The organism is Methanolobus halotolerans (assembly GCF_004745425.1).
GTDB classification, from domain to species: Archaea; Halobacteriota; Methanosarcinia; order Methanosarcinales; family Methanosarcinaceae; genus Methanolobus; species Methanolobus halotolerans.
In genome coordinates this window covers 1-57,671 of record NZ_PGGK01000013.1, presented here as the reverse complement: position 1 = coordinate 57,671, position 57,671 = coordinate 1, and the positions used below count along the sequence as shown (strand labels likewise).

56 protein-coding genes and 1 rRNA gene (1 of these 57 running past the window's edge) are annotated in these 57,671 nt (G+C 43.8%); 36 read left to right on the top strand and 21 right to left on the bottom strand.

What is annotated here, in order from left to right; all coding sequences use genetic code 11:
- The 7 genes from CUN85_RS10720 to CUN85_RS10690 form a co-directional block, all read left to right on the top strand.
- Positions 1–872 carry the 3' portion of a DUF362 domain-containing protein gene (locus CUN85_RS10720; protein WP_135390316.1) on the top strand. Its footprint begins 187 nt before the window's first position, so only the last 872 of its 1,059 coding nucleotides appear in the window; the start codon falls outside the window, past its left edge; the stop codon is at positions 870–872.
- Between the two features lie 57 nt (positions 873–929).
- Entirely contained in the window at positions 930–1,997 is a 1,068-nt protein-coding gene (locus CUN85_RS10715; RefSeq protein ID WP_135390315.1) for a 60S ribosomal export protein NMD3, read from the top strand.
- Positions 1,998–2,009: 12 nt separating this feature from the next.
- The gene (locus CUN85_RS10710) at positions 2,010–3,209 is read left to right on the top strand and encodes an ATP-grasp domain-containing protein (RefSeq protein ID WP_135390314.1); all 1,200 of its coding nucleotides are present in this window, start codon (positions 2,010–2,012) and stop codon (positions 3,207–3,209) included.
- An 80-nt stretch (positions 3,210–3,289) separates the two neighbouring features.
- Positions 3,290–3,781, top strand: a complete 492-nt coding sequence (locus CUN85_RS10705; protein ID WP_135390313.1) for a transcription factor — start codon at positions 3,290–3,292, stop codon at positions 3,779–3,781.
- Between the two features lies 1 nt (position 3,782).
- Positions 3,783–4,289, top strand: a complete 507-nt coding sequence (locus CUN85_RS10700; RefSeq protein WP_135390312.1) for an HDIG domain-containing metalloprotein — start codon at positions 3,783–3,785, stop codon at positions 4,287–4,289.
- 111 nt (positions 4,290–4,400) lie between these two features.
- A complete protein-coding gene (gene psmB, locus CUN85_RS10695; RefSeq protein WP_135390311.1) occupies positions 4,401–5,033 on the top strand; it encodes an archaeal proteasome endopeptidase complex subunit beta in 633 nt (210 codons plus the stop codon).
- Between the two features lie 86 nt (positions 5,034–5,119).
- Positions 5,120–7,030 (top strand): beta-CASP ribonuclease aCPSF1, encoded by a 1,911-nt coding sequence (locus tag CUN85_RS10690; RefSeq protein WP_135390310.1) that lies wholly within the window; start codon positions 5,120–5,122, stop codon positions 7,028–7,030.
- Between the two features lie 25 nt (positions 7,031–7,055).
- Here CUN85_RS10690 and CUN85_RS10685 read toward each other — a convergent pair whose 3' ends face one another.
- Positions 7,056–7,712 carry an HAD family hydrolase gene (locus CUN85_RS10685; protein ID WP_135390319.1) on the bottom strand — a complete coding sequence of 219 codons (657 nt, stop codon included), beginning with the start codon at positions 7,710–7,712 and terminating at the stop codon, positions 7,056–7,058.
- A 241-nt stretch (positions 7,713–7,953) separates the two neighbouring features.
- Between CUN85_RS10685 and mbhE the strand changes: the two genes are divergently transcribed.
- The 19 genes from mbhE (at position 7,954) to CUN85_RS10590 (ending at position 24,227) form a co-directional block, all read left to right on the top strand.
- Positions 7,954–10,323: a hydrogen gas-evolving membrane-bound hydrogenase subunit E gene (gene mbhE / locus CUN85_RS10680; RefSeq protein WP_135390309.1), complete on the top strand. Its 2,370-nt coding sequence runs from the start codon at positions 7,954–7,956 to the stop codon at positions 10,321–10,323.
- Positions 10,320–10,736 (top strand): monovalent cation/H+ antiporter subunit B, encoded by a 417-nt coding sequence (locus CUN85_RS10675; protein ID WP_135390308.1) that lies wholly within the window; start codon positions 10,320–10,322, stop codon positions 10,734–10,736. Before mbhE ends, CUN85_RS10675 begins: the two co-directional genes overlap by 4 nt.
- Positions 10,733–11,161 (top strand): NADH-quinone oxidoreductase subunit K, encoded by a 429-nt coding sequence (locus CUN85_RS10670; protein ID WP_135390307.1) that lies wholly within the window; start codon positions 10,733–10,735, stop codon positions 11,159–11,161. Before CUN85_RS10675 ends, CUN85_RS10670 begins: the two co-directional genes overlap by 4 nt.
- Complete coding sequence (locus CUN85_RS10665) at positions 11,158–12,699, top strand: proton-conducting transporter transmembrane domain-containing protein (RefSeq protein WP_135390306.1); 1,542 nt, start codon at positions 11,158–11,160, stop codon at positions 12,697–12,699. Before CUN85_RS10670 ends, CUN85_RS10665 begins: the two co-directional genes overlap by 4 nt.
- A complete protein-coding gene (locus CUN85_RS10660; protein ID WP_135390305.1) occupies positions 12,696–13,190 on the top strand; it encodes a Na+/H+ antiporter subunit E in 495 nt (164 codons plus the stop codon). The genes CUN85_RS10665 and CUN85_RS10660 overlap by 4 nt, the downstream gene beginning before the upstream one ends.
- Positions 13,187–13,450: a cation:proton antiporter gene (locus CUN85_RS10655; protein ID WP_135390304.1), complete on the top strand. Its 264-nt coding sequence runs from the start codon at positions 13,187–13,189 to the stop codon at positions 13,448–13,450. Before CUN85_RS10660 ends, CUN85_RS10655 begins: the two co-directional genes overlap by 4 nt.
- Positions 13,447–13,797, top strand: coding sequence for a monovalent cation/H(+) antiporter subunit G (gene mnhG, locus CUN85_RS10650; RefSeq protein ID WP_135390303.1), 351 nt, complete (start codon positions 13,447–13,449; stop codon positions 13,795–13,797). Before CUN85_RS10655 ends, mnhG begins: the two co-directional genes overlap by 4 nt.
- 602 nt (positions 13,798–14,399) lie before the next feature.
- Positions 14,400–15,452, top strand: a complete 1,053-nt coding sequence (locus CUN85_RS10645) for an L-threonylcarbamoyladenylate synthase (protein ID WP_135390302.1) — start codon at positions 14,400–14,402, stop codon at positions 15,450–15,452.
- Between the two features lie 10 nt (positions 15,453–15,462).
- A complete protein-coding gene (locus CUN85_RS10640; RefSeq protein WP_135390301.1) occupies positions 15,463–15,693 on the top strand; it encodes a hypothetical protein in 231 nt (76 codons plus the stop codon).
- A gap of 1,319 nt (positions 15,694–17,012) precedes the next feature.
- On the top strand, positions 17,013–17,237 hold the full coding sequence (locus CUN85_RS10635; protein WP_205804432.1) for a winged helix-turn-helix domain-containing protein: 225 nt from the start codon (positions 17,013–17,015) through the stop codon (positions 17,235–17,237).
- A gap of 263 nt (positions 17,238–17,500) precedes the next feature.
- On the top strand, positions 17,501–18,247 hold the full coding sequence (locus tag CUN85_RS10630) for an ABC transporter ATP-binding protein (protein ID WP_135390300.1): 747 nt from the start codon (positions 17,501–17,503) through the stop codon (positions 18,245–18,247).
- Positions 18,226–19,449: a SufB/SufD family protein gene (locus CUN85_RS10625; RefSeq protein ID WP_135390299.1), complete on the top strand. Its 1,224-nt coding sequence runs from the start codon at positions 18,226–18,228 to the stop codon at positions 19,447–19,449. Before CUN85_RS10630 ends, CUN85_RS10625 begins: the two co-directional genes overlap by 22 nt.
- 35 nt (positions 19,450–19,484) lie before the next feature.
- Positions 19,485–20,348, top strand: a complete 864-nt coding sequence (locus CUN85_RS10620) for a hypothetical protein (protein ID WP_135390298.1) — start codon at positions 19,485–19,487, stop codon at positions 20,346–20,348.
- A gap of 268 nt (positions 20,349–20,616) precedes the next feature.
- Positions 20,617–20,973, top strand: coding sequence for a 50S ribosomal protein L7Ae (rpl7ae, locus tag CUN85_RS10615; protein ID WP_135390297.1), 357 nt, complete (start codon positions 20,617–20,619; stop codon positions 20,971–20,973).
- Positions 20,974–20,995: 22 nt separating this feature from the next.
- Positions 20,996–21,211 carry a 30S ribosomal protein S28e gene (locus tag CUN85_RS10610; RefSeq protein WP_135390296.1) on the top strand — a complete coding sequence of 72 codons (216 nt, stop codon included), beginning with the start codon at positions 20,996–20,998 and terminating at the stop codon, positions 21,209–21,211.
- A gap of 5 nt (positions 21,212–21,216) precedes the next feature.
- The gene (locus CUN85_RS10605) at positions 21,217–21,405 is read left to right on the top strand and encodes a 50S ribosomal protein L24e (RefSeq protein WP_135390295.1); all 189 of its coding nucleotides are present in this window, start codon (positions 21,217–21,219) and stop codon (positions 21,403–21,405) included.
- A 13-nt stretch (positions 21,406–21,418) separates the two neighbouring features.
- Positions 21,419–21,868, top strand: coding sequence for a nucleoside-diphosphate kinase (ndk, locus tag CUN85_RS10600; protein ID WP_135390294.1), 450 nt, complete (start codon positions 21,419–21,421; stop codon positions 21,866–21,868).
- 100 nt (positions 21,869–21,968) lie between these two features.
- Positions 21,969–23,744: a translation initiation factor IF-2 gene (gene infB, locus CUN85_RS10595; RefSeq protein ID WP_135390293.1), complete on the top strand. Its 1,776-nt coding sequence runs from the start codon at positions 21,969–21,971 to the stop codon at positions 23,742–23,744.
- 69 nt (positions 23,745–23,813) lie between these two features.
- Positions 23,814–24,227 (top strand): 30S ribosomal protein S6e, encoded by a 414-nt coding sequence (locus CUN85_RS10590; protein WP_135390292.1) that lies wholly within the window; start codon positions 23,814–23,816, stop codon positions 24,225–24,227.
- A gap of 132 nt (positions 24,228–24,359) precedes the next feature.
- Here CUN85_RS10590 and CUN85_RS10585 read toward each other — a convergent pair whose 3' ends face one another.
- The 7 genes from CUN85_RS10585 to ala all read right to left on the bottom strand — a co-directional run bounded on the left by CUN85_RS10585 (position 24,360) and on the right by ala (position 33,872).
- Entirely contained in the window at positions 24,360–25,664 is a 1,305-nt protein-coding gene (locus CUN85_RS10585) for a COG1470 family protein (protein ID WP_135390291.1), read from the bottom strand.
- A 250-nt stretch (positions 25,665–25,914) separates the two neighbouring features.
- On the bottom strand, positions 25,915–26,322 hold the full coding sequence (locus CUN85_RS10580) for a pyridoxamine 5'-phosphate oxidase family protein (protein ID WP_135390290.1): 408 nt from the start codon (positions 26,320–26,322) through the stop codon (positions 25,915–25,917).
- 145 nt (positions 26,323–26,467) lie between these two features.
- A complete protein-coding gene (gene pdxT / locus CUN85_RS10575; RefSeq protein WP_135390289.1) occupies positions 26,468–27,061 on the bottom strand; it encodes a pyridoxal 5'-phosphate synthase glutaminase subunit PdxT in 594 nt (197 codons plus the stop codon).
- A 35-nt stretch (positions 27,062–27,096) separates the two neighbouring features.
- Positions 27,097–27,993, bottom strand: a complete 897-nt coding sequence (gene pdxS, locus CUN85_RS10570) for a pyridoxal 5'-phosphate synthase lyase subunit PdxS (protein WP_135390288.1) — start codon at positions 27,991–27,993, stop codon at positions 27,097–27,099.
- 92 nt (positions 27,994–28,085) lie between these two features.
- Complete coding sequence (gyrA, locus tag CUN85_RS10565; RefSeq protein ID WP_135390287.1) at positions 28,086–30,599, bottom strand: DNA gyrase subunit A; 2,514 nt, start codon at positions 30,597–30,599, stop codon at positions 28,086–28,088.
- An 11-nt stretch (positions 30,600–30,610) separates the two neighbouring features.
- Positions 30,611–32,515 (bottom strand): DNA topoisomerase (ATP-hydrolyzing) subunit B, encoded by a 1,905-nt coding sequence (gene gyrB / locus CUN85_RS10560; RefSeq protein WP_135390286.1) that lies wholly within the window; start codon positions 32,513–32,515, stop codon positions 30,611–30,613.
- 367 nt (positions 32,516–32,882) lie between these two features.
- Complete coding sequence (ala, locus tag CUN85_RS10555; RefSeq protein ID WP_328591269.1) at positions 32,883–33,872, bottom strand: alanine dehydrogenase; 990 nt, start codon at positions 33,870–33,872, stop codon at positions 32,883–32,885.
- Between the two features lie 119 nt (positions 33,873–33,991).
- Here ala and CUN85_RS10550 point away from each other — a divergent pair, with 119 nt between their 5' ends.
- The 3 genes from CUN85_RS10550 (at position 33,992) to CUN85_RS10540 (ending at position 36,284) form a co-directional block, all read left to right on the top strand.
- Positions 33,992–34,909 (top strand): hypothetical protein, encoded by a 918-nt coding sequence (locus CUN85_RS10550; RefSeq protein ID WP_135390285.1) that lies wholly within the window; start codon positions 33,992–33,994, stop codon positions 34,907–34,909.
- A 112-nt stretch (positions 34,910–35,021) separates the two neighbouring features.
- Positions 35,022–35,666: an NAD(P)H-dependent oxidoreductase gene (locus CUN85_RS10545; RefSeq protein ID WP_135390284.1), complete on the top strand. Its 645-nt coding sequence runs from the start codon at positions 35,022–35,024 to the stop codon at positions 35,664–35,666.
- 141 nt (positions 35,667–35,807) lie between these two features.
- Entirely contained in the window at positions 35,808–36,284 is a 477-nt protein-coding gene (locus CUN85_RS10540) for a hypothetical protein (RefSeq protein WP_135390283.1), read from the top strand.
- A gap of 53 nt (positions 36,285–36,337) precedes the next feature.
- Here the strand turns inward: CUN85_RS10540 and CUN85_RS10535 are convergent, their stop codons facing one another.
- Positions 36,338–36,709, bottom strand: coding sequence for a response regulator (locus CUN85_RS10535; RefSeq protein ID WP_135390282.1), 372 nt, complete (start codon positions 36,707–36,709; stop codon positions 36,338–36,340).
- 306 nt (positions 36,710–37,015) lie between these two features.
- On the opposite strand from CUN85_RS10535, the gene CUN85_RS10530 reads away from it, so the two are divergent.
- Entirely contained in the window at positions 37,016–38,218 is a 1,203-nt protein-coding gene (locus CUN85_RS10530; protein WP_135390281.1) for a hypothetical protein, read from the top strand.
- On the opposite strand, the gene CUN85_RS10525 is transcribed toward CUN85_RS10530, so the two are convergent.
- Positions 38,215–38,634, bottom strand: a complete 420-nt coding sequence (locus CUN85_RS10525; RefSeq protein ID WP_135390280.1) for a hypothetical protein — start codon at positions 38,632–38,634, stop codon at positions 38,215–38,217. The two genes, CUN85_RS10530 and CUN85_RS10525, sit on opposite strands and share 4 nt — an antisense overlap.
- A gap of 454 nt (positions 38,635–39,088) precedes the next feature.
- On the opposite strand from CUN85_RS10525, the gene cutA reads away from it, so the two are divergent.
- Positions 39,089–39,418, top strand: coding sequence for a divalent-cation tolerance protein CutA (gene cutA, locus CUN85_RS10520; RefSeq protein WP_235856298.1), 330 nt, complete (start codon positions 39,089–39,091; stop codon positions 39,416–39,418).
- Here the strand turns inward: cutA and CUN85_RS10515 are convergent, their stop codons facing one another.
- A complete protein-coding gene (locus CUN85_RS10515) occupies positions 39,419–39,934 on the bottom strand; it encodes a J domain-containing protein (protein ID WP_135390278.1) in 516 nt (171 codons plus the stop codon). It lies immediately after the preceding gene.
- A gap of 337 nt (positions 39,935–40,271) precedes the next feature.
- Between CUN85_RS10515 and CUN85_RS10510 the strand changes: the two genes are divergently transcribed.
- Positions 40,272–40,946, top strand: a complete 675-nt coding sequence (locus CUN85_RS10510; RefSeq protein WP_167848859.1) for a tetratricopeptide repeat protein — start codon at positions 40,272–40,274, stop codon at positions 40,944–40,946.
- Between the two features lie 19 nt (positions 40,947–40,965).
- On the opposite strand, the gene CUN85_RS10505 is transcribed toward CUN85_RS10510, so the two are convergent.
- The 4 genes from CUN85_RS10505 to CUN85_RS10490 form a co-directional block, all read right to left on the bottom strand.
- Complete coding sequence (locus tag CUN85_RS10505; protein WP_135390276.1) at positions 40,966–42,075, bottom strand: DNA topoisomerase IV subunit A; 1,110 nt, start codon at positions 42,073–42,075, stop codon at positions 40,966–40,968.
- Between the two features lie 5 nt (positions 42,076–42,080).
- Entirely contained in the window at positions 42,081–43,943 is a 1,863-nt protein-coding gene (locus CUN85_RS10500; protein ID WP_135390275.1) for a DNA topoisomerase VI subunit B, read from the bottom strand.
- 85 nt (positions 43,944–44,028) lie between these two features.
- Positions 44,029–44,244 (bottom strand): Lrp/AsnC ligand binding domain-containing protein, encoded by a 216-nt coding sequence (locus CUN85_RS10495; RefSeq protein ID WP_235856297.1) that lies wholly within the window; start codon positions 44,242–44,244, stop codon positions 44,029–44,031.
- A gap of 602 nt (positions 44,245–44,846) precedes the next feature.
- A complete protein-coding gene (locus CUN85_RS10490) occupies positions 44,847–46,337 on the bottom strand; it encodes a replication factor C large subunit (protein WP_135390273.1) in 1,491 nt (496 codons plus the stop codon).
- Positions 46,338–46,429: 92 nt separating this feature from the next.
- Here CUN85_RS10490 and mtxX point away from each other — a divergent pair, with 92 nt between their 5' ends.
- From mtxX to CUN85_RS10475, 3 genes are all read left to right on the top strand, one after another.
- Positions 46,430–47,326 (top strand): methanogenesis marker protein Mmp4/MtxX, encoded by an 897-nt coding sequence (gene mtxX / locus CUN85_RS10485; RefSeq protein WP_135390272.1) that lies wholly within the window; start codon positions 46,430–46,432, stop codon positions 47,324–47,326.
- A 129-nt stretch (positions 47,327–47,455) separates the two neighbouring features.
- Positions 47,456–48,220: a thymidylate synthase gene (locus tag CUN85_RS10480; protein ID WP_235856296.1), complete on the top strand. Its 765-nt coding sequence runs from the start codon at positions 47,456–47,458 to the stop codon at positions 48,218–48,220.
- Positions 48,221–48,406: 186 nt separating this feature from the next.
- Positions 48,407–49,837, top strand: coding sequence for a hypothetical protein (locus tag CUN85_RS10475; protein ID WP_135390270.1), 1,431 nt, complete (start codon positions 48,407–48,409; stop codon positions 49,835–49,837).
- Positions 49,838–50,148: 311 nt separating this feature from the next.
- On the opposite strand, the gene ilvD is transcribed toward CUN85_RS10475, so the two are convergent.
- Positions 50,149–51,810: a dihydroxy-acid dehydratase gene (gene ilvD, locus CUN85_RS10465; protein WP_135390268.1), complete on the bottom strand. Its 1,662-nt coding sequence runs from the start codon at positions 51,808–51,810 to the stop codon at positions 50,149–50,151.
- Positions 51,811–52,310: 500 nt separating this feature from the next.
- On the opposite strand from ilvD, the gene CUN85_RS10460 reads away from it, so the two are divergent.
- Positions 52,311–54,053 carry a radical SAM protein gene (locus tag CUN85_RS10460; protein WP_135390267.1) on the top strand — a complete coding sequence of 581 codons (1,743 nt, stop codon included), beginning with the start codon at positions 52,311–52,313 and terminating at the stop codon, positions 54,051–54,053.
- Here the strand turns inward: CUN85_RS10460 and CUN85_RS10455 are convergent.
- From CUN85_RS10455 to rrf, 5 genes are all read right to left on the bottom strand, one after another.
- On the bottom strand, positions 54,031–55,059 hold the full coding sequence (locus CUN85_RS10455) for a lysylphosphatidylglycerol synthase transmembrane domain-containing protein (protein WP_135390266.1): 1,029 nt from the start codon (positions 55,057–55,059) through the stop codon (positions 54,031–54,033). The two genes, CUN85_RS10460 and CUN85_RS10455, sit on opposite strands and share 23 nt — an antisense overlap.
- Before the next feature lie 36 nt (positions 55,060–55,095).
- Entirely contained in the window at positions 55,096–56,256 is a 1,161-nt protein-coding gene (locus CUN85_RS10450; RefSeq protein WP_135390265.1) for a nucleotidyltransferase family protein, read from the bottom strand.
- A gap of 57 nt (positions 56,257–56,313) precedes the next feature.
- Positions 56,314–56,703, bottom strand: coding sequence for a nucleotide-binding protein (locus tag CUN85_RS10445; protein WP_235856295.1), 390 nt, complete (start codon positions 56,701–56,703; stop codon positions 56,314–56,316).
- A gap of 16 nt (positions 56,704–56,719) precedes the next feature.
- Positions 56,720–57,295, bottom strand: a complete 576-nt coding sequence (locus CUN85_RS10440) for an FKBP-type peptidyl-prolyl cis-trans isomerase (protein WP_135390263.1) — start codon at positions 57,293–57,295, stop codon at positions 56,720–56,722.
- 255 nt (positions 57,296–57,550) lie between these two features.
- Positions 57,551–57,671 (bottom strand): 5S ribosomal RNA (rrf, locus tag CUN85_RS10435).

Genomic DNA, 57,671 nt, shown 5'->3' with positions numbered 1-57,671 from the left:
ACCTGATAAAAGAAGCTGGAGGAATACCTTTTGTCACCGACACTACGGTCCTTTACAAAGGAAGAAGATTCAATGGCGTTGAAGTCATCGATACTGCTGCCATCAACGGTTTCTCACATGTAGGGACAGGAGCACCATTTATCTGTGCAGACGGCCTGCTTGGAGATGAATGCGTGACTGCAAGGATCGACGGAGAGAAGGTGGATGAGATCACGGTTGCCTCGGCAATTGCCAGGGCAGATTCCATGATAATGATATCTCATTGTAAAGGTCATCCTGCATCCGGTTTTGGAGGTGCCGTGAAGAATCTGGGAATGGGATGCCTGGACAAGGCCGGTAAGACCAGAGTCCATGAGGTTGGCAGGCCGGATATCGACCCTGAAAAATGCGTGGGATGTAATAAATGCGTTACAGTGTGTCCATGGGGAGCAATCTCTGTAGACGAAGGTAAAGCCAGGGTTGACAAAGAACTCTGCAAGGGTGAACTTTCGTGTGCACAAAGCTGCAAGCACGGCGCTATAGTACCACCTCCGGGATTCTTCAATGAGATGCAGGCCCGGCTGGGTGAAGCTGCAATGGGACCAATAAAGTTACTTGAAGGCAGGATCGGATACATTAACTGGACATTCAATCTCACACCAGGGTGTGACTGTTTCAATTTTTCCGCGCCTGCGTTCACAGGAGATATAGGAATACTTGCCTCAAAGGACCCCGTTGCTTTGGACATGGCAAGCATTGACCTTATCAACAAGAGAATGCAGCATGAAAGAAAGGGACAAATCCATGATGTGTGGGGCATCGACCCTGTGATCCATGTTAAATATGCAGCACAGATAGGTGCAGGTCACCCGGAGTACAGACTTTTGAGTTGAACGCAAAATTCCCAAACAAGGGAAAACATTATTAGGCCGGGCAGGGATTCTGGAACAATGAATTTTACCATTTGTCCCAAATGCGGAAAAGATACGGAAAGGCTGTTTGACGGTCTTTGCCAGAAATGTTTCTTTGATAGCTCAGATCTTGCACAGTTGCCATTAGTATTGCATGTAAAGATATGTTCAAGTTGCGGAGCACGCTTTAGAAAGGGCAGGTGGACAAATGATCACAACATTGACGATATTGTGATACAGACTGTAGAGGATGAACTGCTCATACATGAAAAAGCAGACAATATTGAGCTCTATATCGAACCCAGGCAGATGACTCCGCACCTGTATCGGGTTAAGATAGATGTTGATGCTTCTGTGATGGATGAAAAACTTCACCAGCAAGTCGAAACAGAGGTGCGTATAACACGCCTGGCATGTGATATGTGCAGCCGGATGTCCGGAGGATATTTCGAGTCCATACTCCAGATAAGAGCTACAAACCGTCGCCTGACCGATGAGGAGAAAGGAGAATGCATGGATATTGTCAATTCCACGCTGGCAAGAATGCATAAAAAAGGTGACAGGATGGCATTTATTTCCAATTCTATCGATGACAGGGACGGTATTGACCTGTATATGGGTTCGGCAAATGCAAGCCGTGATATCTGCAAGGAGACAGTAGCCAAACTAGGAGGGGGGTTTTCGGAATCTCCCAGCCTTTTCACCAGGAAGGATGGTAAAGATGTTTACAGGATCACTTTTTCATTAAGATTGCCTGAATTTATGCCGGGTGATATCATCGAGTTTGGCGGAAGGGTCATCGAGGTCAGGAAATTCGGAAAGAATGTGACAGGAATGGACCTTATAAGCGGTTCCAGGTATCTTTCAAAGCCCGACGACATCCATGGTGCAGAACTGGTTGCACGGAGAGAGGATGCCATCATGACCGTCGTAGTTGCAACGGAGGAGGACGAACTCATGTTGCTTGATCCGGAAACTTTCAAGACCGTCACAATTAAAAAGCCCCTATTATTCAATGCAGAGGCAGGAGATGAAGTCCCTGCAATAAAAACAAACAACGGTATCGTAGTGGTCCCGGAAGATACTTCCGGGAAAAACAGCAACTGATCTCACAGCATCATGAAGAATATACTTGTCATAGGATTCAGCACCCGCAACATCGTTTGTTCGGGAAAGCGCGCAGGCTACAATATGTTTGCTATCGACGCTTTCTGTGACCATGACATGCTGGAGTGCGCTAAGGCAACCATAAAGCTTCATACCGGTGAAAGTTTCGATGCCAGGAATATAGAACCTTGTAGCCTGACTGAACAAATAGAAAGCTTCGGGACTGAATTCGATGCGATCATACCTGCATCGGGTTTTGAGACGATGGAATTCCCCGGGAGTTTGCCGGTCCTCCGCAATGACCACGATTCCATGGAACAGGTTTCGGATAAATCCAGGTTTGCAAAGCTTCTCAGATCACTGGACCTGCCCCACCCACAGACATACGCTTTATCGGAACTGGAAAGCATAACTTACCCGGTCATGATAAAACCTGCATGCGCAGGCGGAGGAATATTTAACCGGGTGCTGTATAGCCAGAATGATCTGCAGCCTTATCTCGAATCTCTGGATAAGCTGCATATTTCGCTAAAAAAAGAAGATATGATAGTCCAGGATTACCTTATAGGCACCCCTGCAAGTGTATCTGTCATTTCAACAGAAGATGAAGCCCGCACTGTAGCGATCAATGAACAATTAATAGGAACTCCCTGGCTTACAAAAGTCCCTTTTGCATATTGTGGAAATGTTACACCTTTTATAACGCCTTATGCGGACCAAATGAAAAATATAGCTGAAGAACTAATAAAAGAACTTGGACTCATAGGATCTAATGGAGTGGATTTCCTTATGACCAGAGATGGGCCTGTGATAATTGAAGTAAATGCAAGGTTCCAGGGGAGCCTTGATACCGTGGAGATGTCCACCGGATCGAATATATTCGAAGCACATATGCAGGCCTTCGAAGGCAATATCAGGCTGAAAGAGCCTTCAAAAAGGCAGTATGCGGCCAGGGCCATACTTTACGGAAACAGGGATAAAGAAATAACTTCTAATATACAGAGGAAGATCCTGGAAAGGTACATTGCAGACGTGCCCAAGACAGGAGACATGATGCACATTGACGAGCCACTTACCTCCGTACTGTCCACCGGGCGTTCCAGAGGAGAAGTGATCAGCGAAGCAAAAAGCAGCGTCATGTTTATACGGGAGTGTCTGGAAGTAGACACATCCCGCAGAGGAAGTCCGAGAACAGAGAGCACTTATGTATAAGATAATCAAACAGTGCTTTTTGGCAAAAGTTAATATTGGAATATATTGCATAAACATGCGTTTTATGAGGTGAATGTTTTTTGATAGATATGGATAATCCGGTCATCAGGGGATATCTTATCCGGCTTGTGGGCGAAGATGGGCTGGAAATGATAAAAAAAATGCCCGAAGGCGAAGTTACGGATGAACAGATTGCAGAAGCAACAGGTATACTTCTGAACATAGTCCGAAGAACACTTTTTATTCTCAATGAAAATAAACTGGCTGTTTGCAGGAGAGAGAGGGATTCCAGCAGCGGATGGCTCACGTATCTCTGGACACTCGATATGTCCGACATCGAGCCACAGCTTGTTAAAGAGAAAAAGAGGGTTACGAAGAACCTGAGAACACGTCTTGCTTTCGAGGAAGATAATGTTTTTTATACCTGTCCCGAAGGCTGCACGCGTATGAACTTCAACGAAGCTACAGAATGCGAATTCCTTTGTCCGTTATGTGGCGAGGATATGATGTTCGAAGATAACCACGTGTTCGTTGAAAAAATACAGAGACGTCTCAAAAGCCTCGAGAGTTGAGATGATATCTCACAGTCAGGCCTTAACCATACTCGGGGATTCAGGCTGTAGCAAGAAAGTGATAGCACACTGTATCGCGGTTTCCAGTCTTGCGACCCGGATAGGAAAGGAACTTTTATCCAGGGGTGAGAAGCCGGACCTTGAACTCATCGGGATTGGCGGCCTGCTGCATGATCTGGGTCGGGCTAAAACTCATGGCATGATGCACGCGGTGGAAGGTGCCAGGATGGCAGAGGAAATGAATCTTGATCCACAACTTGTCCAGATAATAAAAAAACATATTGGTGCAGGCATAACACCGGATGAGGCAATGGAACTCGGACTTCCGGAAGATGATTACATGCCGGATACCCTTGAAGAGAAGATCGTTGCGCACGCCGATAATCTTACAAAAGGAACAAGAAAGATAACAATTGAAGAGCGGCTTTCAATGATGGGAGAAAAGAATATCAACAGCAACAGCATTGTGCGTGTCAGAAGGCTTGCCGCTGAGATAGGCATTGTATAGAACACAAGGGATAATTATTTATATAGAAATCACTAATGGGTAACTGTGCATTGGAATGCATAACACGTTTTTATCATGTTAATTTCTCATTTTTAGTTAGAGGTATAATTGATGACCGATGATAAGTATTTGAAAGGTACAACCACAGTTGGGATAGTTTGCAGTGATGGTGTTGTTCTCGCAACCGAACAGCGTGCAACGATGGGGCATTTTATTGCAAGTAAAACTGCAAAAAAGATATACCAGATAGATGATTTTGCAGCTATGACAACCGCTGGTTCCGTGGGAGACGCTCAGCAGATCGTACGCATTATAAGTGTCGAGTCAAAGCTTTACAAGATGAGGCGCAAGGAATCGATGACTATTAAGGGCCTGACCACTCTTTTATCCAACCTTTTAGCCGGACAGAGATATTATCCGTTAATGGTTCAGTTGCTGATAGGCGGCTATGACAAGAACGGTCCTGCATTGTACTCTGTAGATGCACTTGGTGGCAACATCGATGAAAAGGAAGTAGTTGCAACCGGTTCAGGTTCACCTATCGCATATGGTGTGCTTGAAGACAGGTTCAAGGAAAACCTGAGTACCGACGAAGGAACAGAACTGGCTGTCAGGGCTTTACACAACGCAATGAAGAGAGACTCTGCATCTGGAAATGGCATTGATGTCGTAGTCATAACCAAAGAAGATTATAAAAGACTGGAATCAGAAGAAGTCAAGAAACTGAGGGAACAACTCAACTGACAAAAATTTATATATTTTTAAAGTATAATTTTTAAAACTAAATTTTCATAACTTTATTTTTCATTTTTTACAGGAAGGCTATTTTAATGGCGGTAGAAGAAGTATTATCTGATCTTAAGAAAAAGATTGAGGAAAAGTTGCCAGAAGGCACAACTATTTCTAATGTTGAATTTGAAGGTCCGCAACTCGTAGTTTACACTGAAGAACCAAAAAAGTTTGCTGATAACGGTAATATTGTCCGGAATCTTGCAAAGATATTGAGGACGCGTATAGTAGTGCGTCCGGACCCCAAGGTATTGATGCCCCCGGAGGAATCGATACAGAAGATAGAACAGACAGTTCCATCCGAGTCCATAATATCTAATTATCACTTCGCCCCGGACGTGGGGGAAGTAATAATCGAAGCTGAAAAACCGGGACTTGTTATCGGCAAACATGGCGAGACACTTAGAGAAATAACAAAAAAGATTGGCTGGACACCTAAAGTTGTAAGGACACCGCCAATAAAGTCACGGACAGTAAAGAACATCCGTGAATTCATGCGTACAAATCATAAGGAAAGAAAAGACATCCTGAAAGCAGTGGGAAGGAAGATACACAGAGGATGTACTTCCAAGGACCAGTGGGTAAGGATAACATCACTCGGAGGAGCAAGGGAAGTAGGACGCAGCTGCTTCATAGTTTCGACACCCGAATCCAGGATAATGATCGACTGTGGAGTGAACGTTGCTTCAGAGGACGATATGACCCCATATCTCTACGTACCTGAGGCATTCCCCATAAACCAGATCGATGCAGTTGTGCTGACACATGCACATCTTGACCACCAGGGCCTTGTTCCCCTGCTCTACAAGTATGGTTTCGAAGGGCCCATATATTGCACCCCGCCCACGAGAGATCTTATGGCTTTATTGCAGCTGGACTTTATAGACGTAGCTGCAAAGGAAGGAAAAAGACCACCTTATGCCTCAGCAGATGTAAGAGAGGGTTTAAAGCACACCATCGTACTCGATTATGAAGAGGTCACTGACATCGCACCCGATATCAAACTGACATTCCATAATGCAGGACATATCCTGGGTTCTGCCGTATCGCACTTCCATATAGGCGACGGACTGCACAATGTAGTGTTCACCGGCGACTTCAAGTTTGAGAAGACAAGGTTGTTCGATGCTGCTGTCAACAAGTTCCCGCGTGTTGAAAGTGTGGTAATGGAATCCACTTATGGTAATTCAAATGCTATGCAGCCATCCCTGGCGGATGCCGAGAATAACCTCAAGACTGTGATAAATGAGACACTTAGTAAGGACGGAATCGTACTCATTCCTGCATTCGCTGTGGGCAGAAGTCAGGAAGTTATGATCGTTCTTGAAGACGCGATCCGCAGAGGGGAGATACCGAACGTTCCTGTATATCTTGACGGGATGATATGGGAAGCTACGGCCATTCATGCCACATATCCGGAATACCTCAATAACGATCTGCGTAAACTTATCTTCCAGAAGGGAGAGAACCCGTTCCTTGCGGAATGTTTCAGACCTGTCGATTCGAACGAGCTGCGCAGGAAGATTATCGATGAGCCGCACCCCTGCGTGATATTGGCCACATCAGGTATGATGAATGCAGGTCCAGTCATCGAATACTTCAAGAAGTTCGCAGATAATGAGAACAATACACTTGTATTCGTCGGCTATCAGGCAGATGGAACAATGGGTAGAAGGATCCAGAAAGGATGGAAGGAAATTCCTTTGTCCACCAACAACGGGACCCAGGTTGTATCAATGAACATGAGAGTAGAGGTTGTTGACGGTTTCTCGGGTCACTCAGACAGAAGACAGTTAATGGACTACATCAAGAGAATGAAACCCCGTCCGGAGAGAGTTTACACCGAACACGGGGACGAACGCTCTTGCCTCGACCTTGCAAGTTCGATCCATAAAAAGAACAAGCTTGAGACCAGGGCCCTGACAAATCTGGAAACTGTACGGCTTGTATGACCGTACACCCTTTTTTATAAGTGATCTATTCACGCTCTGAAAGAGTCAGACCTTTCAGGTAATCTATTAAAGAAGCGTGATCCGCGAATACCCTGTCAGCTTCCGACAATTTCTCAGGCTCGATATAGGTTGCGACTGCCACACAGTATAGACCTGCATTCTTAGCAGATCGCACTCCCAGGGGTGCATTCTCTACAACAAGACACTCTTCCTTTTCGAGGCCAAGGCGATCGACAGCTTTCAGGTAAGGTTCAGGATCGGGTTTTCCATTGTTGACGTCTTCACCTGAGATTACAACATCGAAAGTATCCGGATAGAATCTACTTATCAGGCTGTTCACAATTTTCCTGTCGGCACCTGAGGCAACAGCTAGTTTATACCGGCTGTGCAAAAGCTGCAGGCATTCACGCATGTTCACAAATGGCTCTGCCCTGTTATTCTCCATGAAAAGGGCTCTTTTCTTTTGTAGCAGTTCTTCATATGTATCATTATCAGCCTTTCTGCCATCCTTTTCGAAAAAAATATCAATAACACCTTTATGATTTGAGCCTTCTATCTCGTATACTTCATCCTCAGATGCATAGACACCTTCATCTTCAAATACCTTCACCCAGGCTTGTGCATGATAGGGCATAGAATCCACAAGCACACCATCCGAATCAAATACGATTCCCTTGAACATACTTTGCAGTATTGCCCCCATATTAGAATAAGTTTGCTGGAACCTATTTTTGACAAACGGTCTTTTGCGATAGACTCGCAAATATCATGAAATAAAAACTTATTACAAAAAGTCATTCTTTGCCAATCCTATTTCCTGTTATATAACTTCCCATCAAAGAAAATGATAATTATCCGAATCCTTCACTAATAATAATTGCCATTAACAAATATTATATATGGGGAGTTAAATCTAGAATGGCATGGATTCGTTTACAGCAATTACTCTAGCGGTTTTTTTGCCATTCATTTTGGCCGGTATATTGCCAGTTGTTGAAAAGGTCCTGAAGAACAGGATTGGGTGGTATGCAGCGGCGGTCGCTTTATTGAGTCTGATACTGGTGGCACAGGTTGCACCAACTGTGATTCATGGAGAGAATATCCAGGGCTCTATACCGTGGATTCCTTCAGTGGGCATCGATCTGTCGTTCTATGGGGACGGCCTCAGTATCATGTTCGGTTTAATTGTCTCCGGGATTGGCGTCATAATCATGGCATATTCCAATGGATACATGTCAAAAAGAGAAGACCTTCCACGTTATTACCAGCAACTTCTCTTCTTCATGGGGTCCATGCTTGGGATGGTCTTTTCAGCCAATCTTATCCAGTTGTTCATCTTCTGGGAACTTACAAGTATCACATCTTTCATGCTCATCGGATACTGGCGCAACAGGCCCATGTCAGTCTACGGAGCGACCAAGTCCCTGCTTGTTACAGCTACAGGCGGTCTTTTTATGCTTGCAGGTTTCCTGTTACTTAACGCTATGACAGGCACTTTTGACATTCCCACCATACTGCATAGCGAATCCATGATAGAATTCATAAAAGACCATGAACTTTTCATTTTCGCACTGATCCTTATCTTAATAGGTGCTGCCTCGAAGTCCGCACAGGGACCTTTCTATATATGGCTCCCAAACGCAATGGAAGCACCCACTCCTGTAAGTGCTTTCCTTCATTCTGCTACAATGGTCAAGGCAGGTATCTATCTTGTCGCGAGGATACACCCGATGTTCTCCGGAACCGACGCCTGGTTCATTCTGGTAAGCGGTGTCGGCATAATCACAATGCTTGTGGCAGGCTTTTTGGCTTTCCGCCAGACAGACATCAAGGGAATACTCGCATACTCGACTATCAGTCAGCTTGCCTACCTTATGACCATGTACGGCTACACCACCCACATCCACCCCGGCATAGGAGTGGCTGCCGCAACTTTCCACCTGCTCAATCATGCAACTTTCAAGGCATCCCTCTTCCTTGTAGCAGGCATAGTTGCCCATGAAACGGCCACAAGGGATATTACAAAGATGGGAGGCCTGCGCAAGGAGATGCCTATAACTTTCATTCTGGCGACCATCGGTGCCCTTGCCATGGCAGGGATACCACCGCTGAATGGTTTCCTGAGCAAGGAACTGTTCTATGAGGCATCCTGGGAGATGGGAGCTGAACTGGGAGGAGCTTTCACCTTCGTGATCCCTGCACTGGCAGTGCTCGGAGGAGTGTTTACTTTTGCCTATTCCATCAAGCTAATAGACGGTATTTTCCTGGGTAAGCGCCCTTCCAGAGGCCTCCCGGAACACATACATGATCCTGGCTGGACAATGATCCTTCCGACTGCCTTTCTTGCATTGCTTATCATACTGTTCGGACTGGTCCCTTCAATACCGGCACATTACATCATCGAGCCGGCAACCGAAGCAATACTACTCGAGCCTGTTGATCTGCATGTCAGTCTATGGCACGGGTTAACACCTTCACTGGCGATGACAATTGTCACATTCATATTGGGACTGCTCATCTATACACGCTATGACAGCATCGCTGCCTGGCAAAACAGATTCAACTCAAAGCACCCCATGATAAGTGTCAACTATTTCTACGATGCAGCAGTGAACAATGCAAAAAGCACCACATTCGGTTTTTCATCACGCATGCAGCCCGGGACTATCAAGACCTATGTAACAGCCCTGCTGCTACTCATGATTGTATTATTCATTATACCGATCATTGTGCTTACACCTGATATCATTCCTTCCACCCTAAACTTCGACATACAGGCATACGAAGGAATAGTGTACCTTTTCATGATCGTGGCAGCACTTGGTGCCGCATTGCTTCCTAGGTACTTACCTGCGATAGTATCCCTTTCAGGACTGGGGTATCTTGTAGGTTTACTGTTTATTTACCTGCAGGCACCTGATCTTGCGCTTACACAGGTACTGGTCGAAACACTCACCACGATCATATTCCTGCTTGCTATCGTGAAGATACCGCAGAAGTTCCGGGAGCACATAACTCCGTCGGTGATGACCAGAGACCTTTTAATTGCTTCTGCAGTTGCTTTGACCGTATTTATAATGATGATCAATGCCACTCAGGGCATAGTCCCGCCCTTTGAGAGCCTCTCCCATTACTTCATTGAAAAAAGCATTCCATTGGCAGGAGGTCATAACATGGTCAACGTCGTGTTAGTTGATTTCAGAGCTTATGATACACTTGGAGAGATAGCAGTCCTTTGCCTGGCGGCACTTGGTGTTTATAACCTGATTCACAGCAGAGGTGAGGAAGAATGACAACTATAATTACAAAAACAGTTACCAGAATATGCTTACCTTTAGTGATCCTCTTTTCCATCTCCCTGCTGCTTGCAGGCCATAACAACCCGGGAGGAGGTTTTATAGGAGGAGTGATGTTCGCTTCGGTGATTGCGCTGACATATATTGTCTTCGGGATTGATCATATCAGGTCCTTCTTTAACCCTGATTGGGCCGACTTGTTTGCGTCAGGTCTGTTACTTGCATCCTTAACAGCCTTTGCAGCACTGCCTTTCGGACATAACTTCTTCAGAAGTGCCGTAGAATTTTTGCATCTGCCCTTTTTCGGCGAGGTAGAGCTTGTATCAGCAGCCCTGTTCGACCTGGGAGTCTACTTCGTTGTGATAGGCAGTCTGCTCTCTGTTCTCAAAAACGTAGGTGATGACAAGTGAACAATACTTTGCTCTCATTGACTATTGCCATCCTTTTCGGTATCGGCACATTCCTGATCCTTCGCAGGGACATAGTAAAAGTAATAATCGGCCTCAGTATTATTTCACATGCTGTGAACATGCTTATAGTTTCCAGTGGCGTTTTTGCAGGAACAAAGCCGCCAATTATCACCGATGATGGAGGTCACGGGGCATCTGAGACCACAGGGACAATATTCACCGATGTCTTATCGGAGAACATACTTGCACCGATAACTACTGCTGGCCATAGTGTGAATTATGTAGACCCGCTTGTCCAGGCCCTTGTACTCACAGCCATAGTCATCAGTCTGGCAACGACTGCCTTCATACTGATACTTGCTTATCGGATCTATGAGGAATATGGCACCACGGACATAAAGGAACTAAGGAGGCTCTGGGGATGAATATAGTCATGCAGCACCTTCCGATAATCCTGATCGCCACCCCCATCCTCATGGCAGCGCTTATGATCTTACTCAGGTCAAAGCCCCGATTTCAGAAGGATCTCAACGTCACAGTTTCGTTCTTACTCACAATCCTGAGTGCACTGCTACTGCTCCAAGTATGGAACTCCGGCATACAGGCATACGGCGTCGGTGAATGGGGCAAGTATGGCATAATACTTGTTGCAGACCTGCTGAGTGCCGGAATGGTATTCCTTACAACCTGCATTTCATTCCTGTCACTCATATATTCACTTGACTATATCGAGAAAAGGTCGCTAAATTCCACATACTATCCGCTGTTCAACCTCCTGCTTGCAGGCCTGAACGGATCCTTCCTTACAGGAGATATATTCAATCTCTTCGTGTTCTTTGAACTGCTGCTGCTCTCATCATGCGGACTGGTAATCGCAAACGAGCATGGAGGAGTTACAAGGATATCTGACAAAATGGAAGCGACATTCAAGTACCTTGTACTGAACATGCTAGGAGCCTTTATAATGCTGATAGCTGTTGCTTCCCTGTATGCGACTACAGGTACATTGAACATGGCAGATATCTCAGTAAAGCTCAGTGCCATGAGCGCAGCCGGGACAATGCCCTGGCACGTATTTGCCATTGCCCTTATGTTCATAGTGGTTTTCGGCAATAAGGCAGCAATCTTCCCATTACATTACTGGTTGCCCGATGTGCATCCCTCAGCACCCTCGCCCATCAGCGCCATGCTTAGCGGTGTGCTGATCAATGTTGGTGCATATGGCATGATACGCGTATTCTTCCTGATATTCAGGGACACCCTATACATATTCCAGCCGGTGATAATTTATCTTGCACTCGCGACCATAATCATCGGCGCGATCTCTGCTGTCGCACAGACCGATGTAAAGCGTCTGCTGGCATACTCAAGTGTGGGCCAGATCGGTTATGTTTTCCTTGGTATCGGCCTGGGAGGCATGTATGCAATTACAGCGGCACTGGTTTACCTTGTGAACCATGCGGTTGCCAAGTCCATGCTTTTCCTGAGCTCAGGAGGTATTATACACCATGCAGGCACCAGAGACATGAGAAAAATGGGAGGTATGGTCGACAGTGCTCCTTTACTTGCATCTATGTTCCTTGTGGGAACCATGTCCATTGCAGGGCTGCCGCCCACAGGTGGATTCATAGCTAAGTTCCTGCTGTTCGATGCAGGTATCAGTGAGAAGTACTACTTTGAGATCGGAATAGCCCTTTTCTTTGCAGTATTTACACTGTTTTACATGTTCAGAGCCTGGCTACTCATGTTCTGGGGAGAGAAGAGGGACGTAGAGAAATATGGTGAATATTCTTCCCATAAAGCATCCTCTTTGATTGTAATACCAATCATAATGCTTGCCTCTGCGGTCTTGATCTTCGGATTGTTTGCCGAACCCCTGATCTCACTGGCAACTGCGACCGCAGGACAGATACTTGATCCGCAACCATATATCCAGGCGGCACTCACGGAGGTAGTCAGATGAAACGCTATATCCCCTATGCTGTAATATTGGGACTGGTATGGTGTTTTGTCCATGGCACAATCAATTTAAACAACTTTGTGCTCGGATTCATCTTTGCACCGTTCATTATGATCCCTTTCAAGCCACTCTACAATTTTGAGCATGATTTCTCAGTTAAGAGAGGTATTAAGAAGATACCTCCCCTGGCAAGATATTCCTTTGTCCTTATCACAGAGATCATTAAAGCCAATATTGTGCTGGCAAAAATAGTACTTAAACCGAAAATGGACATAAAACCGGGCATCATTGCAGTGCCCATACGGACAAAAACTGAATTGGGAACTACTGTAATAGCCAATACTATAACACTTACACCGGGAACACTTACTATTGACATATCCGATGACCGATCATTTTTATATGTTCATACTATCGATGCATCGGATCCGGATGCAGTGGCCCGCTCTATCAGGGATGGGCTGGAAAAATATGTACTGGAGGCATTCGAATGATCTCAATGTTCACATTTGCGATAACTTTCATGGTACTTGCGATCGTCCCATGTATCTACAGAATAATAAAGGGGCCTACAATACCTGACAGAGTAGTAGCGCTTGATGCAATGACAGTTGTAATAGTTGTCATGCTGGCAATATATTCTTTTGACAGGGGCTCGGCCTTTTTCATGGATGTTGCACTCGTGCTTTCCATCATTGCATTTGTAGGTACTGTGACTATAGCTAAATACCTTGACGAAGGAGTGGTTCTATGATAGTGGATACTATTCTGGAGATACTGAGCAACATCTTCCTTGTAATAGGCCTGTTCTTCGTATTCCTGGGTATGCTGGGTCTTGTCAGACTTCCTGACGTCTATAACCGACTGCACACTACAACAAAGATAGGCACACTGGGAGCTTTTGGAGTTATGATAAGCATCCTTCTGAAGGTAGGTTTTTCGCCCATCGGCGTTAAAGCCATAACCGTAGGCTTATTTTTGTTGCTGACAGCCCCTATCGCCGCTCATATGATAGGTCGTGCTGCCCACAGGCACGGCGTGGGCCTTTGTGATGAGTCGGTAGTTGATGAATATGGGAAAGTCTGCACAATTAAAAAATAGAATAACTGAAAACTATATTTTTGAAGTGATCTTGTGAGAACTCAAGATCATCTTCTTTTAAAGTCGATTAGAGATAATTTTTCTGACTTATTGAGCAACAGCAGCAAACATATTTAGTAAAATATATCAGAAGCATTCATGAAGAACAGATTTAAGTAAAGAACATAATAAGACTTGCACCAAATTTAACTCCTATTTCAATTTAACCCCTTAGGATGATTGTGAGCGGGTTGGGGAGTGGGGGTTAGTGTGGGAGTGGGGTTAAAAACAGACCCGCTCACTTAGCGAGTAGATGTTATTATGCTATATAAGCATTCCTATTTATTAACTACAAAAATTACTAAAGAAGAGCCACAATTGAGAATTATTGGGAATCACTTTTCTGTACAAAGAATGGAATTTACCTCATAATCAGAGATAATGACATTAGCCCGGACAAAAAACTTATCTCCTTAGTAATGCAATACATGGTTCATAACTGGTCCCACAGGATACAGTCCGGAACAGGAATATAGTTAATGCAGATAATTGTCCGTTCATTCCGATCAAAGTGTATCCAGAGGATACAATCGACTTCAAACCTCTCGAAAGAACCACCATGCATGACATTTAAAACACGTATATTACATACAGATAAAGACAACTTCAGGGAAACTGTCGGCGAGGCCGCTGAAATGATCAAGAAAGGAGGAACGGTTGCCTTTCCGACTGAAACCGTTTATGGTCTCGGAGCAGATGCAGTGAATCCTGCTGCCGTAAAAGCTGTTTTCAGAGCAAAGGGGAGGCCTGCGGACAATCCCCTGATAGTACATGTTGCTTCAAAGGAACAATGTGAAGAACTTGCAAGCACCATTCCTGAAAAAGCATATACACTCATAGATAGATTCTGGCCCGGACCCTTAACACTGATACTGGAGAGAAAGCAAATAGTTCCGGATATCACAACTGGCGGGCTGGACACTGTAGCTTTGAGGATGCCTGACAACAGGATTGCCATGGAACTGATCAGAATTTCCGGAAGACCACTTGCAGCACCCAGTGCAAATCTTTCAGGAAGGCCAAGCCCGACAACCGCAGAGCATGTCATTGCTGACCTTGACGGCCGCATTGATGCTATTATTGACGGCGGGGCCGTAAGAGTCGGGGTTGAATCCACTGTCATCGACATGACCTCCGAACCACCGGCCATACTCAGGCCAGGCATAGTATCCCGGAATGATATTGAAAGGGAAATTGGCAGGATATGCATAGGTTATGAGGATAAAATCCACCAGGATATAGAAAAGGTTCGTTCACCCGGCATGAAATACACCCATTATTCACCTGACGCCATTGTGATCCTGCTGGAAGGAAGCAATGAAATGGTTATTTCAAAGATACAGGAAATGCTTTATGACTTCAGATCCAGGGGTGCTAAGGTCGGACTGCTTTTAACAGGTGAGAGTAATGAAGTCCTGGAAGGGGACGAAGAATTCCTGCTGGGTAAAAAGGACAGACCATCAGAGTTAGCATTTAACCTGTTCTCAGGATTAAGATATCTGGACGAAAAGAAAGTGGATGTCATACTGGCAGACGGATCTTTCAGTCACAGTGGTGTAGGAGCTGCTGTCAGGAACCGACTGCGTAAAGCTGCAGAGATGATAATAAAGATGTAAAGTGAACCACATGAAAAAAGAGAAAAAGGAAACACTTCAGCAACGGCAGGGAAACCTTGCCATACTCCACAGGAATAAGAAATTGCTGAAAATCAATGTGATTATATTAAGTATCGGGCTTGCACTTTCCTATCTGGGACAGGATAAGTTCGGTGAACCCTTATTGTGGCTAGGCATAGTGGTTTTTACCTACACCCTGGTAACCAACTACATAGCCAGGTCAGCATTGAAAAAACTCTGATACTCATTGTACGAGTCAATTGCATAAGAACAGCTCGCTTACAATAACAGTTGTACGAAACGAATATATGAGCCTTTTAAGTAAAGTGTTTTAGGAACTATCTTTCCTTAGGTTTTATTTATGAATGTAACAAAGTTAAATTGGTGGTCAATATCAGTATCTAAGAGAACTTAGTTTACATTACCACCAAGTACCACCTTGCCTGAAAAAGGAAAGAGTCGGGAGTTGGAAACTGATCTGCAATCACGAACATCAGTTTCCTTTTCCCCCATTTTTGCATTTGATCCAGGAGAATACTGCCCTGCCTGCAGTTAAACAAACAATTACTTTTCACTATTAAAGAGAACACTTATATACATATCCCATTGAACTGCGACATGAACTCTAGAATACAAATTCCTGTACCCACGATTATCCATCTCCATACACAATATAACTAAAATTGTAAAAGCTATAATCAGTATGCTTTTTACTAATGGATTATTATTTACATCGTTAAATATTGGAAACTGTGTGCCCTGTTTCTAATTACCCCGGAGAGATCTTATAAAAATAATAGTATAAGTAGCTAACATACAGCCTTCACTCATGCTGATTTGAATTAAGATATGCTTAAACAAGTATAGTTAGTAATAATGTTCCTTAACTTAGTTATGAAAATAAGTTTCTTACCTTTTTATAATGCCATACCCCATATTCTCTATCGGGGTTGTCAAGGAATTAGTCCAGAACAACTGGATTCGGCAGAGTTCCTGTTTACAAAGTTGGTCAGACCGGGTCGCGGAATTCTACCACTAACCAGGATGTTTTGTGAATAATATATGAGTACGATTATGACTGCGGCAGAACTATGATATCTGGAGAAAAACTACAGTGTACCTGAAGTTGTTTCCGGATATAGAAAGTAATATTTGAATTGTTAAAAGCAGTACATCCTCAGGAATGAGAATTTACAGCCATTTCATAGCAGATCTTGCTTTCAAGAAAAAAGCGGCTTGCAGGAAAACAGGACAATACACCTGTTAAGGGGAAACAGATGTTAATGCCTGAAAAGCAGCATAAACACACTAACCACAAGTAAATCGTTAGTGGGATATCCCAACAGTATTCGGCATAGTAATAATTGAAATGTTAGCACTATTTGGTGTTTATATAGAACGGGGAAAGATAGAGACGCATAAATACCAGGAGTTAGAATTTTCAACTTTTAACTTTTAGTGTCGGCCAAGCCAGGCGTCAAACATTTCTGAGGCTGTCACCTCCTGAAAACGGTTAAACACGTATCTCAAGATGTAAATGTGACCGGAGATGTGATTATCATGAGAAGAAGTAGAACTGCAATCAGTGTGGAGATATTGAGAGCTGCCATGGAAGGGGCTAAAAAAACACACATCGTTTATCGTGCGAATCTGAACTTTGAAGTTGTGAACAGATACCTTGCCATGTTAGAGGAAAAGGGACTGATAGAGAAAAAAGAGAATCTGTATATAACAACTGAAAAAGGAAAAGAGTTTCAGGAAATAGCAAGAGAACTGGGATTATAATCTTTATACGTTTGTTTATTACTTTAGCCGATGACCACTAAACATAGCACAATCCAACATGAACAGTTTTAAGCTGATCAGGAACACGTCAGCAGAATATGCCAGCTTATAGACATTCTGTCAAAAACACCCTCAGCTGTTTTTATAATAGAGCATTGTTTGCGATTCTCAATAAGTTTTTAAGTTATAGCAGTATTTAGGATACTAGTTTAATTATACTATATTATCCTTGCATAACTTAAACTGATAGGGAGAGCATGCCTATGCTGGAGATCAATAATCTAACTGTTGAAGTCGGAGGTCGCAGAGTATTAAAAGGTGTAGACCTGCATGTGGAAGCTGGCCACACCAACGTTCTGTTCGGACCTAATGGAGCAGGCAAGTCCGTACTTCTTATGACACTGATGGGATTCAGTGGCTATAAGGTCATAGAAGGAGAGATCATCTTTAAAGGAGAGGACATAACTAACTTGTCTGTTTCTCAAAGAGCACAGATGGGCATGGGCATCATGAGCCAGAGACCCCCAAACCTGAATGGTGTCAAACTCCATGATCTTCTGGATGTTATAGCAGAAGACCTCAAGGAAACGGAAGAACTGGCCGAATCAGTAGGCATGATGAACTTCTTTGAAAGAGATATTAATGTAGGGTTTTCCGGCGGGGAAATTAAAAGATCGGAGCTTCTGCAGCTCTCAGCACAGAACCCTGACTTCCTGCTGCTTGATGAACCGGAATCAGGTGTTGATCTTGCAAGTATTGAACTGCTGGGGACAACAATCAATAAACTGTTAAAGAAAGATTGTAAGTGTCCGGGTGAAAGATGCAAACATGGTAAATCCGCACTTGTCATCACGCATACCGGGCAGGTTCTTGATTATCTTGAAACTGACAGAGCTTATATTCTTTGCAACGGCACCGTGATGTGTTCGGGAAATCCACGTGAGATGCTGACCGAGATAAAGGAACAGGGGTATGAGGAGTGTATCAAATGCAAACTGATGGAGATATGAGAAAGAAGGTTAAAGATGCCCTCAAAAAAAGTGCCATTTACGGAGAGGATTTCAATCTTGAGGAATACGGTGTTGCCACATCTGACGTCCAATCTGCTGAAGACTTAAAAGAGCTAAACGAAGAGGATCAGAGAACACTTCTGAACGTTGGTTTCACTCCCGGAGAAGATAACAGGTCAGGCAGCCTGATCATGGTCGATAACGCCATTACTCATACGTCTCTTCGCGACAAGGAAGTCGTTGAACTTATGTCCCTGAAGGATGCATTGAAAGCACACAGCTGGTTAAAGGACTATGCCTGGAAACTAGTAAAACCGGATGCTGACAAGTATACTGCAATGAGCTACCTCCAGGAATCCGATGGTTATTTCATCCGTGCCCCTGCTGGCAAGAAATCAAAAATGCCAGTCCAGACATGCCTTCTTATCGGTTCAAAGCAGGTTTCACAAACAGTACATAACATAGTCATTGTAGAAGAAGGAGCAGAACTTGATGTGATAACGGGTTGCTCAACAAAACACGGGATTGAAAAGGGGCTTCATCTCGGCATCTCAGAGATGTACGTGAAAAAAGGTGCAACACTGAACTTCACTATGATCCACAACTGGGCCGAGCAAATAGGCGTGAGGCCAAGGACGGTGGTGCATGTCGAGGAAGGTGGCACATACATAAGCAACTATGTGACCCTCAAGCCCGTAAAGTCCATCCAGTCGTACCCCACGGTCATACTGGAAGGCAAGGGTGCATTTGCAAGACTCAATACTATTGCTGTTGCACATCCGGGCTCAGAACTTGATCTGGGAAGCAGGGTTATCTTCGAAGCAGAAGGAACATCAGCAGAACTCATCTCAAGAACCATTACAACAGGCGGAGTATCTATTGCAAGGGGTGAGATGATCGGCAATGCCAATGGTGCCAAGGGACACCTGGAATGTCACGGCCTCGTACTTGGCGGAGGCACACAAAGAGCAATACCTATCCTTGAGGCAAATGTAGAAGATATAGAATTGTCCCATGAAGCAGCAGTCGGACGAATTGCACGTGAACAGATCGAATATCTGATGGCTCGTGGCCTGTCCGAGGAAGACGCGGTCGGTATGATAGTAAGAGGTTTCCTTGATGTAGGTATACAGGGAATTCCAGATGAATTGAGGGCGGATATCGATGAGACAATTGCAAAGATAGGAGAAAATGCAATTTAACTCTTAAATATTTTACATTATAAAAGAGGATTTAAATGAATACTAAATATGTAGCTATTTTTCTGGCAGTCATTATGCTAATGTCAATCGGGACATTCTTTTTCAGCGGCCCGTTGAGTAATAACGACCAGGATGATAATGGTGCCGGAGATCCAGCGGATGCACCGGGATTTGAGACCATCCCCGGAACAAGGATGCAACATGAACTGGATTCTGTGCTTGACGGATTGGAAATGACACCACAGGGCGTATCAGTCGCCTCATATGTGGATTATTCAAGGGTGTATAACACCCCGCTTCAAATAATGGCACCGAACATAACTGAAATCTATTCAATCTATAATACCATGATAATGCAAAGGTATTCTGCATACAGTGCGACAGGAGATTTTGCTTTTGAAGCACATACCATATCCCCTGAGGTGATCAATTTCGAGTACATGCTTACAGAGGATTCATATAACGGGTACTATATGCTGTCCCGTGGCGGAGAACTGTATAATGTTGTAGGCACACCTATGTTACTTGGCTCCAGGAATGACCTTGAAAATGTCATCGATGTCAAATCAGGAACTGCCAACAGTTCAACTGATTTTGAGAGGATACTTTCCTATGTTGAACCCGGGGCGGAGTACTCGACACTTGTGATAGGTGACGGCCCGGTGGAGCAATATTATCTGGAATACAGAGACATGAATGACGGCAACTATTCAAGGACAGAGGTCTTTGTCGAACCGGATCAAAGCCTTCTTGACAACATAAGTGCCATGGAAGCAAACAGTACCGACCGGAATCTGTACTACAACACGACCACTTATGGAGATGAAAATGTTACAAAGGTCGTGATCACAACCAATGCTTCGAATATCTACGGACTTATACTCGAACAGTTCAGGTGAGATCATCTCAGTCTCACCTTCTTTTTTTGCCACAAGGTTTATACATTAAAACATTGTTGTGGAAACAAATCGCCATTTGCCGAAAGATATATATCCGAATGTAGCGATTGATAGCCATTACTTTGGCATATATTACAGTGTCAGTTATTGATTATTAATTACTAATTAGTAACAATCCATATTGGCCAAATCTGTTCAGACCCAGGTCTGAACTGCAATGAATAATGAAGGACCATGAAAGTACCATGGTTTTGAAGGAGATAATAAAATGGCAGCAAAATTTGACGTTCCAGAAGAATTAGCAAACAAAGCGCTTGAGAGTGTAGAACTTGCAAGAGACACAGGCAAACTGAAAAAAGGTACAAACGAAGTCACAAAAGCAATTGAAAGAGGTATCACAAAGCTTGCTGTGATTGCAGAGGATGTCAGTCCTGCTGAAGTTATTGCCCACATCGCACCACTCTGTGAAGAGAAGAACACACCTTACATCTTTGTAAAGGAACAGAAGGAACTTGGTGCAGCCTGTGGCATAGGTGTTGCCTGTGCAGCTGTCGCAATCGTTGATACCGGCAAAGGCAGCGGACTTGTTGAAGATATTGCACAGAAAGTAAGTGCATTGAAATAATACTGATACATGAGGTATCGTTATGGCAGATGAAGATACAGGCTATGCGGCTGAAGTCATTGATGTTATCGGAAATACCGGTATGCATGGTGAAGCCAGCCAGATACAGTGCCGTGTGCTTGAAGGACGCGACAAGGGTCGTATTATCACCCGTAACTGTGTCGGTCCGATCAGAATCGGTGATATATTGATGTTAGTAGAAACATCAAGAGAAGCAAAGAAACTGACCACAAGGTGATCATAATGGAACAAAGAAAGTGTTCTTTTTGCGGTAATTTCCTTGAAGCCGGAACCGGCAAGCTCTTTGTAAAGAAGGACGGATCCACATACCTTTTCTGTTCTTCAAAATGCGAGGGCAACTTTGAACTTGGAAGATTACCAAGGCGTACTGTCTGGACCGAGCAGGGCCGAATACACTTGAAGAAGGCATGATCGGGTGTCGTGCATGGAACAGACATACATTATGATTAAACCCGACGGAGTGCAGAGAGGACTCATCGGGGAGATCATATCAAGGATAGAGAAACGCGGCCTGAAGATATCGGCAATGAAACTGAATGTGATGAGCGAGGAAAGTGCAAAAGAGCACTACAAAGAGCATGCTGAAAAGCCGTTCTTTGGTACCCTCATTGATTATGTTATATCAGGACCATCGGTTTCAATGGTGGTTGAAGGAAAGGATGCCATCACCATCATGCGTGCCGTAAACGGTGCAACCAATCCAGTGAATGCACTTCCGGGCACGATCAGGGGAGACTTCGCGATTGAAACCGGCAGAAATGTAGTTCATGCTTCCGACTCTCCCGATTCGGCCAAGCGCGAGATCTCAATCCACTTCAAGGATTCGGAGATCACCAGCTATTCGAAGATCGACGAGGTTTGTCTCTACGAATGATGAAAAAGAATTTTCGGGAACTCAATTTTCAGAAAAGGATTTTCCGGGAATATCTTCTAAAGACAGGTTATCCAAAGTGATTCGTTCTTGAGGTATTGCAATGGCAGTTAAACAGGATTTACGTACACCAATAGTATCTGTGATGGGACATGTGGATCATGGAAAAACGACCTTGCTTGACAGGATACGAGGTAGTACCGTAGCAGAGGGGGAAGCAGGAGCTATTACTCAGCACATCGGTGCAACCGAGGTTCCCATAGATACCATCGTCAGTAAATGTGGCAATCCTGCACTAAGGGATAAATTCATGGTACCGGGGCTTCTTTTCATTGACACTCCCGGACACCATGCATTCACATCACTAAGAAGTCGTGGAGGAGCACTTGCTGATTTGGCGATAGTTATCGTTGATATTAACGAAGGTTTCATGCCACAGACAATCGAGAGCCTTCAGATACTCAAGAGGTTCAAGACCCCTTTTGTCGTTGTAGCTAACAAGATCGACAGGATACACGGCTGGGAGCCACAGAAGAATGCTCCCTTCATAGTGTCCTATAATAAACAGAGCGAGCGTGTAAAGACCGAACTTGACAGGAAGTTCTATGAGGTCGTAGGCGAGCTTTACAATGCAGGCTTCAACTCAGAAAGGCATGATCGGGTCAGCGATTTCCAGCGCAATATCGGCATAATTCCCATAAGTGCTGTTACAGGAGAAGGTATTGCTGATGTTTTGATGGTGCTTCTCGGGCTTGCCCAGAGATTCCTTGAAGGCAATCTGCATTATGATGCCAGCGTACCCGGAGTCGGAACCGTTCTGGAAGTGAAGGAAGAGAAAGGACTGGGGGCTACTATAGATGTCATCCTTTATGACGGCAACCTGAAAAAAGGAGACATGATAGTTGTCGGCAGCCTTGGCAAACCTTTGCATACCAAGGTCCGTGCCCTGTTAAAACCTCGTCCTCTTACGGAGATCAAATCCGAGGAAAAGTTCCAGCAAGTGCAGTCTGTGACAGCGGCGATCGGTGTTAAAATATCAGCGCCTAATCTTGACAGTGCTCTTGCCGGATCCCCTGTGAGAGTCGTGACACCCGAAACCGTTGATGCTATTTCTGAAGAGATACTTAATGAACTGGAGGAAGTCCAGATAGACACGGATGCTCTGGGAATAACCATAAAGGCAGATACAATAGGTTCTTTGGAAGCGCTTGTAAACGAGCTTAAGAAAGAGAAGATACCTATACGGAAAGCAACTGTAGGAGATATTTCCCAACGCGATGTCGTAGAGGTTGCGGCAATAGAGGATCCATTCTATAATGTGATCATAGGTTTCAATGTGAAGGTGCTTCCCGATGCAAAGGACAAGGTTCAGAGCACCGAGATCAAACTCTTCCTTAGCGATGTGATCTACAGGCTTATCGATGACTACAAGGACTGGGCAAAAGAGCAGAAAGAACTAACCGAGAAAGAGATGACTGAACACATCACTAAGCCGGGAAGATTCCAGATACTGCCAAACTGCACGTTCAGGCAAAGCAAACCTGCGGTTGTGGGTGTGAAGATCATCGGCGGAGTAGTAAGGACAAACGTTGATGTCACCACAGCTGACGGAACAGTGGTAGGTAAGGTCAAAGGTCTCCAGTTAAGAGGGGATAACATCTCCGAAGCCAAAGTTGGCATGGAAGTTGCCGTTGCACTCGAGGGCCCGACTGTCGGAAGGCAGATAAAAGAGGAAGACACTCTTTTTGTGAACGTGCCCGAAAGACATGCAAAAGTCCTTGAAAATGAAATTTTCGACTCATTAAAGGCAGATGAACTGGAAACCCTGGAAGCATTTCTTGAGATCAAAAGGAAAGGTAATCCTTTCTGGGCAAAATGAGATCAGGAAAGCAGGATTCATGAATATCATATAAATACTAACGGAAAATAGAGTTAAAGGAGAATTAATATGGCAGATTTCAAAGTTGTGGTATCAGACCCCAAAACAAAAGCATATCAATTCGATGTCACCGGAGCAGAAGCTAACAGATTGGTCGGTAAATCCATCGGCCAGACTGTTGATGGTGAAATCGTCGGATTACAGGGATACACATTGAAAATAACAGGCGGCAGCGACAAGAGTGGAATGGTCATGAGACCTGACATGCCCGGCCCTAAAAGGCAGAAGGTACTTGTTGCAACCGGTGTTGGCTACTCACCCGTATCAAACGGCGTACGCCGCAGAAAGATGATGCGCGGAAGGGAAATTGCACCCGACATCGTGCAGGTAAATGCTGTTGTTGTTGAATACGGAGACAAGTCAATTGAGAAGATCCTTGGCGGCGAAGAAGAAGTAGCCGAAGAAGCAACGGCAGAAGAGTGAGTGTATCACTCTTTTAGCCGGATCTTTTTTATAAATACAATATCCGTTATCCAAGTCTGGATCTGATACACCCCAAGTACCAAACTTCATATTTATGATCTTTTCTTTACTCGTTTTGTTAAAATAAAATTTTCACAGGATCTTGTGAATTCCCATGGCGATCGGTTCTTTGTGACAGGTGATACCATTTACGTCAAATGAAATGTTCAGGTTCCCAAGATCGATATTTCCACCCGTTCTCGGCCGGATGGAAAGGGAAACATAGCGGGATGCACCCGGACTGATATCAGGAATCGATACTACAGGCGAATCACATTCTATCTGTGAAGAGAAACAGTTTGTAAAACGCAGATTGGAAAGTGGGATATCAGAGTGATTTTCAACAGTTATACCAATGGTGGCGGGGACCTCTTTATAGAAATTGTCCGGGACATTCAGCTTGACATCAAGCTCCGGAACTCTTATTTTATGTTTTCCGAGATCCACAGGCCCTACATAACATTCATTCCCATTAGCATGGAACCTTATATTGAAGTAGCCGATACTTGCCTCATGAAGGGTCGTCGGGACAACGTTAAATGACAGAGACCTGACAGAACCCGGTCCGATATTAGCCAGCATAAAACCTGAAGAATCAAAGCCGATGCCTTTTGAGAAGAAACATTTGACGTTAAGACCGGTCAGTGCCATTTGAGAATTGTTCTTCAGGGTTATATAGAAGGGAGTAGCATGTCCGAATTTAAGAGTATCGGGAACTTCAGTACTGATATCCAAATACGAACAGGAAACTTCATGAGTTCCCAGGGAAAAAGGTTCTTTCCTGAACTCTTTCCCTTTCATCTCAAAATAAAATTCTACAAGACCCATATCCGCCTTTCCGGCACACAGCGGGACAAAGGCAATTGAGACCGATTTGGATGTTCCGGGTTTCAGAAGACCAAGAGATACCTGGGGAGAATCACACCGCACACACTCCGGGAAGATCGTCCGTATCCAGATATTCTCTATCTCATATCTGGCAGGATTGCTGATCTGGAAAGACACGGAACTCCCCATTCCAAGCTCCATTCTGGGAGGAAGGTTGAAATCGATCTTGACGGACTCATATGCCTGTATCTCTTTGTGTCTGCGTTTTTTAGCTCCCGCAGTTAGATCATATATCCAGAGCAGATAAACGGGAATGTAAGGGACAAGGATGGATATTGCGGCAGGCAGGACAAAAGAAGGCACTCCGGGATAAGTAAAAATGTGTAAATATGTTTGCAAACCCGCAATTGCCGAAATCTCATAAGCTTTTCCAGAGGAGATAAATGCAGCCCATAATATCCATACCACCAGATAAAGCTGAAACAATATCCCGATCATCCCACCTGATCTGTTCAGCAGAACATGAGGAAAGGACCTTATAATACCTGTAATAAGTTCCAGTAATCTCATTTTATCACATTTCTATGAAAGCCAATAATAAAAATATGTCATATATTACATATATATTATATTTAAACTAATATGGTGACGTGATTTTAATATCCATTCAGCACAGAAATTAAGCTGGAAAAAAGGTCGAAGCCGCATTTAGGACATACTCCCAAAGCCTGTAATCTATATAGTCTGAAATAATACTACAACCAAGATAATTAATTAATAAAGAAAATAAAGAAATAAGTAAATGGAAGTTTATCCGGAATCAGAGTAACTTCTTCCCCGCATCAGGTCCGCTTTTGCATTCAAATACATCCGTGATCTTCATCTTCACAAGATATCTTGCAGGAAAGCGGTCACTTTTTGCTTTTACCATCTTCCGCATCTCGTCATATTCTTCACCACGGTCAACGATTTTAATGTCGCCTTTTATCTGGAAGCACCCGTTTATTTCAGGTCCCCAGATATAGATGGCACCCTTCGGGTTTGCCCTGAGGTTCTCCATTGTCTTGAGGAAGAAATTGTCAACGATCCAGATCGTTTCAGCATCTTCCTGAAGGATACACATACCTATAGGGATAACGTTTGGTACGCCGTCGTTTGAAGCGGTTGCGAACGGGAATATCTTCATCTTTGCAAATTCTTCTTTCATCTCATCTGTCAATTTGACCATTGATATCACCTCTGCATGTAAAAATAAAGGATACAAATAATCTACACACCAATGAAGTTTAAACTTTTTCATCAATGTTGACCATATAAATAAAAATTAGGAAAGAAGCAAAATAACTGATAATCAAAATAAATTGAAAATGATATCAGAATATCTTATCAAGGAAGTACTGATGCACCCTTGTGTCATACGTGAGCTCCGGATGAAAAGCAAGTACCAGGATATTACCCTGTTCGGCGGCCACGATCATGCTATCGATCTTTGCCAGAACAGTGACATCCTTTCCGGAATCCACAATTCCCGGTGCCCTGATGAATACGGCATTGTACGGAGTGTCCAGAAACGGAAGTTCAAGTTCCGTCTCGAAAGAATCGCGCTGTCTTCCGAAAGCATTTCTATTGACCTTTGTATCCATAAGACCAAGAAGATGCTGATGTGTTCTTGCCACCTGTTCATCACCCTCTTTTGCAAGCAGAATAAGACCTGCACAGGTGCCCATTATGGGTTTACCGGCATCCTTCATTTCCAGGACCTCATCTGCGATACCCTCACGTATCAGCAGTTTTCCAAGCGTAGTACTCTCCCCGCCCGGGAGAATAAGCCCGTCACATTCCGGAACGATGCCTTTATGTTTGATAGTGATGATCTCAGCCTCTTCACCACGTTCTACCAGTGCTCTTTCAAGAGCGTCCACGTGTTCGGAAACATCACCCTGAATGGCAATTACACCAATTCGCATAAGATCCCTTATTTAAAAAAGGATAAGGGATGGGATTACCATCCACGGTTCTGTAAAACCTGTTCTTCAGGAATAGTATCAACGCTGATACCTTTCATGCCTGAGCCAATACCCCTTGATATCTTAGCAAGCACTTCGGGATTATCGTAGTTGTTTACAGCCTCAACGATAGCTTTTGCCATCTTTTCAGGGTTCTCTGCTTTGAATATGCCCGAACCGACGAAAACACCGTCTGCACCCAGGCGCATCATAAGTGCTGCATCCGCCGGTGTTGCAACACCGCCTGCTGCGAAGTTGACAACAGGGATACGCTGCATTTCTGCAGTTTCAATTACAAGTTCTATCGGAGCTTCAATGGTACGAGCTACAGCAATGATTTCCTCTTTGGTCATGCCTTTAAGTGCACGTACCTCTCCGTGGATCTGCTTCATATGCTTCACTGCCTCACTCACATCACCTGTTCCTGCTTCTCCTTTTGTACGGATCATAGCAGCACCTTCATTGATCCTGCGAAGTGCCTCACCAAGGTTCCTTGCACCACAGACAAAAGGAACTGTGAACCCTGTCTTGTCAATATGGTACTTGTTGTCTGCAGGTGTGAGTACTTCGGACTCATCAACCATGTCAGCTCCGAGAGCCTGCAGGATCTCGGCCTCTACAAAGTGGCCGATACGGGCCTTTGCCATAACTGGAATGGTCACGGTTTCAATGATCTCAGCGACCATTTGGGGGTCTGCCATCCTTGCAACGCCGCCTTCTTTCCTGATATCTGCCGGTACTGCCTGTAAAGCCATAACTGCAACAGCACCTGCTTCTTCTGCTATGCGGGCCTGCTCCGGTGTTGTAACATCCATTATTACACCGCCTTTCTGCATCTTTGCAAAGCCGCGCTTTATAAGCTCGGTACCATGTCTTAATTTTTCAAGTTCCATTATATCATCCTGATAATTATTTTGATAATTGTTTTGAATTGCTTTCTGATTTATAGACTATTAAATATGGTTAATGCTTAAAAGCATTTACATCAGTCTTCGTCTATCCTTATCCTTGCTACTCCGACAACTTTGTCACCGGGACGCACATTCATGATCTTGACCCCCTGGGTATTGCGGCCCTGAATGCGTATGTCCTTAACGGGTATACGGATAATTATACCTTCCGAACTGGTCAGCATGATTTCATCATCATCTTTTACAGACTTGACATTCATGACCGGGCCGTTACGCATACTGGTCACTATAGTAATGACTCCCCGACCACCCCTGCGCATGGTCCGGTATTCTCCAAACTCGGTCCTCTTACCAAATCCGTTCTCCGTTACCGTGAGAAGCGTTGCTGTCCCGTCTACAATGTCCAGACTGACCACAGAATCGCCGGACTCTAGCTTCATTCCCCGGACACCATGTGCACCCCGGCCCATCGGGCGTACATCTTTCTCAGAGAACCTGATCGCCTTGCCGTGTCTTGAAACAAGCACGATTTCCTTTGAACCGTCTGTCAGTGCAACATTAAGCAGTGCATCATCCTCATCCAGTTTCAGTGCGATAATACCACCTTTTCTGGGATTACTGAAATCAGAGAGCTGGCTCTTCTTAACAACACCCATACGGGTTGCCATGAAAAGATAGTTATCCTCTACAAATTTGCTCACAGGTATCATCGCAGTAACTAACTCACCCTCGCCCAGTTCTAGAAGATTTACGATTGCCTTACCACGGGACTGTCTGCTGCCTTCGGGTATTCCGTACACCTTCTGCCAGTGCACCCTTCCCTTGTTAGTGAAAAACAGGATATAATTATGTGTTGATGCCACAAATATATCCGTCACGAAGTCCTCGTCCTTCATATCCATACCTATGATACCCTTACCGCCCCTGTGCTGTTGGGAGTATGTTTCTACAAGAAGACGTTTTATGTAGCCACTATTGGTAATGGTCACAACCACATCCTCGTCAGGTATAAGGTCCTCGTCCTCCATCTCTTCATGGGTTCCGTTGATCTGAGTTCTTCTTTTGTCCCCGAAACGTTCCTTCAGGTCATTAAGCTCGGATACGATGATCGAATACTTGATTTCATCGCTTGCAAGAATCTTCTCCAATTCTGCGATCAGTTTGATAAGTCCGTTGTACTCGTCCTCAACCTTCTGCCTTTCAAGACCTGTAAGTTTCTGCAGGCGCATGTCAAGGATGGCTTTTGCCTGTACTAAGTCAAGACCGAATTGCTCGATAAGTCCGTTACGTGCAGTTTCCACATCATTTGAGGACCTGATCAGAGATATCACTGCATCCAGGTGATCCAGGGCAATCTTCAGGCCCCTCAGGATGTGTGCTCTTTCCTCAGCTTTGTTAAGCTGGTACTGAGTACGTTTCTGGATAATATCTATACGGTGTTCGAGATATATCTGTAATATTTCCTTCAGACCCAGCTCTCGTGGAATATCATCCACCAGAGCAAGGTTGATGATACCAAAGGTTGTCTGCATCTGAGTATGTTTGTAGAGCTGGTTGAGCACAACATTGGGATTTGTGCTGCGGGTGAGCTCAACCATTATACGTATACCATCACGATCAGATTCATCACGCAGGTCAGAGACGCCTATTATCTTCTTCTCCCGAACAAGCAAAGCAATATTCTCAATGAGTCTGGACTTGTTGACCTGGTAGGGAATCTCAGTAACAATTATGGCATACTTGTCCTTTTTGATCTCCTCGATCTCTGCCACGGCTCTAAGCTGTACCCGTCCCCGCCCTGTTTCATAGGCTTCCCTGATGCCCTGTGTTCCAAGTATAGTAGCACCTGTAGGGAAATCAGGGCCCTTGATGAACTGCATGAGTTCAGAAACCGTAGCATCGGGATTATCAATGAGCATTAGTGTGGCGTCAATAACCTCGGTCAGATTATGAGGGGCCATATTGGTCGCCATACCGACTGCTATACCTGTTGAACCGTTAATGAGCAGGTTTGGCAATTTTGCCGGAAGCACAGTCGGTTCTTCCAGCGAACCGTCATAATTGGGCCTGGTGGAAACTGTTTCTTTATCGATATCTATAAGCATCTCATCTGTGATCTTATCCATGCGTGCTTCGGTGTAACGCATGGCAGCAGCAGAATCACCATCAATAGAACCGAAGTTACCCTGACCGTCAATGAGCGGATAACGCAGGGAGAATTCCTGCACCATTCTCACAAGTGATTCATAGACTGCAGTATCACCATGTGGGTGATATTTACCGAGAACATCTCCCACTACACGAGCAGACTTCTTGTAAGCCTTGTCATGAGTGATTCCAGCTTCCTTCATTGCATAAAGTATCCTGCGGTGTACAGGCTTCAGGCCGTCCCTCGCATCAGGCAAGGCACGGCTCACAATGACACTCATTGCATAGTCCATGAATGATTTCTGCATCTCATCTTCAATGAGAATGGGAACTATCTTTTCGCCTGTTTCTGTGGGCTGGATGTCAAAACCAATTTCATCTTCCGTTTTGTCCGGTGAACCCTCATCCTGAGTATTTTCATTATCTATATTATCTGTCATTTTTGTTCACCTCACACATCCAGATTCGCGACATCCCTTGCATGTGCAGTGATGAAATTCTTACGTGGGGCAACGTCATCTCCCATGAGTACGGAGAACATCTCATCCGCAGCAATGGCATCCTCCATCGTAACCTGCAAAAGAGTGCGTGTTTCAGGATTCATAGTAGTCTCCCATAGTTGTTCGGGGTTCATCTCTCCAAGACCCTTGTAACGCTGGATACCAACATTCTTTTCTCCTATCTCCTTTAGTTTGGCATTCAGTTCCCTGTCGGAATATATGTAATACTCAGCCTTGCCTTTGCTTATACGATAAAGGGGCGGCTGGGCTATGTACACGAATCCCGCATCTATCAGGGGCTTCATGTGCCTGAAGAAGAAAGTAAGAATGAGCGTACGTATATGCGCTCCGTCTACATCGGCATCGGTCATGATTATGACTTTATGATAGCGTGCCTTATCGAGATTGTAGTCATCACCTATGCCAGTCCCCATGGCCGTGATAAGGGAAAGGATCTCATTATTCTTCAGCACCTTTGCAAGACGTGCCTTTTCAACATTGATGATCTTACCCCTGAAAGGCAAGATTGCCTGGTACTTACGATAACGTCCCTGCTTTGCAGAGCCACCTGCAGAATCACCTTCCACGAGGTATACTTCACATAAGGAAGGATCCTTCTCAGAACAATCTGCAAGCTTTCCCGGCAGTGTGCTCACATCAAGAGCACTCTTTCGCCTTGTAAGTTCTCTGGCCTTCTTTGCAGCTTCTCTTGCACGCTGTGCATCCAGTGCCTTCTGGAGAATAGCCGTGGCAACCTTAGGATTCTCTTCAAGATACTCGGAAAGACCTTCCGAAACCATGGATTCCACAATTCCCTTGACCTCGCTGTTCCCGAGCTTAGTCTTGGTCTGTCCCTCGAACTGAGGCTCTGTCAGCTTGACACTTATAATGGCTGTAAGACCTTCACGTATGTCCTCGCCTGAAAGTTTATCATCACCCTTTGACATTTTGTTCTTTCTTATATAATCGTTTGCAACCCTTGTCAGGGCAGCCTTGAAACCAACCAGGTGAGTGCCACCTTCATGCGTGTTGATGTTGTTTGCAAAAGAATATACATATTCAGCATAGTTGTCGGTATACTGCATCGATATCTCGACTGCAGTACCTTCCTTCTCACGCTCGAAGTAAATCGGTGAATCATGTAGTGCATTACGATTATGGTTCAGGTATTCCACAAAAGACTTTATCCCCCCGTCATAATGGAAGGTTTCCTGCTGTGATTCACCCATCCGCAAGTCGGAAATAGTTATTGTGATACCTTTGTTAAGGAATGCAAGTTCACGAAGCCTTATCACTAGTGTCTCATAAACGAATTTAGTGGTTTCGAATATCATTGGGTCCGGCATGAATGTAACTTTTGTACCGGTACCATCCGTTTCACCGATCTCGATCACATCATCCATCGGCTTACCACGTTCATACCGCTGGAAGTAGGTCTTTCCATCACGTTTGATCTCAACCTCCAGCCATTCAGAAAGTGCGTTGACGACAGAAACACCCACACCATGAAGGCCTCCGGAAACCTTGTAGGTATCTTTATCAAACTTCCCGCCAGCATGGAGGATTGTCATAACCACCTCAAGTGCAGATTTTTTGTACTTGGAGTGCATCTCCACAGGAATACCACGACCATTATCCTGCACTGTAATAGTGCCTTCAGGATTTATTGTCACATCGATTTCGGAACAGTATCCTGCCAGCGCCTCATCAATACTATTATCAACAACTTCATATACCAGGTGATGCAGGCCCCTGCCATCGATACTACCTATATACATACTGGGTCTCTTGCGGACAGCTTCAAGTCCCTCAAGAACCTGAATGTTGCTTGCATCATAGCCCTGTTTTTCTACCATATCTACTACGTCTCCCTAACAAAATTATTAAAAAATATGCCATTAATGTTCAAAATGTATACTCGTTCATTCCCTCAAACTCAGTCAAAGAAATATTTATTTCAATTCTCTTGTTTCATTTTTCTTAAGAAAATTCTCTGCCCTCATATATGCATTCATGCTTATTAAATGTTTATATAAATCTGTTTAAAAAAAAAATTGAACATGAACAGAGGATAAGACCATGCATTCCTGTTGCAGATTTGACCAGAAAGGCCATCCAAATTGATTTTTATTAAATATATAAGGAGTTATTAGATATTTTCGCGATAATAAATATATTAAGTTTACCTTTTACTGTTCTTGTAGTTTATCTTTTGTATTTCTTTTAAAACAATCCAAGCTTCTCTCCAATACCTTTTTCCAGAGATTTCTCATAAACCATGTCGGCAGTCACGAGATCCTGTATAGCAAGGCCTGTAGAGTCAAATATGGTGACCTCCTCATCGGATTCCCTTCCGGGTTTTATACCTGCGACCACCTCCCCAAGCTCGGCATATATATCGGCTTCGTAAAAGACACCGGTGGATATAGGCACGTTCACCTCACCCGAATGGGATGCCTGAACGATGTCATCCACGACTACCTTTGACTTTTTGAGCAAGGATGGTCCCAGTTCCTGCTTTCCGGAAGCATCGGCACCTATAGCGTTGATATGCGTGCCTTCCTGCACCCATTCGGAATCTATGATCGGGCTTCTAACCGGCGTGGTTGTGACAAGGATATCGCAATCACATACTTCCTTAATGCTGTCCTTGCTGGTAATATCGCAATTTACGACAGGATGCATCTTCTTTTCAAATGCAATACATCTTCCGGATTTCCTGCATGTGATCTTCACTTCCTCAATATCCATAACTTCTGAAAGGGCAAGTAACTGAGTGTGTGCCTGGTCCCCCAGACCCACCATCCCAACCACCTTTGAATCCGGACGAGCCAGATACTTTGCTGCAACCCCGCCTGCAGCACCGGTTCGCATATCTGTCAGGTAACTACCATCCATCACTGCCAGAGGCGCTCCGGTCTCGGTGGAATTGAGTACGACCACAGCCATGACAGTAGGAAGTCCCTTTTCCCTGTTATCAGGGTGCACATTGACTATCTTAACGCCTGCAATATCCTTCCCTTCCATAAAAGAGGGCATCGTGCGAAGGTCTCCATTATGCTCCTTAAAGTAAAGATAAGATTTCGGAGGCATTTGAACCTTCTTGAGTCCATGTTCCCTAAAGCCCGATTCCACTGCAAATAACGCTAAAGGCATGTCAAGAACACTCTTTACATCTGATTGGTCCAGCCATAATATTTCTATGAATATCACTCCTCAAAACAAGTCTTGGAAATTAAAACATCATAGGATAAAACCTTAGGGATTTACTCATGAAATACGAACATGAATATATAATATAAATTTATATATATATATATTAAAGAGAGATTATGGAAGACCATCCAGCCAGAATCACGAAACAAGAAGTTCATGAGCTGCTGAATAAAGGTAATGAGCTTCTGAATATACTTGAGCAAAACTACGCCTGGAACTCAAAGGAGTATGCCAGGAATCGAAGTCGTTTTATTTCAGCATACACAAAGTGGTATAAACTATCACTGGCAGTAATCCGTAACCTTAGCCCGGACACATCTAAAAGGTTCCAAAACCTTTTCAGCACCAACAAACGCTCAGAAATAAACGAGTATACATATACAATCCAGGACTACATACACGGTTCTTATCTTGAGAGCGGACCAAGGAACTATACAGATGAAGTGACCTCCAGAAAACTGAAAGAACAGATGGAGATTCTCAGACATACATCTGCACGTATAGATGAGTTCTCTTTCGATCTTGAAAAATTTGTCAGGATAAATCCTATATATTCTAACCAGGATTCGTTCAAGACAACTGACACAAGGGAGATTCTGCATATTGACATGGATGAAGAGCACTACAACAGCTTGAAAACTGAAATCAACTCAACCTTCAGACTTGGGCTGTTCATCAGTACGTTCTTACTTTCAAAAGAACTCATAGAGAATCTCCTTATAGACATACTTCGGCTCATCTTCCCGCCTACATCCGAGGAAAACATTTCCCTGTACTTTGATATAAGCAACAAGGATTTCAAAGACATGAACAATCTTCTGCATACCATCACCGAAAAGAGAACAAAATTAGCTTCCAATGGTATTGATATCGATGAGATCCTCATGATACTTGAACGTATGAAATCGGAGGATCGGCCTACATCTCATTCCAAAATAAAAATTCCGGACCGTGAAGATATCCAGAGTTACAGAGTCGGTGAGACTGTTGAAATGCTTCTGTTGATGAAACAGACATTAATACAGAAAAACTAATTCAGAAAAAACTTTTTTGAATCATTTCCTGCAGGGATAAGCGTCTGCCGGATTCACCCATTGTGCCCAAATAGATATATAAGACTAATTCAGAAAATAAATGGGGGTTATTATGAATATATTATATGTCTTTGCGCATCAGGAACCAAGATCCTTTAATTCCACTTTGAAAGAGGCAGCCATAGCTTCTCTTGAGAAAGAGGGCCACAGTGTAAGACTTTCAGATCTTTATGCAATGGGCTTTAAGCCGGTCCTTGACAGGACGGACTTTATGCAGCCTAAGAGAACAGATGTTTTTAATCCTTTTATGGAACAGATGAACGCCAGCAAAAACGACACTTTTGCACCTGATATCATGGTAGAAATGAATAAAGTAAAATGGGCCGATCTCCTGGTCTTCCAGTTCCCCATATACTTCACAAGCATGCCTGCCATCATGAAAGGATGGATAGACAGGATATTTGCTCCCGGATTTGCATTTAACCCTGCAACACAGAATGCCTATGATACCGGCCTGCTCAAAGGAAAAAGAGCGATGATCGTGACCAGCACGGGGGCTGAGCAATCCTGGTACTCCAGGGAGGGTCAGCACGGAGATATCCATGAACTGCTTAGATATATCACACACTGTACACTTGAGTTCACAGGACTTGAAGTACTGCCGTCGCATATTGTATTCGGAGCAAGCAAGATGTCGGAAGAGAGGGTTAAAGAGGAAACAAGCAAGTACGTGGAAAAGCTCAAGTCATTCACATAAGAAAATGCCTGATTGCAAAAACCAGAAACCTGTTCTCAACTGAAGGTATCAGACTGAAGACTTCAACTCAATTTGTAGCTTAAGCAAGAAATTTATACAAAGGTGACATGTTCTATCTGATAAGTATGAAGAGGGAGGCCTATGAATAACAGTGGAGGTACAGTTATGGGTTTAATGGTCCTGATCACCATAGTCATAGTGACCATAGCAACATTTTCACTCGGATGCACGGAAGAAACGGCAAATGGTGGCACAGGGGGAAACAACATCAACAACAGCAGTAATGATTACACCTATGACGATGCTGGTGTCGAAGAAGTTGAAGTAATGGTCCTCGAGTCTTTTCCGGTACAGGTAAGAGCTGTCGCAACTGGATATCATCCAGATGGCTGCACGGAAATAGACGAAGACAATACAACAATTGAAAGGGATGGAAATACTTTCAACGTAAATCTCAGAACGATACGCCCCAGAGATGCTATCTGCACCCAAGCTCTCGTGCCGTTCGAACAGACGATCGATCTTGACGTGTATGGTCTTGAGAAAGGCATATATACAGTAAACGTGAACGGTGTTGAAGAGACCTTTGAACTGACAGCCGATAATATAATATCTTGATAATATTTCAAATATAGCTTACCTGTTATTTATAGGCAGGTTTGGATATGTAATTAGTTGAGATTGCCCAGATAGAAGTGCAGTTTCTCCCTGAAACCTTTGATATCTATTGGCTTTGAAACATAATCAATACAGCCAGCCGATATAAAACGTTCGTCATCTCCACGCATGGAATGGGCTGTGAGTGCTATGACAGGTATATCCCTGGTGGAGTCGTCACTCTTTATCCTGGCGAGCAGTTCAAGACCGTCTATCTTGGGAAGTTGAATATCCAGGAGGATCAGATCTATATCCTCATCCTGTAGCTTTTGAAGGGCAACAAAGCCATCCTCGGCCTGCACGACAGCATAGCCGTATGATTCGAGAAGGTCAACTGTCAATTCCATATTCACAGGGTTGTCTTCAACCACAAGTATCTGTACCATAATCTCAATTCCCTAATTAATAAGTCATTAAATATTACACATGTAGCTCATATTTGAATAGTTCTGCACCCAAAATTATAGCGAGACAGCATTATACTCAATAATATTATATGCTGGTCTTTATATTACATATAGATTTTCATTTGACCGATAAATGCAAAAGTTAGAATACTTTCTATCATAGTATTAAAATCATAAATCATAACAAAATCAAAAGATAAATGCCGGTTCAAAGTGTAAAAGACTTAGTTAAAAACGTGTCGGTAGATTGAAAATGTTTTGAACTCAGTAGGTGCTAATTTAGATATGGATACCAGGATTGCAGAAGAACTTCTCAAGGTCATACAGCAGATACATGCATCCAAATACAGAATAGTACTTTCTGTGACCGGAGGAGGCAGCGGAGCTATCTTTGAATTACTCAGGCACGGCAAAGGTTCGGCTACATTGCTTGAAGCTCTGGTACCTTATGGAAAAAATGCACTTAAATATCTCATTGGCAGAGAACCTGACAGTTACTGCTCGGAGGAAACTGCAAGAGAAATGGCAATGGCCTCATTTGAGCGCGCCCTGAAACTATGCAACAAGGAGGGGAGTACTAACACCGGCAATATCATAGGAATAGGAGTGAGTTGTAAACTTCTCAGAGGAGAGGATGAAAGATATGGAAGGAAACATGAAGTTCATATTGCTTCCCAGTCCTTTTTACAAACAACGGCAACCTGTCTGACCCTTCTGGAAAATAGAAGCAGAGAGGAAGAAGAAGATATTGTTTCTTTATTGATCATCTACAGGATAGCCCAGCTTTGCAAAATAGAGTCAAACGGTATTCGGTCACTTCTTATGATCCCGGAATTCGGTTATATTACGAACAAGATTGCAGAGGTCAGTCCTGATATAGGTTATCTGCTGGTCAATACACTTTTGCAGGAAGAAGCAGAAAAGATATCATTAGGAATCAGCAATCTGCCAGGGAATAATACTTCACACCCCGGGATGATATTTGCGGGTTCGTTCAATCCCTTCCATAAAAAACATGCTGAGATTGCAAGGACGGCATTCAAAAAGTGCGGATTTCCAGTCTGTCTGGAGATATCACTTGCTAATGTAGATAAAACACCCATTGACTTTATTTCCCTGAAGTACAGACTCCATTCTCTTGAGGAGTACATGTCAGAAGAGTTCATGGGAGATGTATATCTTACAAATACCCCTCTTTTTGAAGGGAAGGCGACATTATTCCTTGGATGCTGTTTCCTGATTGGTACCGATACCCTGAACCGGATATTCAATGAGAAATATTACAGGGAAGGCGAGACCAAAGAAAGCCTGCTCGGATACTTTAAGGCAAGAAAAGTGCATTTCCTGGTATTCCAGAGGAAAGATGTTGATTTTGACATAGATGATGATATCCGGAGCATTTGCGAGGTAGTCAAACTCAACGAATATGAAGATGATGGTACCTCTTCAAGGCATATCAGAAAAGGTATGCATAAGACCCGGTTTTAAACATACCTGATGCCGCAGACGCTGTATAGTGAAGGAAAGCCTTTTAGTTCATATGTTTTCATGATGTCCTCATCAAGCGCTTTTGCCAGTTTGCGAAGTATCTCCTGTGACAGGATGACATTCTCAACCTTTATCTTAGTCCAGTTCTCAAACCTGATATCATCAAGCGTCTGCTTTAGAAGAGAAAACTCATCCGGGGAGATGCAGTGATCAAAGCTGATATGATAAGAATCACTGTCACATTCTATACTCGTTCTGGATAACAAGTCCTCAAGTATTTCCCCGCTGAGAACATGATCGAACTTATGTTTTGACGGAACAACAGCTTCATTATGATAGTGGACCTCAGCAAGAAACAGGAATCTATCACAATCACATATCCATTCCCTCAGATTATAGAGCATATTCATTCCCACACCATAATATAGGAGGATTTCAAAATATAAATATCTATTTTACAGTACGAAAAAAGCATACTCCGGCTTAATTTTATGATATGTTAACATTTTTGTATTACATTGGTCGTGAACTGAAAATCGATGTATGCGACGTATGAATTGAGCATACCTCCCTGAGAAAACAGACAAATAAGGATCACATACAATACCTTTGTTTGAAAATATATACCGCAACATGTTTGATGTTTGTAATAGCAAATAATAAACGCCAAACATTGGACCGTGAACAGTAAATCAGATATTTAACAATGAATATACTTGAATATATACTTTATATATTTACACTTTCAATTGGAGATTCCTTAAAAAATCCATTCAGAACAGGGTCTATTCAAAACAGCACTACATCATTCATAAGTACGGATTAATATTAAAAGTGTATATCTCTCTTTAATGTATATGAAAACCCATATTGAGATTATTAACGGTGAATGACATGTTCATTGAGATACATACGACAACAGCAAATGTGGAAGAAGCAAAGAGGATAGCACATACCCTCGTGGAAAAAAGACTCGCAGCCTGCATCAACATTTATCCTGTGATTTCGGTATACAGGTGGGAAGAAAAGATAGAGGAAGACAACGAAATATCACTTTCCATAAAAAGCACATCCCGGAATTTTGAAGAGATCAGGAAAACCATACGATCATTACACAGTTATGATCTTCCGGCCATCGTTTCACGAAAGATGGAAGGAGATCCTGACTACCTTCACTGGGTAGCCGATTCCACAGACTGATCATTTCCTTCCATACAGGAGATACAATATCTCCATCAGGAATATCCATAGCAAGTAGAAGACAAGCAATGTCAGGACCACCCCGATGGTGAGGATTGCAAAATGCAGCACAATCCACAGGATTATTATAATTATCACTGCCTTCAGGAAAAAGCTGACAATCTTGCTTAACGGATTAATATTCCTGTGCTGCTGACTTCTGCCGCCTGAAGTAGAGTGATAGGTCCGGTATGTGTAAGTCCTGTAAGTATAGGTCCGCTGGTCATCATTCCCATAAGTTTTCTGTTGTTGCGTATACCAGATGGGCGCGGATAACCTGCGATCGTACTCAGCTCGCTTCACCGGATCTGAAAGCACACTATATGCCTCGTTTATCTTTTTGGACCTCTCTTCAGCTTCCGGACTATGATTTCTGTCCGGATGATATTTTACCATAAGGTCACGATATCGTTTTTTGATCTCGGTTGCAGAAGCATTCGCCGATGTGCCCAGAGTTGTGTAATAATCAGATCTCATTAAGGCTCTACCCATTCCTTGATTATCATCTATGTTCCCTCATTGAAAGACATAACGTAAATACCGATAAAAATACCGAAATAAAGCAGGAATTATGGACCTGCCTCCCATTAATCATAGTGTGTGCCGGGAATGGTATTTCGATGTTTTCCTTTTTGAATTCTGTGTCTAGTTCCCGGCTGATAACCCGTTATCTCGGAAATGTAGAGGAAGATAGCCTCATTCAGGGACATAGGACAGAGTTCCATTATTAATATATAAAGACTTTCAGCCGGAGCCAGCAAAAAAGATAAAATAATAATCAGGAATAAAGGCAGCAATGAGTAGAGAAGAGAAAATGATTTCAAAAAAATGGACACTCCAGGGAATAAAAGAGACAGACCCCGAACGAAAAATGCACTTTTTTACCCTTGCCCTTGAACTTGACCCTTATGATGTCGTGGCATTAAACAATAAAGGCATGTTACATCACAAAAAGGGAGAGTTCGAAGAAGCTGTCAGGTGCTATGACAGAATACTAACTCTCAAAAATCAGTCAAAACCTGCCTCCGTATTATACAACAAAAGCCTGGCCCTAAGGTCGCTGGGTAAATATGAAGCCGCACTCAATTTTGTAAAAAAGGCAATCATACATGACCCCGACCATGATAAAGCAAAGAAGCTGCAGGACGAAATACTCAGAATAACAGGAACATCAACAGGCAGGAAAACAGGAGTACTGCCTCAAAAGCTTGCCGTGAACAGAGTATACACAGAATGGAAACCACCTGCGATCAGCACACTCCTTGCCCGTGCCATGAAGTGTAGCCAAAGGGATATCAAGTACTGCAAAGGTTTCGGGGAAGATCTCATCAAGGAAAAAGCAATACAGGACAAACTCCGACAGCATATTTACTGCTGCGGGAAGTGTTCTTTTCAGGATAAGAAGGTATGCAAGTTCCCAAAAACAAAAGGAATGGCAGTTTCAGAGACTGCCATATGCAGATATTTTAATCCCGGAAAAGGAGTCTAACAACCCGGGGTAGGAGTTTTCAGATAACTCCAAGTTCTGTAAGGCGGTCTGGCAGGTATGTTTCCGTCACAAAGTCAAGACCCTTTCCTGCAAAAGCCTGCTGTTCAGCTTTTTTGTTAATATCAAGCTGAAGGTTGATCTGCTCCTTCCAGTATTCACTTTCAAACCTCGGATCAGTAAGTTCACTTCTAAGGGCGCTTACATCCTTGTCTGTCAGCTTGTCAGTGGAAAGTTCATATTCTACGATGTCAGATGGCTGAACCCCTACAAAGTGAGCACCCGGTGTTGCCATGTGCTCCGAGAGGTGGGCACTTTTTATGGCACCGTAGGCAACTGATGCAAATATACGATATGACCATGGATCACCATCAGTGAACACTGTTACAGGTATATTCAGCTCATCGTTCATACGCTTGATCAGACGCCTTGTGGACCTTGCAGGCTGACCTTTAAGGTGGACCAGTATTGCATTGAACTTTTCGTCAAAACCGTTCTCAATCAGCCGCGCGTACATACCACCAGTCTCAACGGCTATGATAAAATCTGCATCATGATCAAGGAACTCAATGTTCTCGACATTGAAGGGAATCTGATAACCACTCTCGCCGATATCCTCCTGGCAGTGTATTACCCTGTCACCACGATTCGTTTCCTCACGTATCTTAATAGGACCGAACATGGTAGCACCGTCTTCTTCCGGGCGCATATGGAAGTATTCTCTCTGCAGGCCCGAAATGATCTCCAGGTCCTCAATAAGCCTGTCACTTTCGGGCTGTTCGCGGAATTTGGCGATATCCCAGTTCTCAGAGATATAGTACAACTCCCTCAGGGTCGATCCGCGGTTTTGCCCGAGGTGATTTTTAACAATGAAGTCTACGACATGTGTTGTCTTTAAAAGTTGAAAAGCCCCTTTTACAGTCTTTGCACTTCTTTCAGTTTCCCGGTCACCATATACCCACACATCACTTTCATCACAGTATTCGATGTTCTTCTTAGTACGGGTCGGTAGATTGACAGACGGAACAGCACCTTCCAGAAACTGATTGTAAAATTTCTCAGCCATTCCCAGAAGACGGTTCTTTGCGATACCGTCATGCTCTTTTTTCTGTTGTGATAATTTTCCTGCCATTTGTCTCACCCCTTAATTGCCTTTGCACCTGTTACAAGTTCCTCATCAAGCCCTTCCACTATCAGTGAAGGCAGACGGGATATTTCATTCTCGCCAAGGGTAGATACATAATATTTTATGACTTTGGATGAACCGGCAGAGATACTCATTTTCCATACATGATCATAATCATTACCCATAGGTATCACCTTAGGTTCAGGAACCGCATTCTCAACTTTGAAAGGCAGCATATCATGAATATTGAACTCATACTTCTTTGATGAATAATTCTTAACGCGTAGCACAATATTAGCATCGCCATTGCCGTTACTCTCAACTATCCTGTCTACTAGCAGATTACCCATTACCTTTGCAACAACAGGATTTATATCAGGTACATCCTTACCCAGAGTGACAGCAAGCTTCTGGGCCATTTTTGGAAGTACTTTTTTAATGATAATCTCTTTCTCACGGCGTTTTTTCAGCGAATCCTGCTTGCTCAGGTAACGACTGAGCTTTCTTGATACCTCTTTTATCGCCAGCTCAATCTCATCCTTTATCTGAGGGATCTCTGCAATGGCATCCTTTGATTCAGAAGTGAAAGGAACATTGGTAGAGGCCACGTGAATCAGGATCACAGCAGGACCACTTGGAATCCCGCCACCTGGCTGGTTGAGTCCGTACTGTTTCCATTTGATGGACTCAATAGCATGTGTTGTCACACAGCCTCCCTGCTGGTAAAGCAGAGGGACCCTGTTGGCAAAGCGCATTATGTCGATGCGGTCATCTTTGTGAAGCTCACCGCCGTACGCAATACCCACCTCCACAACGAAGGGATTCCCTGAGAAAACAGAAGGTGAGCGGGTTGTCGTAGCTATGAAATCCACACTGAACTCCTTTTCAAGTCCTTTATAGATGAGTTCCCCACCGATAGGAGAAAGACAGTCCGTCGGTGGAGCCATTATCTTTACCTTGGAGAACGCATCCAGCAATTTTCTTGCCTGATCCCTGTTGAGTTCGTGTGGGTCCAGGTCAGGATCAAGACCGGAAGCCTTGCACATCTCTTCTGCGGTCAGGTGCCCGATCTTGCAGAAAGAATAGCGTAAAAAGGGAGACAGTTTCTGGCGTTCGGTGTACCGAAGCATTTTCATCAGGGTACCCAGTTCGATACCATGAGGATGTGGAAGAATCTCGTTTGCAGGAACCGGCATCTTATCCGTTGCCCTCTCGAATATCTCCTCATTCCCGTCAGGCTCCACTAATGTGATCCTGGCATGAGGATTCACGATCGCGGTAGCTTTCAGATATTCATATATCGACTGTCGCCTGCCTTTGACATAGGAAGCTTCCATCTCCAGTTCTACACGCGTCCCGTGGGGACGGTCCCAGTCCACAATGCAATCCTTCAGGATCTCAGGTTCATTAGTACTGGTGTTTATCATCAGTTCGTAATTGTGTGCCGGTTCACCTGGATCGATCTTGGAAATGATCTTTGTCGGATGACCGGATGTCAGTTGTGCATAGAGTACTGATGCAGATATCCCTATACCCTGCTGTCCACGGCTTTGCTTTAGTGCATGGAACCTTGAACCGTAAAGTAGTTTTGCAAATACCTTGGGGATCTGTTCCTTTACTATGCCAGGCCCATTATCTTCGACAATGATAACAACGTTGTCCTTGCCGGCACGTTCTATGTGCAGGAGGATGTCTGGCAGGATCTCTGATTCTTCACAGGCATCAAGAGAGTTATCTACAGCCTCTTTGACAGTTGTTATAAGGCTGCGAGGTGCGGAATCAAAACCCAGTATCTGCCTATTCTTCTCAAAGAATTCGGCGACACTAATCGATTTTTGACTTTTAGCAAGTTGTTCTGCAATGGGGTTTACCATAAGGTTATCATCCTTTTAATGTTGCTAAGAACATCAAAGTAATAAGATAAATAAATAACGTGAAAAATATAAATTTGTTTTAAGATCATTTTAGTTCTGCGCCGACAATTGTCTGAGTAGCAGTCACATTGTCTGTTTCGCGTATATCATCAACAATACTGTTGAGGTGTCCAAGATCATCAACTTCAATTATCACTACAAAGTCATATTCTCCAAAAACATGATATATGTCCTTTATACCATCGATCCTGTTAAGGTGGCTGTATGCAATTCTCTCTTTTCCTGGCAAAACATTTACCATAGTAACTCCAATTACCATTTTATCACCGACAGTGAGTGGGCTACAAGATATTTATTAGTTTCTTCTTAAAAAATAGGGCATGGAGGGTGTGCTAAAGTTGAACAGGAATAAATAAGATTATTTACTAGTAAACAATATCAGTGTAGGCACTTATGCACTAGATACATCATTATCATCATTATGAGTGGCAAAAAAGATATATACTATACATGCCATTTCTAAATTAGATGAGCGGGTTATCCTTTTTTTGACAATAACCCCCACTCCCCAACCCGCTCATACTCCACTACAAAATTCATAACAGAAATTTTCTTATAGCAGTCAGGAACATAATACGACTCATTCCGAGTTACAACTCATATCTCATACATGTATGAACTATTTTTTGAATCCCATATAAATTAAAAGTAGACACATTATGCCCATCATACTATGCATACATGCTGCTTAAACCATGTGAGAATATAAATGTGCTAAGTATAAATTGCACATGCAGTATCAAAAAAAGTAATACCGGAAGGTTGTGACCGGGACTGGACCATTAACGACTCAAGTGTATTATAGCGATGTATGCATGAAGATATAGACATCTGAAGCTCAGTTTAGAAATCGAATAAAGTCTTTTGGGGTTTCCTTTGACCAGGTTTCTTATCGGAAGTAACTTTCCCGGAAACCATTGTCTTATCCCCGGCTTGTGTATCAAGAGCAGGGATAGAATCCAGGCTTAACTGATCAGGTCTTTTTTGCGGAGCTTTTTCCTGAAACTTGCTCAAAAAATCAATGCCCGAAGGAGCTTCCGGACGCAATTGTTGGGCAGCATCATAGGTTTCCTGGATTTTCTTTGTCAGTTTCTTGCCCCCTTTCATCTGCACAAGTTCATCAATGTTAAGGCCAAGTGTTGCAACCACACCAACAGCATACTCCCCATCATCAAGCAAAGTGGAATAAATCGAAGTCAGCTCCATACGGGAGTATTTCATGGATTCATTGCAATGAGCACCTACCTTGGCAGCAATGTTATCCCTCATATTCCTTTTGGAGCGGATCTGACCCATCCTTCGCCACAGAGAAGGTGACTGGTATTTTACAAATCCACCCCTGATCTTTGACTTTGAGACCACAGTACCGCCAGTCATAAGCAGCCCGGCATATCTCCACATCCTGTAGTTCTGCCTCCTTCGGACACGCCCGAGGAATCGGTCGGCCCTTGAAATATATGCATAGGCATCAACAATATCAGTGGTTATTTTTTCCTCGCCCTTGCCAGTATACTGATAAGGAAGGTTCTCATCTATCCAGTGGATCAGGTCTTCGGGAGTTTCATCAAGACTGTAGGTGGCCTCAAGGGCAGACCTGACATTCCTGCCCTTGAATATCTTCCCGACCACTTTGAAGACAGATTCCTTATTATCGCGTTCAGCGGTCGAGATATCCTCTATATTGATTTCCGTGCGCCCCACTGCGACTGCCTGCAGGTCATTGACAGCACTTCTGAAATCCCCGCCTGCATTCTCTGCGATCTTTTCAATTACCCCGATACCACACATGACATCTTCTTTTCTGGCAATTTCCTTGAGAGCCGGTATTATGGAACGCGTCTGTATGGAGCTGAACTTGATCTCCAGGCAGAGCGCCCTTAATGATGGAGATATGCCATAGAGATCGTTGGCTATCAGCACAATGGGCTGGCTGGTTTCCTTGATAACATTAATTATTGCACGTGAACCGCCACGGTCACTGTTTCCGTGCAGATTGTCTGCTTCATCAAGTACAATAAGCCTTTTTCCAGATAAGCTTGTTAACGTACGCATCTGGGAAGCTGAGCCTGCTACCTTCTCGATAACATTGGCGGTTCTCTGGTCACTTGCATTGAGCTCGATGAGCTCCCATTCAAAATCCAAAGCAAGTGCATGAGCAGAAGATGTTTTGCCGACCCCTGCAGGTCCCTGCAGGATCACTGCTTTGAACTCTGGAGCTCCGCGGACCCATCCCTCAGCCCAGTCGCGCAGCTGTTCAATAGGTTTTTTATGACCTATTACATCAGCAAGTGTCTTTGGTCGATATTTTTCTGCCCATTCCATACTCACAGTCATAAGTGATCATTGTCCGATATTCAGGAAAAGTAATTAATGTTTGCGCATCTTTGTCTGTTCTAATTGATATTACTAATGGTAGGTATTCATACATGGGATCAAAAAGTACCAAGGGCCTGCTTGAGATAATAGAACAAAAGGCATTACAAAACAGGGCAAGGGTTGCCATTGGGGTCAGAGATCCCACCCCAAAGATATTAAAAAGTGCAAAGGATGCCCAGGATGCAGGATATGCTCATGTTGTCCTGATAGGAGATAAGCAGGAGATCGAGTCAGTAGGAACAGAGCTTGAAGTCATAGGTACGAATGATCCTGAAAAAGTGCTTGGTGAGCTTTTAAGATCCCGGTATGTCGATGCAGCTGTCAGGGGGACTGCCATGGCATCCGGAACCCTTTCAAATCTTAAGAAAGTGCTCAAGCAGGATCAACTCCATCGCATCGCACTCTTACTGACAAGTCAAGGAAAACCGTTCTTCATTGCACCCGTCGGTATTGATGAAGGAAACGAGCTGATCGATAAGATATCCTTCATCCGGCTTGGTATTGAGCACATACGCAGATTTGGCATAGAGCCCGTTGTCGGAGTTCTCTCAGGAGGAAGGATTGGCGATCTTGGGAGAAACCAGCGTGTTGACCAGACACTTGCAGAAGGAGATTTTATCGTTAACAGGATCAGGGAAATGGGAATAGAGGCAAAACATCATACAATTCTCATAGAGGATGCCATCAAGGAGTCTAATTTCATCCTTGCCCCGGATGGCATATCCGGAAACCTGATATTCAGAACATTGGTATTTCTCGGAGGCGGGGACGGCATGGGCGCTCCGATTCTGATGGATGACCACGTGTTCGTAGATACTTCAAGAGTAGGAGGGCATTACACGAAAGCCATTATGCTTGCAAGTGCTCTTGTGGACAAGATTGGTCCCTGTAATGTGGACGATAAGACAGGATACCAGCGAAAAGTGCCGGATACCGATCGATCATAGTACCTCGTATAAGGATACTACATAATTATATTAACCAAAAATGCATTCATTTCCAAAAACGGGAACTTTTGAAAAGCAATTTCAGCAAACCACGGTAATGCACTACCAGGCAAAAAAGGAATGATCTACATGGAAGCTGTACTGATAAAAGCAAATAATATTTCTTCAGCATGGTCACAACTCATATACGAGATATACAAGAATGGAGAGGAGCATAAGCCGGATTATAATACAGTGACAAAAAGAGTTCATGCAACCATCCAGATAAAGGATGTCAGCAACAACCAGGTCAATCCGGCAGTCCCTTTCGGAGAGAACCTTATTGAGAGATACAAGGAAGAACTAACCGAGGAATACGCCGACTGGTACATATCACTCCCCGAGGACGATAAAAGGAAATTCGATTACTGTTATGCAAAACAATTATTCAGATATGGAGAGACTGCCTATAATACACTCCGTGAGAATGTGGCAAATCTGCGCCCCGGCTCAAGGAGACATGTAGGCATACTGTGGGAAAATGAGGTCCACATACCTAAATTCGAGGACCAGCCCTGCTGGATAGCCTATAAGGTGGAGCTAATAAATGAAACGCAGACAAGGATATATATCCTCTACCGCTCATGGGATGCTTTCGGTGGTTTCCCCGCCAACATACCTGCAATAGTGGAAGGGTTCAAAAAAGTTTTCCGGGAGCAGAGCCTGCCATACGAGATCGAGTCCCTTATCGCCACCGGATGGGACACACACATCTATGATGCCGACCTCCAGGCTGTTGAGAAGATATTCAAGACAAATGAATTATGCCCCTTATGTAAATGCATAACACCAAAGCATTCTTTCATCCCGACCACCAGAGGGAAGGCATGCCCGGAGTGTAAGAAATCGATGTAATCTTACCCCGGATATACATTTTATAACATCTATTTTCCAAAAGCTGCTTTGTAATATATACAATCCCACCAAGCGGGCCTGCTGACAGATAAATCTTTTAAAATATATTTGCATTAAGTATATATGTATGATGTATGCATACATACGTATGTTCCCAATATATTCAACACTTGATGAGAGATTGCAATGAAACGCCTGACAATCAGTATGTCCGATGAGCTTTTTAGTAAACTGGACACTATCGAGAACAAAAGCCTGTTCATCAGGAAACTTATCGAAAGAGAACTTGATATGCCTGACAACTTACATGACATTGATAGTAGAATACCATGGGAACGGGACATTGCATCCCTCAAAGGACATATTGACGAACTTTTCACAAGGTTATCAGATATCGAAAGTGAGCTGACGGCCAGAGTAATGCAGGAAAATATAAGACCCGCAACCCGGCCAGGTCCAGTAGCCACAGGCCAGGACGAGCAGCCAGAAAGTCCTGATGAAAATGGACCCTTCATACCGAAACAGACCCCTGAAGACAAATATGCATTTTTGGTCCGGGAAAACACTTCCACAGACCCCCGGTCCGACCCCGATATAGAACCTTCAGCAGAGGAAGTAACAGTCTTACCGGAAACCGAACATGCACCTGGAACCGGCCAGAAGGATCTAACAACTATACCCGAAAGACCATTGGTACCTGAAATTAAGCCACCGATGGAAACTCAACAGGAGTCAGCACCTTCAATTCCAGATATTAAGCCGTCGGCTGAAACTGGAGAAGAAAAGGGATGGGTGATGCCGGAACTGAAACCGCCGGCTGGAATTCTAAAAGAACAGACAATGGTAATGCCGGAGCTTAGACCACCCGTGCAAATTCAGCAAGAACAGACAGTAGTTATGCCCGAACTGGAGCCTCCTGCAGGGATGAAAGATACAAAACAGACATCATTGCCGGACTCAAAACCACCTTTTGAGACTGATGAAAACGTACCGTTCATAATGCCAGAGTTTGATAAACCGGAAGGTGCTGCACAGGCACCACCATTTATAACAGAGGAAGATGCACCTTTTGAGAATAACGACCAGGCTTTCACAATGCCTGAACTAAAACCACCGGCAGAAACCAAAGGTACCGGAACCTTCAAAATACCAGATCTACAGCCGGAAACGATGCCACCTTTCGAAGCCATGCAACAGCAGAACTCCCAGCCAGAGGAAAAGCAGCCATTGTTCAAAATACATGATATACCTTCAGTCCAGCAGGATGAAAAACAGCCACCCTTCATTGCACCTGCTTTTCCGGAACAGCAACATGAAAGTGCATCCATTCCGCCTTTTGAGAATTCAGAATTGAACGTAGACCCACTTGCACAGCAGCCTGCAATAGAGAAGACAGTACCGTCAGCCAAGAATGATAGTTTCAGATCGGATAAACTAGCAAGCAATATTCTTATGTATATGCCACATGGTGCAAAGGTCAAAAAGGGTATTATTAAAAGCCTGATATCAAAGCAATTCATAGAGAATGATATAGACGGGAAACTAGCAGAACTTGTATCGGCAGGTATACTAAAGCTCACAGCAGAGGGAGATGATCATTATCTTATACGCCCCTGAATTAAAAACTACGCTGTCCGGGAGATTTTTCAGAGAAGGTCGGTGTTACAGAGCACCTTATGCAAACATTCCTCACAAAATCATAACACTGGTCACAAACCAGCCTGCCGCATAGCATGCAGGTATGCATTTTTGATGCCCTGCCACATATAGAGCAAAGACCTGTCCGTTCCATAAGTTTCTTTTGTAAACTTAAGTTTAAAATAGTTTTGCATAATGATTTTGCATCAAATATGATAAAAAATAAAGATAATATAATTGTTAAAAAACAGGAAGAAAGGTAATTTCAGACCTTTACCCCGCTTTTGCACTTATTCTATAATAGCACCCTTGCTTGCAGAACTCACGTGTTTCCTGTACCTTGCAAGGTAACCGGTAACATGCTTTTCTATCGGGATAAAGGAAGCTCGGCGTTTTGCAAGCTCTTCAGCAGATACCTGCAGGTCAAGTTTTCTGGCAGGGATATCGATCTCGATGATGTCCCCTTCCTCCACAAGGCCTATAGGACCACCTTCCTGTGCTTCTGGCGAGATATGGCCTATGCACGGGCCTCTTGTACCACCTGAGAACCTGCCGTCAGTAACAAGGGCAACAGAATCTATCAGACCCATACCGGCAATTGCCGAGGTAGGAGAAAGCATCTCACGCATGCCAGGACCACCTTTAGGACCTTCGTACCTGATAACTACAACATCTCCCGCAACTACCTTCCTGTCAAGGATAGCTTTCATTGCATCCTCCTCACTATTGAACACACGAGCCGGTCCGGTGTGCTTCAGCATCTTAGGGTCAACTGCCGCCTGCTTGACAACAGAACCATCAGGTGCAAGGCTGCCCTTGAGTACTGCAATGCCGCCTTGCTTATGGATCGGATCATCAACTGTGCTTATGACCTCAGCATGAAGTTTAGGATTTACAATCACCAGTTCTTCAAGATTCTCAGATATTGTCTTACCATTGATATTTAGCTGGTCAAGGTTCAAACTATCCCTGAGGCGTTGCATAATTGCCTGAATACCACCTGCCCTTTCAAAATCAAGCATGTAATGGACACCGCCCGGTTTAAGGGATACGATATGAGGAGTGCTTCTGCTAAGCCGGTCAAAGACATCAAGAGATAATTCCAGCCCGAAAGCATGTGCAACTGCGGGCAGATGTAGAGTCGTGTTTGTACTGCCGCCTATTGCCATATCTACCGCAATGGCATTCTCAAATGATTTCAGGGTAACTATCTTACGAGGAGTGATGTCCTCATGGACCATTGAAACAATGCGCTCACCGGACTGTTTTGCAAGACGTATTTTCTTGGCATCAACTGCATGGGCCGTGGCACATCCCGGAAGACTGAGACCCAGGGCCTCGGTCATGCAGGCCATAGTATTGGCAGTATACATACCTGCACATGATCCTGCACCGGAGCATGAGCAGTCCTCAAGAAGCTTTAGTTTATCCGCAGAAAGTTTTTCTGCCTGGTATTCACCAACTCCTTCAAAGACAGAGATGAGATCACGGTACTCGTCATCCACGAAACCCGGGACCATAGGACCACCGGTTACAACTACAGTTGGAATGTTAAGATTACCTGATGCCATCAGATGACCTGGAGTGATCTTATCACACGCTGTGATCATGACCATTCCATCCAACTGGTGCCCTTGCAGGACAAGCTCGATCGAGTCCTCAATGGCTTCACGACTGGGGAGAGAGTATTTCATCCCCTCATGCCCCATTGCGATCCCGTCACAGATACCAATTGTGTGGAACTCAAAGGGAACACCGCCTGCGTTGCGTATACCTGCTTTCACAGCTTCTGCGATTTTATCAAGATGAATATGCCCGGGTATCAGCTCGTTCCATGAGTTGACAACTGCGATGAACGGTTTTTCCATTTCCGAATCAGTCAATCCGGTTGCTTTCAAAAGTGAACGATTTGGCGCACGTTCAAATCCTTTCTTGGTTTTATCACTTCTCATTTGAGACCCTCTTATTATATAGTCTAAATCTATTAAGTAGTAATAGAAAAGGGTATATAATAAGTATGCGCGGTTCTGTGCACGCAATCTTCATGCATGTGTTAATCATAAAATTCATAAGAATTAACAATAAATGCCAGCTAATCAAAATAAGAATTTTACATACACAGCACAATAAATCATATGCGTATGATTGTATCTTACACCACATAAAATCACCCGCTTTGTATGAACTATCAGAGTTTCCGGAAGGTGCTGGTAACAGTTATAATAAATGAAGAAGGAGCAAATAAGAAACATTTACTAACAACCACATATTATACAGGAACCAGGCTTAAGAAGCTTTCATAAAAGCCAAAAACAGATTTAGAATTCATGGAGACTGATAGCTCTGAGTAATCCGGATCCATATTCAGAATAAGGCATGCATAAAGTGAATATATACAAATGTATACCATGAATTGAATATTAAATAATATAGATTATCAAAAAGACATACTATGATGAACCAACACGCCATAATCATTGACGGATACGTGGACGAGCCGGCATGTTTCGGAGTCCCCCCCTACATCTCACCTTATATCAGGTATATTGCCGGAGCACTTCGGGAAAGAAAATTCAGAGAGGAGAATATACATTACTTCACCATCGATTCGATCCGAGATTCCCCTTCCGTTGCAGGCGAGCTTTTAAAGAGAGCGAAGATTACAATCGTTGTTTCCGGAATGACAGTGCCCGGAAAATATCTTCGTTCAACACCCATCAGCCCCGAAGAGATAGAGAACATCTTCAGCGCAACTGCAGAAACAAAGGTACTGGGAGGACCGATCCGCCTCGGATTCAGCAAAGAAGGAGGAAAGACTGCAAGTGTACTAGGTATCCGGGATGAAAGCGTCCTGCTGGCACAGGCGGATATCGAGGCTTTCGTATATGACATTCTGGAAAGGCATGAAACAGAGACAAGTGTATATATCCCCGATCATCGCTACAGGTCAGTGGAAGAGATAGGTCGTTGGGGCAACAGGGGAGCATTCATCATCAAAAAGCATCCGGATTATCCCCGGGTGATGTGTGAGATCGAGACTTACAGAGGCTGTGGGCGGAGAGAACATTGTTCATTCTGCACTGAACCATTCTACGGGACCTCTGACTACAGGTCCGTGAAAGATGTTGTTTGTGAAGTCTCAGCTCTCTATGAGAATGGAGGAAGGTATTTCAGGATAGGGAGACAGCCCGATATACTCAGCTATCATGCAAAGGACACTGGTGGCGATACATCCCGGCCGCAACCGGAAAGGCTTTTAGAACTATATAAAGGTATACACCGGGTGGCACCAGAACTTAAAGTACTGCACATGGATAATGTAAACCCTGCAACCATAGCCGCATATCCTGATGAGTGCAGGGAGATACTCAAAACCATAGTAAAGTACCATACACCCGGAGATGTTGCTGCACTTGGAATGGAAAGTGCCGATCCCGACGTAGTAAAAGCCAATGATCTGAAAGCCATGCCTAAAGAGGTGTTCCAGGCAATCACCCTTATCAATGAGATTGGAAGAAAAAGAGGCTCAAGCGGACTTCCGGAACTTCTCCCCGGAATAAACTTTGTGCATGGCCTGAAAGGAGAGACAAAGAAGACATTTGAGTTAAATTATGATTTCCTCAAGGAAGTGCTTGATTCGGACATGCTTCTCAGGAGGATAAATATCCGACAGGTCATGACCTTCCCGGGAACCCGGATGTACGGTCATGATGAACTTGTTGCAAAGAACAAGAAACTGTTCCTCAATTACAAGGATAATGTCAGGAAAAATATCGACCTGCCGATGCTTAAAAAAATTATACCTCCGGGAACTGTACTAAAGGGTGTGCTTTGCGAGGTCAATGACAGGAACATATGTTTCGGGCGACAGATGGGATCCTACCCGTTGCTTGTGGGAATACCTGCAAACATGCCTTTGGACAAGTTCATAGACATAACCGTAACAAGACATGGACAACGTTCGATCACAGGAATACCTTACCCCCTGGACATCAACACAGCACCCCTCCAGTTCATACAGGAATTGCCAGGTATTGGAAAAAAGCAAGCAGTAACCATTCGGAGTAAAGCACCTTTTACTGATGAAGAGGATTTACTGAAGAAAATTGAAAATGCAGAGCAGATACTGGAATATCTGAGTGTCAATCCCCGAGATTCTCGTTCCGGAGAAACTATTTTAGGAACTTCTTCATGAAATCCGTATCTTTCAGTATCCTGAAACTGACAAAACTACCTACGACCAGATTCATGTAGAATGTCAGTGCCCTCCAGGCGATAACGGTGATTCCCAGAAGCGAGGAACTTACAAATACAGAGAATATAGTTGTCGCACCAAACTCTGCCACCCCGCTTGCACCGGGTGTTGCAGGTATTGCCAGCAAGAGCATGACCAACACCTGGGAAGCGAATATCACTAGTGGGTCAGGATACTGGTTCAAACCCAGCAGAATGACGTACAATAGGGAAAATTCAACCAACCAGAATAATAGTGTGTACATTATCCCTATCATAAGACCTTTCCTGTCCTCCTTGACAAAGAAAGCAATACTATCATGAAAATGTTCAAGCTCTGAATCCACTTTATCCATTACCTTTTCAAGTTTTGCATCCGTTTTAGTGCCGAGGATAGGAGCGATTTTCCTGACGATAAAATAAGTGACCTTTTTTGTAGGTCCCGGGCGCCATATTGCATATAATGATAAAAAAAGGATCCCAAGCAGGAATAGCTCTGCCAGAACCAACAGGACATCAAATGCCGGATCATCCAGTATTTTACTGAAAATGTAAATTGAAAATGGAGCAAGAGAAAGTATGAATATCCCGTCGAGGACTCTTTCACCGATAACGACCGCTGAGGCTTTTCCAAGAGGTATTTTGTCAATGTGCAAAAGGTGTATCCTTACAGGTTCACCTCCAAGGGAAGAAGGTGTTATAGACGCTGCAAAGGTACTGGATGCTACGATCTCAACTGCCCTCCGAAGTCCGATGCTGTGCCCAAGTGTTTTGCAAAGAGCCCTGATCCGTATACCCCACATAACATAAGAGAGACCGTGAAGGCAGATTCCGGCAAGAATGAACTCAGGTCTTATACTCAACAACGCATCGAAGGTTTCGGCATCAAACGTCAATAATACAACAATAAATCCAGAAACGGAACTTATGAGCAAGGATATCATAAGCCATTTTTTCACCTTGTTCATAAAAACCAGACCAATCGTGCAAAGAGAAACAAAGATTCAGACATAAGATTCGTTAATTATGTCCTCTTTAATACTTTTGTTTTCCCTCACCACAATTTCGGGCCATATGCGTATATTGGAATGCACTGTAGTACTTTTACCTATAACAGCGTCCGGACCAATGACAGTCCCATTTTCAAGGCAACAGTTATCACCGACTTTAGCCCCATTGTCAATTATAGAACCGGACACGTTACAATTACTGCCAATAGTAACATCATTGAATATATATGAGGAAAGTATTCGGGTCTCATCGTTGATAACACAATTTGAACCGATAGTAGTATACGGACCTATTAACACATTATCTCCAATGACTGTGTTCTCGCCTATAACAATTGGACCGACAATGGCTGAATTGGAACCCACGGAAACATTGTGACCAAGCTGGATCGGACCTGTAATACGTGCATCTTTTGTACTGAAATGGCCAACAATGGTCGTTCCCGGAAGTGATTCCAGCATCCAGCGCTGAGCCTGCCGGTAAGCTGCAGCATTTCCGACATCTGTCCATTTACCACGTGCAAGTAAGCCATTGATTTTGATTTCCCTCCTGAGCATATCGGGAAAGAGATCCTTTGCAAAATCGTATTTGGTGTTGGCAGGTATCAGATCGAATATCCGGGGATCACACACATAGATACCCGTGCTTGCAAGATTACTGAAAATTTCACCGGAACCGGGCTTTTCCAGAAAACGGTGTATCCTGTTATTCACATCCATATCCGCAATACCGAACTCCCGGGGGTCATCGATGGAAAGAAGGCCTATGGTCACAAGAACATCGGTCATTTCATGGAACCGGTACATCTCCCTCAGATTGAGGTTCAGCACGTGGTCCCCCCCAAGAACCACGAAAGGTTCATCCCGGAGGTATTTTTCCGCATTCTTTACTCCGCCTGCAGTACCCAGTTTTTGTTCTTCATATACATAGTCTATATGCACCCCGAAAATACTGCCGTCTCCAAGTTCTTCTTCAATCTTGTCAGCCATATATCCAAGAGTTATCACGATATCGTTGAATCCTTCTTTGGAAAGATGCTCAATCAGATGCACAACTGAAGATTTATTTAATATAGGAATACTTGGCTTTGGTCGCGCAAATGTCAAAGGACGCAGCCTTGTGCCTTCCCCTCCACACATAATACAGGCTTTCATGCTTGTTTATGACGCACTGTTCGTTTAAATCTTTAGCGATTAATTGCTTGTGTCATATTACCGAGTTGTAGCAATGATATTGACATCCTTTTCATCCTGAACTACAACTTCTATCTCACCATTGTACTCGTTTACAATTCCCAGCAATCTCACAGTGTCATCCTCATTAACCCTTGAGCCTACATCCTTGGCTCCGTTTGCAGAAGGGATGAAGACACTCACATCCTCCGATCCGGAATCAACTGTCAGTAAAAGGTGGTCACCAGTATAAGTAAAGCGTTTGGAGATTATACTCCCTTCAAGCAATACCCTTTCTCCAATAACAGAAGAACCCGAAAACTCTGTTGCATCCGGACTCGCACCGGAAAAGAAAAATACATAAGCAATGGAGAGGGAGAGAAAAACCATTGCCAGTAAGATAACCACAATTTTTTCTTCCTTCTCCATGTACATACCTGCCTGTTCAGGAAATATTGTTACTATTACCTTCCATATCTTCAATAGAGACTATCTCTATTGTGAAGATCAGGGTCTCACCCGCTAGCTGGTGGTTGCAATCAAGCGTGACATTCTCTTCAGACACATTAAGTATCGCGCATTGACGGCCCTGAATAGATACGTCCTCACCGACCACAGGAGTAATATTAGCGCTCTCGAATTGCTCGACCGGGATATCAAAAATCAGCTCCAAGCTGTGTTCACCGTAAGCTTCCTCTGGAGATATCTCCACCGTTTTCTCTTCACCAACAGCCATACCCATGACAGCTTCATCGAATCCGGGTATCATCTGACCTGAACCGGCTACAAAGGCAATTGGCTCATAATTACGGGCAGGATCATACAATCCTTCTTCCTGTGCGACCTGTTCGACAGAGGTGTCAAAAACAGTGCCATTCTCCAGCTCACCTACATAGTTTACAGTCACAAGATTACCGGGTTCCACAACTTCTGAAGTACTGTCCGTGCTTCCATCATCTAATGAAGTGCAACCACTCACCAACACTGTCAGAACTAAAATTAATAGTAATATCCTTTTCATTAATTCACCCTAACTCATATTGAGTTAACAAGCTTATTGCTGTAACCCTTATGATAAATAAATTTATGACATGTAGAATGTGACTTATGTTTAAACCTATATAAATTTAATTAAAATGTCCTTTGATGTGGTTATCATGGAAAACACAGAAAATCTTAATTAGTCTCATTAAAACAGAATATAGAACCTTATCAACAACAAAGCTGTCAGCATGCATATAACAACCAGAAAAGTAGTAATAAGTAATAGTAAGTGAGCCAGCAGCGATCCGTAGTTCCCGAAGGCTCTCGCACTTCAGTACAGTATGGAACGCGGGCAGGCTTATCTTCTGTGTTCGGGATGGGTACAGGAATTGCCCTGCCGCTATGGCCGCCAG

Bases quoted from the DNA above. Each gene is read 5' to 3' on its own strand.
- CUN85_RS10620 (WP_135390298.1), top strand. From the start codon at position 19,485: ATGAATACTAAATATGTAGCTATTTTTCTGGCAGTCATTATGCTAATG.
- CUN85_RS10645 (WP_135390302.1), top strand. From the start codon at position 14,400: ATGACATTTAAAACACGTATATTACATACAGATAAAGACAACTTCAGG.
- CUN85_RS10530 (WP_135390281.1), top strand. From the start codon at position 37,016: ATGGATACCAGGATTGCAGAAGAACTTCTCAAGGTCATACAGCAGATA.
- CUN85_RS10630 (WP_135390300.1), top strand. From the start codon at position 17,501: ATGCTGGAGATCAATAATCTAACTGTTGAAGTCGGAGGTCGCAGAGTA.
- pdxS (WP_135390288.1), bottom strand. From the start codon at position 27,993: ATGGAACTTGAAAAATTAAGACATGGTACCGAGCTTATAAAGCGCGGC.
- CUN85_RS10605 (WP_135390295.1), top strand. From the start codon at position 21,217: ATGGAACAAAGAAAGTGTTCTTTTTGCGGTAATTTCCTTGAAGCCGGA.
- gyrA (WP_135390287.1), bottom strand. From the start codon at position 30,599: ATGACAGATAATATAGATAATGAAAATACTCAGGATGAGGGTTCACCG.
- CUN85_RS10635 (WP_205804432.1), top strand. From the start codon at position 17,013: ATGAGAAGAAGTAGAACTGCAATCAGTGTGGAGATATTGAGAGCTGCC.
- CUN85_RS10715 (WP_135390315.1), top strand. From the start codon at position 930: ATGAATTTTACCATTTGTCCCAAATGCGGAAAAGATACGGAAAGGCTG.
- CUN85_RS10545 (WP_135390284.1), top strand. From the start codon at position 35,022: ATGAATATATTATATGTCTTTGCGCATCAGGAACCAAGATCCTTTAAT.
- CUN85_RS10580 (WP_135390290.1), bottom strand. From the start codon at position 26,322: ATGGTCAAATTGACAGATGAGATGAAAGAAGAATTTGCAAAGATGAAG.
- mnhG (WP_135390303.1), top strand. From the start codon at position 13,447: ATGATAGTGGATACTATTCTGGAGATACTGAGCAACATCTTCCTTGTA.
- CUN85_RS10690 (WP_135390310.1), top strand. From the start codon at position 5,120: ATGGCGGTAGAAGAAGTATTATCTGATCTTAAGAAAAAGATTGAGGAA.
- CUN85_RS10480 (WP_235856296.1), top strand. From the start codon at position 47,456: ATGGAAGCTGTACTGATAAAAGCAAATAATATTTCTTCAGCATGGTCA.
- CUN85_RS10710 (WP_135390314.1), top strand. From the start codon at position 2,010: ATGAAGAATATACTTGTCATAGGATTCAGCACCCGCAACATCGTTTGT.
- CUN85_RS10505 (WP_135390276.1), bottom strand. From the start codon at position 42,075: ATGGCAGGAAAATTATCACAACAGAAAAAAGAGCATGACGGTATCGCA.
- CUN85_RS10675 (WP_135390308.1), top strand. From the start codon at position 10,320: ATGACAACTATAATTACAAAAACAGTTACCAGAATATGCTTACCTTTA.
- CUN85_RS10495 (WP_235856297.1), bottom strand. From the start codon at position 44,244: ATGGTAAATGTTTTGCCAGGAAAAGAGAGAATTGCATACAGCCACCTT.
- CUN85_RS10660 (WP_135390305.1), top strand. From the start codon at position 12,696: ATGAAACGCTATATCCCCTATGCTGTAATATTGGGACTGGTATGGTGT.
- CUN85_RS10450 (WP_135390265.1), bottom strand. From the start codon at position 56,256: ATGAAAGCCTGTATTATGTGTGGAGGGGAAGGCACAAGGCTGCGTCCT.
- CUN85_RS10510 (WP_167848859.1), top strand. From the start codon at position 40,272: ATGATTTCAAAAAAATGGACACTCCAGGGAATAAAAGAGACAGACCCC.
- CUN85_RS10585 (WP_135390291.1), bottom strand. From the start codon at position 25,664: ATGAGATTACTGGAACTTATTACAGGTATTATAAGGTCCTTTCCTCAT.
- CUN85_RS10610 (WP_135390296.1), top strand. From the start codon at position 20,996: ATGGCAGATGAAGATACAGGCTATGCGGCTGAAGTCATTGATGTTATC.
- CUN85_RS10500 (WP_135390275.1), bottom strand. From the start codon at position 43,943: ATGGTAAACCCCATTGCAGAACAACTTGCTAAAAGTCAAAAATCGATT.
- CUN85_RS10655 (WP_135390304.1), top strand. From the start codon at position 13,187: ATGATCTCAATGTTCACATTTGCGATAACTTTCATGGTACTTGCGATC.
- infB (WP_135390293.1), top strand. From the start codon at position 21,969: ATGGCAGTTAAACAGGATTTACGTACACCAATAGTATCTGTGATGGGA.
- CUN85_RS10440 (WP_135390263.1), bottom strand. From the start codon at position 57,295: ATGAAAAGGATATTACTATTAATTTTAGTTCTGACAGTGTTGGTGAGT.
- CUN85_RS10460 (WP_135390267.1), top strand. From the start codon at position 52,311: ATGATGAACCAACACGCCATAATCATTGACGGATACGTGGACGAGCCG.
- CUN85_RS10590 (WP_135390292.1), top strand. From the start codon at position 23,814: ATGGCAGATTTCAAAGTTGTGGTATCAGACCCCAAAACAAAAGCATAT.
- gyrB (WP_135390286.1), bottom strand. From the start codon at position 32,515: ATGGTAGAAAAACAGGGCTATGATGCAAGCAACATTCAGGTTCTTGAG.
- mbhE (WP_135390309.1), top strand. From the start codon at position 7,954: ATGGATTCGTTTACAGCAATTACTCTAGCGGTTTTTTTGCCATTCATT.
- CUN85_RS10640 (WP_135390301.1), top strand. From the start codon at position 15,463: ATGAAAAAAGAGAAAAAGGAAACACTTCAGCAACGGCAGGGAAACCTT.
- mtxX (WP_135390272.1), top strand. From the start codon at position 46,430: ATGGGATCAAAAAGTACCAAGGGCCTGCTTGAGATAATAGAACAAAAG.
- ilvD (WP_135390268.1), bottom strand. From the start codon at position 51,810: ATGAGAAGTGATAAAACCAAGAAAGGATTTGAACGTGCGCCAAATCGT.
- CUN85_RS10550 (WP_135390285.1), top strand. From the start codon at position 33,992: ATGGAAGACCATCCAGCCAGAATCACGAAACAAGAAGTTCATGAGCTG.
- CUN85_RS10535 (WP_135390282.1), bottom strand. From the start codon at position 36,709: ATGGTACAGATACTTGTGGTTGAAGACAACCCTGTGAATATGGAATTG.
- pdxT (WP_135390289.1), bottom strand. From the start codon at position 27,061: ATGCGAATTGGTGTAATTGCCATTCAGGGTGATGTTTCCGAACACGTG.
- CUN85_RS10540 (WP_135390283.1), top strand. From the start codon at position 35,808: ATGAATAACAGTGGAGGTACAGTTATGGGTTTAATGGTCCTGATCACC.
- psmB (WP_135390311.1), top strand. From the start codon at position 4,401: ATGACCGATGATAAGTATTTGAAAGGTACAACCACAGTTGGGATAGTT.
- CUN85_RS10625 (WP_135390299.1), top strand. From the start codon at position 18,226: ATGCAAACTGATGGAGATATGAGAAAGAAGGTTAAAGATGCCCTCAAA.
- CUN85_RS10475 (WP_135390270.1), top strand. From the start codon at position 48,407: ATGAAACGCCTGACAATCAGTATGTCCGATGAGCTTTTTAGTAAACTG.
- CUN85_RS10490 (WP_135390273.1), bottom strand. From the start codon at position 46,337: ATGACTGTGAGTATGGAATGGGCAGAAAAATATCGACCAAAGACACTT.
- CUN85_RS10515 (WP_135390278.1), bottom strand. From the start codon at position 39,934: ATGAGATCTGATTATTACACAACTCTGGGCACATCGGCGAATGCTTCT.
- ndk (WP_135390294.1), top strand. From the start codon at position 21,419: ATGGAACAGACATACATTATGATTAAACCCGACGGAGTGCAGAGAGGA.
- rpl7ae (WP_135390297.1), top strand. From the start codon at position 20,617: ATGGCAGCAAAATTTGACGTTCCAGAAGAATTAGCAAACAAAGCGCTT.
- CUN85_RS10700 (WP_135390312.1), top strand. From the start codon at position 3,783: ATGATATCTCACAGTCAGGCCTTAACCATACTCGGGGATTCAGGCTGT.
- CUN85_RS10685 (WP_135390319.1), bottom strand. From the start codon at position 7,712: ATGTTCAAGGGAATCGTATTTGATTCGGATGGTGTGCTTGTGGATTCT.
- CUN85_RS10455 (WP_135390266.1), bottom strand. From the start codon at position 55,059: ATGAACAAGGTGAAAAAATGGCTTATGATATCCTTGCTCATAAGTTCC.
- CUN85_RS10445 (WP_235856295.1), bottom strand. From the start codon at position 56,703: ATGGAGAAGGAAGAAAAAATTGTGGTTATCTTACTGGCAATGGTTTTT.
- CUN85_RS10665 (WP_135390306.1), top strand. From the start codon at position 11,158: ATGAATATAGTCATGCAGCACCTTCCGATAATCCTGATCGCCACCCCC.